This window comes from Catenulispora sp. GAS73 (genome assembly GCF_041262085.1).
GTDB lineage: Bacteria > Actinomycetota > Actinomycetes > Streptomycetales > Catenulisporaceae > Catenulispora.
Map to the genome: position 1 here is coordinate 112,363 of NZ_JBGCCM010000028.1, position 48,541 is coordinate 160,903.

Annotated in this window: 30 protein-coding genes (1 of these 30 cut by a window edge); 15 read left to right on the forward strand and 15 right to left on the reverse strand. The window is 66.7% G+C overall.

Annotation, left to right across the window (positions count from 1 at the left end):
- The 7 genes from ABH935_RS35220 to serS form a co-directional block, all read left to right on the forward strand.
- A protein-coding gene (locus tag ABH935_RS35220) for a glycoside hydrolase family 99-like domain-containing protein (RefSeq protein WP_370382290.1) crosses the window boundary here: on the forward strand, positions 1 to 789 show its 3' portion. 291 nt of this gene lie to the left of the window's left edge; 789 of the gene's 1,080 nt are visible here — the last part of the coding sequence; its start codon lies off the left edge, out of view; its stop codon occupies positions 787 to 789.
- A gap of 219 nt (positions 790 to 1,008) precedes the next feature.
- On the forward strand, positions 1,009 to 2,991 hold the full coding sequence (locus tag ABH935_RS35225) for a hypothetical protein (protein ID WP_370382291.1): 1,983 nt from the start codon (positions 1,009 to 1,011) through the stop codon (positions 2,989 to 2,991).
- Positions 2,988 to 5,939, forward strand: a complete 2,952-nt coding sequence (locus ABH935_RS35230; RefSeq protein WP_370382292.1) for an ATP-binding protein — start codon at positions 2,988 to 2,990, stop codon at positions 5,937 to 5,939. Before ABH935_RS35225 ends, ABH935_RS35230 begins: the two co-directional genes overlap by 4 nt.
- A gap of 116 nt (positions 5,940 to 6,055) precedes the next feature.
- The gene (locus tag ABH935_RS35235; RefSeq protein WP_370382293.1) at positions 6,056 to 8,098 is read left to right on the forward strand and encodes a hypothetical protein; all 2,043 of its coding nucleotides are present in this window, start codon (positions 6,056 to 6,058) and stop codon (positions 8,096 to 8,098) included.
- Between the two features lie 2 nt (positions 8,099 to 8,100).
- Positions 8,101 to 8,583, forward strand: a complete 483-nt coding sequence (locus tag ABH935_RS35240) for a DUF6301 family protein (protein ID WP_370382294.1) — start codon at positions 8,101 to 8,103, stop codon at positions 8,581 to 8,583.
- Positions 8,584 to 8,708: 125 nt separating this feature from the next.
- On the forward strand, positions 8,709 to 9,005 hold the full coding sequence (locus ABH935_RS35245; RefSeq protein WP_370382295.1) for a hypothetical protein: 297 nt from the start codon (positions 8,709 to 8,711) through the stop codon (positions 9,003 to 9,005).
- A gap of 498 nt (positions 9,006 to 9,503) precedes the next feature.
- Entirely contained in the window at positions 9,504 to 10,799 is a 1,296-nt protein-coding gene (gene serS, locus ABH935_RS35250) for a serine--tRNA ligase (RefSeq protein ID WP_370382296.1), read from the forward strand.
- 550 nt (positions 10,800 to 11,349) lie between these two features.
- On the opposite strand, the gene ABH935_RS35255 is transcribed toward serS, so the two are convergent.
- The gene (locus ABH935_RS35255) at positions 11,350 to 11,775 is read right to left on the reverse strand and encodes a hypothetical protein (RefSeq protein ID WP_370382297.1); all 426 of its coding nucleotides are present in this window, start codon (positions 11,773 to 11,775) and stop codon (positions 11,350 to 11,352) included.
- 618 nt (positions 11,776 to 12,393) lie between these two features.
- Between ABH935_RS35255 and ABH935_RS35260 the strand changes: the two genes are divergently transcribed.
- A complete protein-coding gene (locus ABH935_RS35260; RefSeq protein ID WP_370382298.1) occupies positions 12,394 to 13,431 on the forward strand; it encodes a competence protein CoiA family protein in 1,038 nt (345 codons plus the stop codon).
- A 126-nt stretch (positions 13,432 to 13,557) separates the two neighbouring features.
- Here the strand turns inward: ABH935_RS35260 and ABH935_RS35265 are convergent, their stop codons facing one another.
- The 10 genes from ABH935_RS35265 to ABH935_RS35310 all read right to left on the reverse strand — a co-directional run bounded on the left by ABH935_RS35265 (position 13,558) and on the right by ABH935_RS35310 (position 27,704).
- Positions 13,558 to 16,209 (reverse strand): pPIWI_RE module domain-containing protein, encoded by a 2,652-nt coding sequence (locus tag ABH935_RS35265; RefSeq protein ID WP_370382299.1) that lies wholly within the window; start codon positions 16,207 to 16,209, stop codon positions 13,558 to 13,560.
- Positions 16,206 to 19,541, reverse strand: coding sequence for a hypothetical protein (locus tag ABH935_RS35270; RefSeq protein ID WP_370382300.1), 3,336 nt, complete (start codon positions 19,539 to 19,541; stop codon positions 16,206 to 16,208). Before ABH935_RS35270 ends, ABH935_RS35265 begins: the two co-directional genes overlap by 4 nt.
- A complete protein-coding gene (locus tag ABH935_RS35275; RefSeq protein ID WP_370382301.1) occupies positions 19,538 to 20,785 on the reverse strand; it encodes a hypothetical protein in 1,248 nt (415 codons plus the stop codon). Before ABH935_RS35275 ends, ABH935_RS35270 begins: the two co-directional genes overlap by 4 nt.
- Before the next feature lie 344 nt (positions 20,786 to 21,129).
- A complete protein-coding gene (locus tag ABH935_RS35280) occupies positions 21,130 to 21,918 on the reverse strand; it encodes a hypothetical protein (RefSeq protein WP_370382302.1) in 789 nt (262 codons plus the stop codon).
- 625 nt (positions 21,919 to 22,543) lie between these two features.
- Positions 22,544 to 23,674 (reverse strand): hypothetical protein, encoded by a 1,131-nt coding sequence (locus ABH935_RS35285; protein WP_370382303.1) that lies wholly within the window; start codon positions 23,672 to 23,674, stop codon positions 22,544 to 22,546.
- A gap of 419 nt (positions 23,675 to 24,093) precedes the next feature.
- Positions 24,094 to 24,762 carry a hypothetical protein gene (locus tag ABH935_RS35290; RefSeq protein WP_370382304.1) on the reverse strand — a complete coding sequence of 223 codons (669 nt, stop codon included), beginning with the start codon at positions 24,760 to 24,762 and terminating at the stop codon, positions 24,094 to 24,096.
- Positions 24,763 to 24,840: 78 nt separating this feature from the next.
- Positions 24,841 to 25,353, reverse strand: coding sequence for an endonuclease domain-containing protein (locus ABH935_RS35295; protein WP_370382305.1), 513 nt, complete (start codon positions 25,351 to 25,353; stop codon positions 24,841 to 24,843).
- Positions 25,354 to 25,721: 368 nt separating this feature from the next.
- A complete protein-coding gene (locus ABH935_RS35300) occupies positions 25,722 to 25,889 on the reverse strand; it encodes a hypothetical protein (protein WP_370382306.1) in 168 nt (55 codons plus the stop codon).
- A gap of 124 nt (positions 25,890 to 26,013) precedes the next feature.
- Positions 26,014 to 26,934: an SDR family NAD(P)-dependent oxidoreductase gene (locus tag ABH935_RS35305; RefSeq protein WP_370382307.1), complete on the reverse strand. Its 921-nt coding sequence runs from the start codon at positions 26,932 to 26,934 to the stop codon at positions 26,014 to 26,016.
- A complete protein-coding gene (locus ABH935_RS35310) occupies positions 26,931 to 27,704 on the reverse strand; it encodes an SDR family NAD(P)-dependent oxidoreductase (protein ID WP_370382308.1) in 774 nt (257 codons plus the stop codon). The genes ABH935_RS35305 and ABH935_RS35310 overlap by 4 nt, the downstream gene beginning before the upstream one ends.
- A gap of 91 nt (positions 27,705 to 27,795) precedes the next feature.
- On the opposite strand from ABH935_RS35310, the gene ABH935_RS35315 reads away from it, so the two are divergent.
- Positions 27,796 to 28,401 (forward strand): TetR/AcrR family transcriptional regulator, encoded by a 606-nt coding sequence (locus ABH935_RS35315; protein WP_370382309.1) that lies wholly within the window; start codon positions 27,796 to 27,798, stop codon positions 28,399 to 28,401.
- 101 nt (positions 28,402 to 28,502) lie between these two features.
- Here the strand turns inward: ABH935_RS35315 and ABH935_RS35320 are convergent, their stop codons facing one another.
- Positions 28,503 to 28,979 carry a hypothetical protein gene (locus tag ABH935_RS35320; protein ID WP_370382310.1) on the reverse strand — a complete coding sequence of 159 codons (477 nt, stop codon included), beginning with the start codon at positions 28,977 to 28,979 and terminating at the stop codon, positions 28,503 to 28,505.
- A 13-nt stretch (positions 28,980 to 28,992) separates the two neighbouring features.
- Between ABH935_RS35320 and ABH935_RS35325 the strand changes: the two genes are divergently transcribed.
- The 3 genes from ABH935_RS35325 (at position 28,993) to ABH935_RS35335 (ending at position 40,728) form a co-directional block, all read left to right on the forward strand.
- Entirely contained in the window at positions 28,993 to 36,072 is a 7,080-nt protein-coding gene (locus tag ABH935_RS35325; protein ID WP_370382311.1) for an RHS repeat-associated core domain-containing protein, read from the forward strand.
- 316 nt (positions 36,073 to 36,388) lie between these two features.
- Entirely contained in the window at positions 36,389 to 36,853 is a 465-nt protein-coding gene (locus tag ABH935_RS35330; RefSeq protein ID WP_370382312.1) for a hypothetical protein, read from the forward strand.
- 1,025 nt (positions 36,854 to 37,878) lie between these two features.
- A complete protein-coding gene (locus ABH935_RS35335; protein WP_370382313.1) occupies positions 37,879 to 40,728 on the forward strand; it encodes a BTAD domain-containing putative transcriptional regulator in 2,850 nt (949 codons plus the stop codon).
- Between the two features lie 130 nt (positions 40,729 to 40,858).
- On the opposite strand, the gene ABH935_RS35340 is transcribed toward ABH935_RS35335, so the two are convergent.
- Both ABH935_RS35340 and ABH935_RS35345 read right to left on the reverse strand, forming a co-directional pair.
- A complete protein-coding gene (locus ABH935_RS35340; RefSeq protein ID WP_370382314.1) occupies positions 40,859 to 43,174 on the reverse strand; it encodes a glycoside hydrolase domain-containing protein in 2,316 nt (771 codons plus the stop codon).
- A gap of 441 nt (positions 43,175 to 43,615) precedes the next feature.
- Complete coding sequence (locus tag ABH935_RS35345) at positions 43,616 to 44,629, reverse strand: LuxR C-terminal-related transcriptional regulator (RefSeq protein ID WP_370382315.1); 1,014 nt, start codon at positions 44,627 to 44,629, stop codon at positions 43,616 to 43,618.
- A 339-nt stretch (positions 44,630 to 44,968) separates the two neighbouring features.
- Here ABH935_RS35345 and ABH935_RS35350 point away from each other — a divergent pair, with 339 nt between their 5' ends.
- From ABH935_RS35350 to ABH935_RS35360, 3 genes are all read left to right on the forward strand, one after another.
- Positions 44,969 to 45,145, forward strand: coding sequence for a hypothetical protein (locus tag ABH935_RS35350; RefSeq protein WP_370382316.1), 177 nt, complete (start codon positions 44,969 to 44,971; stop codon positions 45,143 to 45,145).
- 324 nt (positions 45,146 to 45,469) lie between these two features.
- A complete protein-coding gene (locus ABH935_RS35355; protein ID WP_370382317.1) occupies positions 45,470 to 46,363 on the forward strand; it encodes a hypothetical protein in 894 nt (297 codons plus the stop codon).
- Positions 46,364 to 46,413: 50 nt separating this feature from the next.
- Positions 46,414 to 48,078, forward strand: a complete 1,665-nt coding sequence (locus tag ABH935_RS35360) for a hypothetical protein (protein ID WP_370382318.1) — start codon at positions 46,414 to 46,416, stop codon at positions 48,076 to 48,078.
- Positions 48,079 to 48,341: 263 nt separating this feature from the next.
- On the opposite strand, the gene ABH935_RS35365 is transcribed toward ABH935_RS35360, so the two are convergent.
- Positions 48,342 to 48,541 (reverse strand): hypothetical protein (locus tag ABH935_RS35365; protein WP_370382319.1); only part of this gene is annotated, 200 nt, incomplete at its 5' end.

The window sequence follows — 48,541 nt, forward strand, 5'->3', positions numbered from 1 at the left end:
GAGGTGGTGGACGCCGTTGTCGAAACCGGCTACCCATCGAACGGATTCTGCCTCGGCTGGGCGAACGAGGACCTGACGGCCACGTGGCGCGGGCGGCCAGGTTCAGTCTTGCAGAAACAGAGGTACCCGAGCGGCGACGATGATCTGAAACATTTTGATGCAGTCGAGGCTGCCTTCCACAGCCCGCGCTACCTCCGCGTCGACGGTAAGCCATTGTTCTACATTTACCGTCCAATCGATCATCCCGACCTTGCTGGCTTCATCGAACGATGGCGCAAGCGCGCAGAGTCGTCGGGCCTTGGCGGCGTCTACTTTGTCGCAGAGGCCACCGGGGACAACCTGACACGGCTGAGCTGCGATATCGACGCTGTTGTCGTCGTCGACTGGACGCGCGCATTCCGCTCCGGCGACCGTATCCGACGGCCACGACGAGGCCCGCTGCGTGAGTCGTATGCACGGGCTGCGACTGACTTCCCAGGCACGGCCGGCCCGATGGGCAAAACCACGTTCCCCTGCGTCCTCACTGGGTGGGACAACACTCCACGCCACGGCCGGGCTGGCGTCGTGCTGACCGGCCGCACTCCTACGCTGTTCGCAGATCAAGTCCGGTCAGCACTCAAGCTCGTACCCGAACCACCGCTGCTATTCATCAAATCTTGGAACGAGTGGTCGGAAGGGAACTACCTAGAGCCCGACAATGAACAGGACACGCGCTATCTGGATGCGCTCGCCTCAGCCTTTCGGAGTCCCTGCCATCAGCAGGTCGACGAACCTCTAGCTCTCCCATAGAGCGGTGTCGGCGACAGGGCGCCCTCCAGACAGGGATCACCAGCGCGGTCGAGCGGGACAACGGCTTGTTGGGCTGTAGTCAGCCAGCGGTATGGCGACTTATTGCGGCACACGGCGGGTGACTGCGTATGTACCATAAGGGCTCTGATGTGCGTTCGCGGCGTGTGTTCGCTTCTATCGCACGGACAGTTCTCTTCCTGACGGGAAATGAGGAGGCCGGTGGTCGCGGTGGACGGAACTGGTGGAGAAGTGGCGCCCTGGCAAGCGTTGTTTGTGCCGGAGGAGCGGCTGGGATGGTCGTTCACCGACCGGGACCGCTTTCGCCAAGCTTTCCCCCAGCCTCGACCCGATGTCGCTCCGACCGCTGAGGGCGAGAGCGATCGCCTACAGACCGTGCGCCGAAAACTACCCGCACGCCTAGCCTGGACATGGAGGTTCGCCGTCGTAGGTGCGGTTGTCAGTTGGGCGGTGCTGATACGCCACGACACAAAGCCGGACCACCACCTGTCGCCGATGTCGGTGTTGGTCTCCGGCGCCGTCGGCGCGGTCGTGGCGGCTGTGGTGTGGGTGGGTTTGTTGCTGGGCTATTTGCTCGCGGTCCGCCGCTATGGCTCCCGGCGTCAGACGGTTCAGGTACGGCGCCATGGGGCCGCGCTGGAGGCGTGGTCTGCCCGTCGTGCAGCGTTTGAGGATCAAGAATCCCGACGGCTGGCTGGCCTGCCACAGTGGGTCTCGGCTCCGGCACCGGGACATCGCCGTATAGACGTGGTCGGCGGGAACCTGTGGGGGTGGGAGGCATTCCTGACCGTATTCGGCGCCTCGGCCCTGGCGTCCCGCGGCCCGATGGTGGTCCTGGACCTGTCGGGCGAACAGATCACCGGTGAGCTGGCCCGCGGGGCGGTGGCCTCGGGTCTGGACGTCGACGTACAAATGCTGCCTGCGGATCTGGCCGACAGCGATCTGCTAACCGATCTCGACGTGCCGTCGCTGGTCGACATCTTCATTGAGTCGCTGCACGGCGGCGACGGCAAGGCCACGCGCGGCGAGCGAGTCCTCGACGCCCGGCTCCTTGGCGCCCTATGCGACAGGCTGGCCGCCGGCGGTCTGACGATGCCCCGAATCGCCGCAGGCGCCAGGGTTCTGCTGAACGAACCGTTGGTCGGTGAAGAGTTGTCACCGGCCGAGCGCGCCGGCTTGGCTGACGAGGTGTTCTCCGAGGCGTACCGAACGCAGTCCTCGGGCAGCCTTCGTGTCATCGAGGCGTTGGCCGATTCCCTTGGTGACCTCGGGCTGCGAACGGAACGGCGACCCTCCGCAGATTTGCGGTGCGTGTCGATGTCCACGACATGGCGCAGCGGGACCGGAGATTTCCTGGCCGATCTGGTCGTGGCCTGGGCGGCCCGGCAGATCGCCGCAGACGCCGAAGTGGCGACCTTGGTAGTCGCTGGCGCGGACGAGTTGGCGCCGCGGCACCTGGAGCGGCTGTCGGACTTGTGTAACCGGCGCCAGACCAGGCTGGTCGTGATGTTCCGCCACTTGCGGGACGCGTCATTCCAGATGCTCGGGGCTGGACCGGTGGCATTCATGAACCTGGGCAACCCTCAGGAGGCGGCGCGGGCGGCCGACTTCATCGGTCGCGAGCATCGCTTCGAGATATCCGGGCTAACCCATAATGTCGGTGGAGACCAGACCCACGGGGTTGCTGACAGCAATGGAGGCTCCGAAGGTGTCGCACAGACCGCTGGCCGGGAGGCCGGCGCCAGCTCCGGCGGCCTGGCGGCTACGCCTTCGCGTAGCTGGGGTCGTTCACGGTCCCAGATGCGCAGCACCGATCGGAACTGGGGCCGGACCCTCACGGCATCAGACAGCCGCACCTGGTCCGATGCCGAAACTCGGACGCGAATATATGAGTACGCGGTGGAGCCAGCCGTCCTGCAGCAGCTCCCAGATTACGCAATGGTGCTCGTCGAACACACCGCTGCCGGAGTCCAGGTCAAAGCCGTTGAGATCAACCCCGATATCCCGCTGCTCCAGCAGACTGACGCCGAGCAGAGTTATCAAGACTCTCCGGTAAATGCCGATCTCCGCCAAGGCGTAGAGAGACCCGATACCGACGATGCGATCGGGCCGTGGCCGACCGCCCCACGTGCCGTCACGGGACCTGCTGGCGTACTGCGCCCGCAGGATCGGCGGCAGCCGTGACGGTCGAGAACTTGTCTGGATCGCAGATCGCTCCGCAGCCAGCTGTCCGTGACCCAGAGAGCCGGCCGTTGCTGCTCGGCCCTTTGTGCCGCATCGACGAGGTCTACCGCCGCACCCACGTCCCGGACGCGGACCGTGCGGCGGTCGCTCGGGCCCCAGAACGCACCGCAGCCACCATCGCCGCCTACCACCGGCACCTGGCCGACGACCGACGCTCTTTGATGCTCGCGTGGTACCGCCAGAGCACCGGGGGCCCGGTCACAGTGATATCCACAACGACAACTGCCGGACCAGGGCTTCATGCGCCGCTACTGTTCCCACCGGGCACCCGCGGACGGTCAATCGATAGTGCGTCTGTCGCCGCCGCGCTGGAGGGCTTTTCGTGGTGGTCGCCGATCGCTGGCGTAGTAGATGCTCTGCTGCCTGCAGCCGATGCCGCCCGCCTTGAGTCAGTGGCAGCACCCGATCCGCTGGAATTGGAGTTGTTGGCGGCCTGGCACGGGCCGTTCGCCTGGCTGGTCCTGGCCGAGCCTGTCGGCCCGGCTGAGTTGGACGCGATGGTCGCCGCAGCCGCTGCCGTTGAGCGTGATGCCCGAACCCGCGGCACATCATCCCCGGAATACGTGCTGCGGGCGGAGCGCCTGGCCCGCCGGCATTTGGAGCTGCGGGCCGGCACCAGCACCGGCATCTGGCGGGTCCAGTTGCTGGCCGCAGGCGTTGACCAGGCCGCAGCGGCGACGGTGGCCGGGCTGCTGGTCTCGGGCCATGCTCCCGGCCAGACTCCTTGGGCTCTGGCCCCGCTGCCGGCGGTGTCGGGCCTTTCGGCCGCGCTGCAGACGAAGACCAGCGAAGACCAGGAGCAGCGTGTGCCGTTCCTCGCCACCTCTGCGCGCCTGGCGCAGCTGGCCCATGTACCGGTGACCGAGATCCCGGGCGTTCGCGTGATAGACCGACCCGGGTTCGACATGAACGTCGAGACCGCCGGGGGCGATCAGGCAGGCGCTGTGGTTCTGGGTGAGGTACTCGACCGTACCGAGCTTGCGGCCGGTCCGCTGGCCATCGGCCGCGCCACGTTGAACCGGCATGTGTTCGTGTGCGGCGCGACCGGGTCGGGCAAATCCCAGACTGTCAGGACCCTGCTAGAAGGGCTCGCCGAAGCTGGCCCCGATGGCAAGGCGGTCCCGTGGCTGGTGATCGAACCAGCGAAATCCGAGTACGCGCGGATGGCCGGACGCCTGGCAGGACGCGCGGGCGTCCTGGTCATCCGTCCCGGCAAGCCAGACGACGCCCCCGGTTGCCTCAACCCGCTGCAACCCGCGCCAGGCTTTCCACTACAGACCCACATCGACCTGGTAAGGGATCTTTTCCTGGCCTCCTTCGAGGCCGTCGAACCGTTCCCGCAGGTCCTGGCACACGCGCTTAACCGCTGCTACCGGGAAGCCGGCTGGGATGTGGTGCTCGGCGAGCCGGCCGATCCCTCGATCGTGCCCCGGTATCCGAACCTCGCCGATTTGCAGCGCACTGCGCTGCAGGTAGTCGAGGAAGTCGGCTACGGCCGGGAGGTCACGGACAATGTGCGCGGCTTCATCGATGTACGCATCGGCAGCCTACGTCTGGGCACCCCAGGCAAGTTCTTCGATGGCGGACACCTGCTGGATGTCGAGGACCTGCTGGAACGCAACGTAGTCCTGGAGCTGGAGGACATCGGCGCCGACCAGGACAAAGCGTTCGTGATCGGTGCTGTCCTGATCCGCATCAGTGAACACCTGCGCCGCCGCGCCACGACCGGGCAGGTCAGCCTGCGGCATCTCATCGTCATCGAGGAAGCCCACCGGCTACTCAAAAACGCCGCGCCGGGCAGCCCGGCCGCCCACGCGGTGCAAACGTTCGCCGGGCTGCTGGCCGAAATCCGCGCCTACGGCGAGGGCATCGTCGTCGCCGAACAGATCCCCTCCAAGATCCTCTCCGACGTCCTCAAAAACTCGGCCACCAAGATCGTGCACCAGCTGCCGGCCCAAGACGACCGCGACGTGGTCGGCGCCACTATGAACCTCACCGCCGAGCAGTCCAAGCGCCTGGTCGCTTTGCCCCCGGGACAGGCCGCAGTGTTCACCGAGGGCATGGACGGACCGGTGCTGGCCGCGATGCCCCTGAACGAGCACCGCGAAGACGCCGCCAGCGCCAAACGGCTCCCCCGAATCACCCAGCGCAGCGTCGCCTGCGGAACTCTGTGCCGGGCCCGCCCCTGCACTCTGCGCGAGATCACCACCGCTGACCGGCTCGCGGATGACCCACGCCTGACGTTGTGGGTCGAGCTGCTCACCGTTGCCCACCTGGTCGGGGAACCTCAACCCGAGCCGGCTGGCACCTGGCTCGATCAGCTGCGTGAAGGCGCTGAACCAAGACAGCTGCAATGCGCCTTGGCCCACCGCGTCCAGGCCGCAATCAACGCCCGCTACACGGGGCTGGCCGTCCACTACGCCCCCGAAACCCTCGCCGCCCACCTCGCCGAAGCTGCGACACGCCGTCTAGCCGGGCAACTTGGGCCAGGGACCTGCGACGGCAGCGAAACCCACTGGCAGGCTGGCCGCTACCGCTGGGCCGACGTCGCACGCGCGCTGACCGCCGCCCAAAAGGAAGACAGCGGCAAGACTCACCCAGACACCACGGCCTGGCAGCTACGTGGCCTGACCCTCGCTGGCGACAATGTTGCGGCGCAGCTGAGGGCCTTCCACGCCCATCCCGACAACCACCTGCCCCGGACGGTCGTCACCGGCGTTGCCACTCCGCCGGCCTATGAGCGCGCCGCCGCGCGGCTCTTCCATGCCTCAGATCCCGTCGCCCGGCTGGAAGGCGCCCTCGGCCTGTTCACGCTGTCCACGCTTTGGCCTATCACCCGGCTGTATCCAGATACACACAATCTGGGGACTGAAGCAGCCGCCCCATGAATGATTCCCCTAGCGGGCCAGCAAGCAGCCCGACGCCGAGCGCTGCGCCAGCCAGTAACCTGTCGGTCGGCAGCAGCCGAGACACGGCACCAGCACCGGAGAGCACCACCGCCCCAGTGGGCCACTCCAACGCCGAGGCGCCATCGCTGATAGCCGAGGCCACCCTCGAACCGCCACGTATTCCGGGCCCGCGACCAGAAGCCAGCAACACCGCGCCGGCCGTGGCCGAAGCCACCATCCCGCCTGCGCCACTTCCAAACCCCACACCGATTGCGGCCGATGATTCCGCATCCCACGGCTTCGATATGTCCTCACCAGGTCACCCGGGCGAAGTCGGCTCCGTGTCCACGGCCCAGCAGGACGTGGGTCGGCCTGTAGCCGAAGCGACCTTTGTCGCCCCGCCGGTCCGCGACCTTGGCGCCCAGGGCGCCGATCAAGCTAGTGCCGCCGGCCGCAACGAGAACGAGACACCACCCGCATTCTCGGCCGCTGACTCCGCCATCCCCGTAGACACGCAGGCTCCCAACGACACCGCCGTCAGCAGTAGCGATATCGGCGCGGCCGAATCTCCTGGGTCTCGTGTGGCGGCCGATGCGGAGGTGCCCGGCGCCGCTGCCGCAACAGGCTCCCAGCCAAACAGCGACACCGCCCTTGCGGCGCCCGCCGACCCCACCGGCGGCGGCCAGACCGCAGTGCTAGCTCCCAGAGACAACGACGCGAATGGGTCCGAGGGGCCAGACCCGACCGGCGGCACTCCGCACGAAATCAGCACAGCTTCGCCAGAGCAGCAGCATGCAACCGTTGGCCGCAGCGACCGCCTGGCCGAAGAGGTGGTCGCGACCGGCATGCCAATGGCGGACGCCACCGGAACAACCGCGACTTCAAGCCTAGACGCGCCAGACAGGCTTCTGGCCTCGGGCACGGTGTCCGATGCGGCGACCCAAACCCTGGCATCCGGCGAAACCGAAGCAGGGCCACCTCCCACCTCGACCGGGGCTTCGATCGAAGGAACCTTCACGGCATCCGAACCATCGACTCCCGGCACGGGCTCACACGACTCCGTGGCGTCCGGCACAGTAGTGGACCAGAACCCGGGCGGTGACCTGCCAGCAAGTCAGGACGCCAGCGACACCGACACCGCCTCGCGATACAGCGCCGCGGACCTCGGAGCACTGGTTGGGAACGGCTCAGACACCAACCACGCACTCTACGAAGGCCCTGACGGAAAATGGCACGCCGTTGGCGACGAGATGGGGCGCGGCCTGCATCGCGACAAGACAGGCCGCCTCCGGGACGCCCGAGGATTCGTCAATGACGACAACAAGCTTCCGTCGAAGGGCATCGACGCACACGCTGAACGCGGCCAACCCCTCGACCAGATACCAGTACCGACGAGCACCGACCAACTCGCCAACCTAGCGGCGCTACACGCCGCAACCCTTGATCGAGCACAGAAGCAGGACGCGAAGAACCTTATATGGGCCAACCAAGTCGAGCCGCTGATCGACAGGCTTGAACAAACCGGACTGACCGTCGACCGCAACACGTTCGCCAGTACCAGATTTCGACAGAAGTTCGATGAGGTAGCGCCGGACCTGCCCCGAGACGTCCGAGTCGCAACCGAACGCGCCGCGGACAAATACTCGTTGGCTTCACGGGGCCTTGTGGAAGCAAGCGAGACACTGGGCGTTGTCGGGGGCAAATATATCGCATCATTGCTTCACCCAAACGGCCTGACGCTTACCAGTTCAGATGGAACCCAGGGAGTGAAAGAGACCCTGGACCGGACCCTTTATGATGGCTCGAATACGCCCATGCTGATCATCATCGAAGAGAAAGGCGCAGGGTCGACGCTTGGAGTGAGCAAGGTGAGCAACCCGAACAGCCCCAGCGAAAAGATCATCGCCCAGCAGTGCAGCCCAGAATACGTCCACCATCTTCTCGAGACGGACGCTACGCTGGCAGCAGCACTCCAAAACGACGGCCAGCTATACCGAAACGTTCAGGCCACGATCGAAGGAAGCAACGGCGGCGCCGTGAAATGCCTACTCGTACATACCTCCGCCGACGGCGCAGTGAATGCAATTCCGTACCTACTCGACGCCGCTCGCTTCCGACGTGAAACAATACGTATACCGCACGATGAAGGAACCGGTTAACCATGGCTCACCCAATCCTGTCCGACAACGAAGCGCGGGAATTTTTCACGACCGTCCATGACACCACGTTCGACTGGACTGTCGAGCAGCTTCCCGCCTTGATGGCCGAACTCGGCTGGACGATCGATGACAGCGTGACGATTCCCGGCGAGGCCGCGATCGCAGACGTCGCTTGGGATCTTCCTCAGGTCGACGTCGCCATGACATTCAGCGACGGCAACGTCAATAGATTCTCCCTCCGGCTGACGTCGCCGGCCAAGGACCCCGCCTCCCAGTTGGCAGTCGCTGACGCGTTCGCCCGGTTCACCGGCTTTGTTCAAGACATCTTCGGCGTCCCTGGCAAACGCGTTCCAGGAGACCACCCGGCACTACAGTGGCGCCACGGAGCCTACGTGCTAACGCTGACCAACTTGGTGAGCACTATCTCCGTCTTCTGGGCCACGGCAGACTTCCAAGATGCCGTCGACAAGACGGGCACAGAGTGACATCGCCCCTCAGGCAGGCGAGCGCCTGGCTCGCGGTGGATTTGGTGCAGCTCCGCGAAGGCGACGTGATCATCGTCAGACGTGGAGGAAAGTACGTCCATGCTCGCGGTGACACTGCGTGCCTCATGATTGAGACCAGCAGCAACGTAGACCTGGTGGGAGACCTTCGGCTGTCACCCGAAGACGAGGCGGCTCTACGGGCACGCGGATGGCTGCCCCCCGTTCCAGGGGTGCCCGGTTGGTTCCGCGAGTTCGCTTGGCCTGTCTCCGGCGCTGCGGCGCTGACCGGCTCCGAGATGATGATGGACGTCATTGAGCAGTTCCCAGCCCCCGGCAATGAACCGTTCGAAGTCGTCGCCTACAACCTAAGAACCAGCGAGATGCTTGATCTGGAATCAGTGCGCCGGATCCGGGCGGTGTGACGGCGGCGCGGCGCGAGCCAGCACGAGGCGACCGCCTGGTGATGGAATGGCCGGGATAGCTCGGCGCCGCTGGGCGTCACTTCGTCCACGACCGCCTACCCAAGCTCGCCGCGCACCGGGCTGTCGAGCCGTTTTCTGGCCCCGCCCAGGCACCTCGTTCGGAGACAAACCAGTTGTTCGGCTCGCACGCCTGCCCGTACCGTCATCGGCAACGCGCTGACGGAGAAAAGTAGCTGCGCGACCCCGCGAGATCAGAGAGCTGCCGGTGGCTGGAAAGGCAGACTCGTGCCGGCAGCGAATCCACTCCCGAGTGCGGGGAGGAACGGCCGGGATATGCCAGGTCCGATGCCCCGCCGGCCGGCCCCCGTCACCGGGCCCCTGATGAGGCCGCCGCATCTCGTGGCGGCGAAGGCGTGGTGGCACCGCGAGCACCCTTCTCGTCCACGCCCCTAAGGGATCACGCCGACAATCGGCTGATCGACAAGGAGTACCAGCGAGATGCTGGACATCACCCTCATCCGTACTGACCCCGAACGCGTGCGAACGGCCCTGGCCAAACGCGGTGTCCAGGTCGACCTGTACGACTTCCTGGACATGGACACCGACTATCGGGCCGCTGTCACCCGCACCGAGCAGGCACGCGCCGACCGCAACCGCATCTCCACCCAGATCGGCGCGGCGATGCGCGCGCCCGGCGGCGCTGATGGGATCGCGGCGTTGCAGGCACGGGCCGCAGAGCTCGGTGAGCAGGTTGCCGTGGCCGAGGCCGAGTCGGAGGAACTGCGTCGGGTGCGCAGCGCCTTCCTGGACGGCTTGCCGAACCTGCCTGACGACGACGTAGTAGCCGGTGGCAAGGAGAACAACCAGGTACTGCGCACGGCCGGGCAGGCGCCACAGTTTGATTTCCCAGCGGCCGACCACGTGGCGCTGGCCGAGCGACTGAAACTGATCGACTATCGGGGCGGGGCGCGCCTGGGCGGCACCGGGTTCTGGATCTACACCGGGGACGGAGCACTGCTGGAGTGGGCGCTGCTGAACTACTTCATCGACGCGCACCGCCGCGACGGATACGAGTTCGTGCTGCCGCCGCACCTGTTGACCTACGAGGCTGGCTACGTCGCAGGGCAGTTCCCGAAGTTCGCCGACGATGTGTTCACCGTCGACGGCAAGGCCCAAGGCCGGTTCCTGCTGCCGACTTCGGAGACGGCGCTGGTGAACCTGCACCGTGGCCAGGTGCTCACCGAAGCCGAGCTTCCGCGTCGGTATTTCGCGTTCTCTCCGTGCTACCGGCGGGAGATCGGCGGCTACCGCACCACCGAGCGTGGGACGCTCCGCGGCCACCAGTTCCACAAGGTGGAGATGTTCGCCTTCACCGCTCCGGGCGACTCCGAGGCGGTGCACGCCGAACTTCTGGACAAGGCCGAGCGTCTAGTCGCCGGTCTCGGCCTGCACTACCGGGTGACCCGGCTGGCTGCCGAGGACACCAGTGCCGCGATGGCCAAGACGTTCGACGTGGAGGTGTGGCTGCCCAGCATCGGCGACTACGTCGAGGTTAGCTCGGTGTCCAACGCCCGCGACTACCAGGCCCGCCGCGGCGGGATCCGGCACCGCAGCAGCGACGGGACCACCGCGTTCGTGCACACCCTGAACGGCTCGGGGTTGGCCACCAGCCGCCTGCTGCCGGCGATTCTGGAGCAGCATCAGCGCCCTGACGGCAGCGTCGCAGTACCCGAGGTACTCCGCCGCTGGTTCCCGGACCTCGTTGTCAGCTCCCGGCGGCGCGGCCGGGCCTGACGTGTAGCAGGGTCGCGACGCGCAGCCGTCGCGGCCCCGCACCGGCGGGGACGAATCCGCGTGCAGGAGGCGAGCGCCGACGGCTGCCGTGATGAGCCCTTCACTGGCAGCGAACGTGCAATTTGCGAGTGTAACCAGGTGATCATGAGCCCCTGCGTTCAGTGTGAACAGAACTGCTCCGACGAATCCTGCGAATCACGAAAGGAGGGTATGCGTGGACGACACCGAGGAACTGGCGAGGGCTAGACTGCCGCCACCACCGCCGGGTGACCTGGGCTCTGGTGCCGCCGGTCAGGCGATGGGGTCCTCGCTAATCAGGAATCCGGGTGCGATACGACCGCGACGCCACCAACGCTGCTGGAGCGTCGCTGGTGAGCGTCTCCACCCGGAAGTCCTGGAGCGGAGATGCGCGTTATGGGGTGTCGCCGTGGTCGCGGTAGCCATCGGGTTGTCTACGCACGCAAAGATCGCGCCAACGCCCCTAGCCCGGCCACGCGCTTGTCTGTCGGCTGCCTGCAGAATCATCAGCGACACGATCCGGCCGAGGCCCTCAAGCGTCCACGTCTTCGTCGATGAGGAACCCGCGCATCGGGGTCGGCGCCGCTGGCGTCAGCGGCTCTTCCAGCGCCTCGCCCACGCCGCCAGTCGGCCCGGCCGGCACCAGAGGTTCTCGCACGCCGCCCGCGTAGCCGCCCGCCTCATCCGAACCGCCCGGACCGTTCGGCTGTTGCAAAAGCCGCAGCGTACGCAGCCGCATCAGTCCCAAAGCCGCGCTGGCTGAGGACTGCCACCGCTCCAACGCCCCGAACAACTCCCGCACCGGGACGGCTACGATTCCGGTCTTCTCCATATCGGCGAGCGCCTCGCCGATCGCTTCAATGTGTGCTTCCCACCCGTTCGCTTCATCGGCCGCTGCTCGTAGTGCATCCAGCAGCCCGAGAACCTTCGTCAACGCGGCATCGTCGAACGTGGCCAATGCGCACTCCCCACGAACGGCCGAGGGTAGGCCTCGGCGGGCGGACAGGCGACCAACTTACACCGCGGCCGACCAGTACGAACGGGAAAACTTGTCCTGACCGCTCGAATGAGGATGCTGCCATCCCTGCTGCCGGCGATACAGCGTGTAGAGGCAGACGCCGGACGGCGCTGGCCGCCTTGACGAGCAGAGACCAGCAACTTCCTTGCGACAGATGGCAACGTTATAGATCATGCCTCGATCCTGGCGGTTGTCGCCGACTGTCGCGTCGGTAATCCATACACGGTTATCGGCGGATGGCCGATAGAAGCACCCCGCCGCTCATCAGGCGGGTAGGCAAGTCCGGGCCGAGTAGTCCGACCACTTTGGCGCCAGCAGCAAGCAACGCCAGAGAGGGTACCGACGGAGCGAATCGTCGACTTGTACTACCGCTTCATGCCCCGCGCTCCGTGTACCGCAAGCAACCCCGAAGGCAGCGGCGACGCTGCCGCCCCACTACCGCCTCGTGGACCTACACGCCATGTACGTTTCAGCCGCCTCGGACACCAGTCCAGATAGATTGTCGGACTTGTTTGGCATGATGGTTGAAGAACCCTGATACACGCTGGGAGGTTCGCCGTGCTCTACGCCGAAACGGATGCCGATCCTCAAGCCGAGCCTTCGCCTTCGAGTCGCGGACGGTGCCCATCCTGCGCAGGAGATGTGATAGCACGCTGCGGTCAAGTAAACGCCTGGCACTGGGCCCACGCTGCAGGGCATGACTGTGACTCGTGGGCAGAACCTTCCACAGATTGGCACCGCGCCTATCAGCGCATGGTTCCGCGCGAGCGGTGTGAGGTGCGCATGGGAGACCACCGCGCCGATCTGGTTGGGATGGACGGCTTCGTCGTGGAGTTGCAGCACAGCAGCATCGCCGTCCAAGAGATCGCAGAGCGTGAAGCACACTACGGCAAGAAGATGATGTGGCTGTTCGATGCCCGTACCGCCTTCCTCAAGGGCCGCCTGGGCCTTCGGCGCGGCAACAAGGACGACTACGTCAACTTTCGATGGCGCCAGCCGCGGCGCTCGATAGCGGCCTGCGAGCGACGGGTGTTGCTCGATCTCGGTGAAGGACTCGTATTGAGTGTCCGCAAGCTCTACGCCGGGCCGCCATGCGCCGGATGGGGCCACGTCTTCGAGACCAAGGACATATGGGAGTGGATGAGATCGGGGCGGAGACCGACACCAGTGTCATATAGCCAAGTGACCAATCGTCGCCTGGATCACAGCATCCTCGCCTATCAGGAGTATCTGAGTAGCGGACCGCTGGCCGATGACTCCGAGGTCGCCCGAGTGCTTCGCGCCACGATGTTCCCCGGGACAACGCCGCCGGCAGACTTCGTCAAAGCACTCAAGCAGTTGGAACTCCGCGGACAGTGCCCGCCAGCCATGGAACGTCTCACGCATGGGCTACCAGAAGCCCCGGGAACGTGGATCAAGCCACCTAAGCTCATCGAAGTTGTTTGCCCGAGATGCGAGTATCGCCACCGCTTCGGCATGCAGGGCTGCGAGGATCTGCACGCACCGACCCAGATTCCGATCACCTGCGAGTACGGCTATGGTGCGTACATGCTGACCATCCCAGCCACGGTGGGCGGCACCAAACACGCGGCGTAGAACAAGCCCACCAGGCTCGATCCCCAGCAGACCGAGCAGCGGTGGCACGGGCGCGACCTCTACGCCTACGCGGGGTTCTGCTGCCTCGATCCGCTCCCAGAATCTACGAGCCGTGTTGGATTCGTCCTATAGGTATTCCGCTGCCAGCTTGCACAGATGCAGTAGGCCTGGGAACGCAGTGGCCTGGTCGGTGTGGAGGTGGTTGCGACGCAGCCCTGAGGTATATAGCGCGAAGGTGTCGGCACTGTCGCCGGGTTGTAGGAAGGCCGGGAAGATCTCCAGCGGGACGGGGTTGCCGGCCTGCTTGGTGAAGTTCCTAGTCACGTCCTGGTCCAGCTTGGTGGCGCCAAGTGGCGTCTGCATCTGGTCCGACCGCGGGTTGATGGACAGGTACACGCGTTCGCTTCGCTGAAACAGGCCGCTGATTCGGACGGCGTGGTTTTCGGGGTCGGCTGTAAAAGCCCGCGAGACCTCCATGCTGGAGGAGGCGTCGCGGACGCGGACGATGCGAAGCCCCGGGCAGTCGGCGGGCAGGTAGATGTGCGGCTCGGGGATCTCGTCGAGGTCGACGCCGGGGAGCACGAGTCGGTCGGGGGTGACGTGCTTGTTCTGCAACCAGTCCCAGCCTCGGCTGCGGAAGGCTGCGGCGCGCACGAGCACGACACGGTCGTGGACGTCGCGCGGGCCGTTGGCCCCGACGCCGAGGGCGGCGATCAGGAACGCCGAGATCTCCGCCTCCTGGCGTGGGCCGGCGCTGATCCGTCCTTTTCCGTTGGCCAGGTACTCGGGCAGATCGCTGTAGAGCATGGTCAGCGCGGTCTCGGCGTCCTTCCCGGCAAGGTAGGCAACAGGTTCTTGACCGGGCTTCATCCTGAGCACGATCGGGACGACGGCGTTGCCGACCGGCAGCTTCTCGATGGCGATCTGTTCCATCTCAGGCACGTCTGCGGGCACCTCGTAGCTGCTGACATGCCCAAGCTGTCGCAGCGCGTCGTTGATCGCTGCAGATGCCCGAAAGATGGTGCCCTTTGAGAAGTTCGTGCCCGGGTACGGCTCAGGTTTGGGCTTCTTCGAGTTCTCCTTCCAGGTCTTCGGTTCTTTGAACAGCTTGGCTGGGGTCAGGCACTGAAGCCTGCGGCGGCTGCGGGCGAATCCTTTCTTCAGCGGCTTCTTCGGGTCGACCTGTCGGGAGCGGCCGAAGTATGCGGCGTTCTCCAACTCCAGGATGGTCGCGCGGCGGGTGCGGGCTGTGCCGAGCCGGTCTTTGACCCAGTTGGCGTGCCGGCCCAGTAGGACCGAGTCGCGTTCCTTCTTCCCGTCCTTGCGCGGCACAGCCTGGGCGAGGTCCTCGGCGTCGGAGGGGAACAGGCGGATGTTGACGTCGCCGGTAAACAGGATGGAGTCTGACTCGTCGCGACGCTGAAGCTTCAGGTGGTGGGTGAGCGCGTCCAAGATGGCGTCGCGGGTGAGCGTCGTGAAGGTCCGCAGCTCCAGTTCGTAGACCGCGGACGGGTCGTTGGGGGTGTTTTTGCGGCGCATGGCGCGCGGGCCGACCCGCCCGCAGGCCGGGTGGGGGACGATGCCGACGTCGGCGAGCTTGTGCTTGAGCTGGCGCTGGACCTCCAGGTGATCGTCCGGCACGAAGCCGGTGTTGGCGGCGTGCACGAGCCCGCGGGCGCGCCGGATTTCCGGCTCCTCGTCTTCCTCGTTCTCGACGGCCTCGCTCTTGGTGCCCTCGCTGTACAGGATCAGCGCGCTGATCCTGTCCTCTGCGTTGAAAGCACTGGCGGGGTCGGCGAAGACTTTCTCGGGGTCGGGGAAGTCGAGGTGGGTCAGCCTGGCCAGGGTGCCAGCAAGGCCCGGGTCCCACTTCCATCGGTAGCCGTCCAGGGTGGGTACCTGGGTTGCGGTCGCGGCGAGCAGGGTGTGGGGCTCGTTGGGCCGCAGGAACCCATTGGGCGCGTGCAGCCAGATGGTGGCCGAGGGCGGTCCGTCGCCGCGTGCGGGGACGTAGGTGACCGGCCGCAGCGGGAAGCGACTTGTGCTCAGGTCGGCGTGAATGTGCGGCCTGGGGTCGTTGGGAACGGTCTGGACGTGCACGGTGACCTTCGCGGTGACGAGGCTGTCGCCGGCCTGCTCGTCGCTGACGGTCTGGGGCGGAAATAGCACGGCCGAGCGGCGGCCATCGGAGCGTGGCGGGCCAAGGATGAATGAGCGTTTCTTGCCCAGCAGCTCCAGACCGTCGTCGACGATCTTCTTGGCGATCATGCTGGGGAGCGCCTCGAACATCCAGTGGTCGGGGTCGGCGGTGCCGTTGGGGCGCTTGCCGCAAGCGTAGGGGTCGATGGTGCGCTTGTCGAAGACGAGGTCGGTGGGTTTGAGCAGCCCATACCAGTCCGGTCCGCTATGGTCGACGGCCAGCTGGGTGTCGGCCCAGGAGGCGATGGCCGTGGTCAGGACGGCGGTGTCGATGTCTTTGTCGTAGGAGACGATGAAGGCCTCAGCGTGCGGGTTGCTGTTGACGTACAGGATCGACGGTTCAATCGCCACCAGCAGGTCGGCGAGGCGGCGGGTGGGCAGGTAGTGGCCGTCCTTGTAGCCGGGGTGGGCTTCCCAGGTCTTCTGGAAGTCGTTGACCCACTGCTTGGGTAGGGCGGCGATGTAGCACTCGACACTCCACTTCGCGCTGGCGCCGACGATGAAGGTCACTGGTGCGGCCTCGTCACCGGCGGGCTTGCGCGTCTTCTTGACGGGCGTTTCGGGTTCAATCTCGGTCACGCGCTAGCTCCTCGGGCCGACCCCAGCGGGTCGTTGTTGCTGAAAAGATGGCCCATCAGGCCCCATACGGCCTCGTTGACGGCGTGCAGACGCCAGGCGTCGTCGTCGGTTTCCTCCGCGGGGACTGCCAGCATCCGCTGAAGGATACGGTCGGTAGCCACGACGATACTCGTGCGTGAGGTGTCCGGTGCCGGGTCTGCGGTAGCGAACCGCTCGGCGAATGCCGCATCGCATAGCACGACGATGGTCGGCTGGTTGCCGCGGATGGTGCGGCCGATGGTCTGGCTCATCGGGACCAGGTTGTTCGCGACGAAGGCGGTTCTCATCGTGGGCTTGAGCGATCGGAAGTGCACCGGGCGCCCGACGACGCCGAACCACAAGCCGTGCGCCCGCTTGCGCATCTTCGAGCCCAGCTCGGCGACTTCGCCGGGGCCTGCGACCGGCGGATTCTGGAGTCGTTCGATGGCGAACTGGCTGACCAGCGACAGCGGAAAGGCCAGATCGTAGGGCGGCGGATGGTTGCGGGTCAGGTACACCACCCCGCCCAGGGCCGCTGTGTTGCCGGTGTTGAGGATGTTGTAGCCGCGCTGGATCGACAGCTCGGCGGCGACCAAGATGTCTGCGTCACTGCGCCCGAAGCGGCCCACAAGACGTCGGGCAATGCCGCCGGCGCCTGGTTCAGCGGCGTCCGGGACAACGATCCGTGCACTCAGGTTCGGGATCTTGTTGTTGATGTGGTCGCCGACGGTCCGTGCTTCGGGTCCGGACAGCACGACGAACAGCAGCTTCCGGCGATCCTCAGGCAGCTCTCTCAAGAGCTCGTCCACAATGCTGCCCACGGCCCCGGGTACCGGCGTGCACACGGTGGAGACCAGCTGGCGCAGCGCGTCATTACGGGCTTCACCGGTATGCCCGGACACGAAGATCGGCCGGGAGCGTGCCAGCTGCGGCCGGACTTCCATCCTGGAGCGCATCAGGGCCTCGCGGTCCTCGTCCGGCTGCCGCAGGACCGCGGTGGGCATGATCGGGATGTGGTAGAACGACGAGCCAGGCGCCCAGCTCGTCGCTGAGGTCAAGATGACGTGCGGCCCGGCGATCCCTTCGCATTCCAGAAGGTCGTGGGCGTGGTGGAGCAGCCAACGGCCGATTCCGTGGACCCATAGCAGCTGCAGGCCAGCCCCGCCGCCGCGGTTGGCGGCCCAGCGCAACGCCAGCACGTTGCCCATGGGGGCTTCCGGGACAAGCGCCTGGTAGTCGCGCGGGGGCCGGTCAACCCAGAACGTTTCCTCATCGGGCAGGTGAAGCCGGCCGCGCACCGAGGGGTACATCGCGGTCATCTCGAAGAACGTCGTCGTGATCCGCCCGGTCCACACCGCGGCCTCGATGATCTGGCGCAGCAACGGCCGGTCCTGCTCGAGGCGGTCATCGCTAACCCGCTCACGCCAGACGTGGGTGTCGATGAACTGATCGATCGCCTTGACCACGGCACGGAGGTCCCGGACTGGGGTGTCCAGCGCCGCGGCGACCCGGTGCAGAAGATTCTTGTTGGGCCCGCCAGCGTCGAACGGCTGCTCGGCGAAGCGCTGCAGGTGCTCGCGGTAGAAGTCCTCGGCCAGGTCTTCGGTCTCCTTGTCGCCGTCGCCGGTGCGCGGCAGGCCGAACAGCATCCGGCAGGCACGGCGCAGCAGGGCGTGCGATGTGAACGGGGCGCTGCCCAGCAGCTCCTTCAGCGCCTCGCCGTCCGGTGACAGCGCCAGGCTGTTCAGCCAGAACACCGCGTTGCCGTGGATCCGCAGCCGCTCGTGCCACCGGATGACGTCCGAGTCCGGCGAAGGATTCATCGACAAGCGTCCCATGGCCCGCGAAGTCTCGACCTCCATGCGGTGGGTCCATCCGTGGTCGGGATCGACCAGCGACACCGTCTGAATGAACCTCTGGTCGAAGACCTGCTGAACCGAGTCGGCCTCATCGACGATCAGCAGGTCGATGTACTTTTGCACTGCCTCGAACCAGCGCATCGACTCATCGGCCGGCTCGGCCCGGCTTGCGATCAGCGCCTGCGGAGTAGTGACCCACACTTGCGCGCTAGTGACCTCACGCATCGCCTTTTGCGCCGGACAAATCGACAAAAGCGGGCAGTCGCACTTGCGCGGCTTGGGCGTGCCGACCAGTCGCAGACCGCCACTGCACGGGAAGTCCGCCGGCCGCAGTGCCTGCCACTGTGAGGATGCATTCACCCGGAACGGCTCCAGCAGGCAGGAGGCGTTCGCGTACGCCGCGGACGGGTCGACGAGCCCGCCGCTGTCCGGGATGAGCTCGTCTTCCTCCTCGATCCGAGTGCGCCAGTAGCGCGTCGCGTGCTCCTCCTTCGAGTTGCGTCCGATCAGCGGAACAGCGTCGATGCCCAACGTCCGTAGGAACGACACCTTGGCGAAGACATCGCCCACCGAGGAGACCACCAGGCACACTCGGTCGCCATGGCTACGGACCCGGTCGATGGTGATCAGATCGGTCAAGGTCGTCTTGCCGGAGTTCATCAGGCCGACGATGTGCGCGATGCCGTCCAGGGTGAAGTCTGCGGGCCGGTCGATCAGCGAACGCCGGTAAGGATCCACCGCGCTGAACCAGATCCGGTTTTCCAGCCGGCCCACCCAGTCCCTGTTGTCGATCTCGGGAAAGGCCTCGAGTCGCATGTCGATCCAGGCGGCCGTCTGGGCCAGATCCTTCTTGATCGAGATGGCCCACGGGGCCCGGGATCGTGCGGTGACTTCGGGCAACCGGACCACGGCCAACGCCTCGGGGAGAGAGCCGGGCATCTGGACCACGACTTCCTCGCCAGTGTGGGTCAGGAAGTAGTAGCGCTTGCCGGCCTCGGCGGGTTTGCGGGTCGGGGTTGTGTCATACGGGATGGGATCTTCCAGCGCGGCGCGGTAGATCACCTCCCGCTCGACGCAGTATGGGGTGCGCTTGGAGGCGAAGCGGGTCTTCAGATCGACCGGCCGCCGGCCGTCGTCGGTCCTGGTAAACCATCGCCACTGCTCCGGGACACGAACGTACTCATTTAGCATTCCCCGCCAGTAGCCTCGTCGACCCGCATCGCCCATGCGGTGCCGAAGCCGCCGCAACTCGGCCGTCAGATCCTGCTCTGCGACGATGTACTTGTTCAGCAGCTCCGGCAACGCCCCGATCGGCTCGTCCGGAAAATACTCCGCCAGGAAGAACAGCCCCAGCTCGACCGCACAGAAACCGGCCGGTGAGATCCCATCACCCGGAAAGCCGCAGTCGGCAAGCTCGATCAGCAGATCCTTGTTCCACTCGCTCCAGGCTCTCACCAGCCCAACCTCCCGGCCCGCGCCTTGATCCGTCGCAGTAGTTCCTGCTCAGTCAGCACCGTCACCCGCACCCGGCCCTCCAGCTCGGCTTCGAGGTCTTCCACATAGCCGGGCTGCTCGGCCCGGTGCTTAGGCAGCGCCAGGATCCGCTCGTCACAGTCAAAGTGCTGCGGCCAGGTGAAGCCGCGGCCCAGCAGCCGGGCGCTCGCCTGATCCTTGGCATCGATGCCCCACCGCTCCAGGACGACCGGTGCGTCAGCGCCATCTCGCTGCCGGGGATCGAGGAACTCCACCAGGACGTCGACAGCGTCAACGCCGGCAAACAGCACAGCACGTACCGCCTGGATCAGCTCCTCGCAGTCCGAGATCGCATCGAAGATCCGGACCTCGACCAGGCCGGGGTCGTGGATGTAGCGGCGGGTCGCGCGGTGGTACTCATACACCATCGCCAGCGAGGTGACCGTAACGTCCTCAGGCACGCCGCCGGCACAGCCGACCGTCTCGCAACCAATGCCGATCTGCCCGAGTGTGTTCCGGCATCCAGGGCACCGCCGGTATCGGTAGGGGCCCGACACAGCGTGCCCGACGTACGCGGCGTTGATCAGCACACGGACGAACGTCTGTCCGTTGCCGTCACATGCGGCGAACCGCCGCTCCAGCTGCCGGACCTCAGTGTCGGTCAGGACCGGGTGATCGATGATGAATCGGCGAAGCTCTGCGTACACACGCTCGATCCCCGCTGGATCGACGCCGTTCTCCTCGGCCGCGCGCCGCAGCGCCTGGTGCAGGCGGTTCTCCACCCACTCCGCCTCGACATCACCTTTGCCCAGGCGGGCGGCCTGTTCGGCGAACGACGACAGTTCCTCGCCGTGTAGGAGGGCGTTGTACGAGTCGGTCTCCGACAGGGCCAGTCGCACTGGCCACATGGCGAACGGCTCGGTGCACAGCCGGAGCAGGTCCAAGTCACTGTCTAGCGGTGTCGCCTGCTGCTCGGTGAAGCGCCACCACAATCGGGTGAACGCGACTCGCCAGGAATCAGGGAGCAGACCCGCCACCTCACCGTGCCACAGCTCATCAGCCCGTTGCCGGAGGATTCCGGCGAGCCCAGACGCCAGGAGCGTGACGGTCAGGTAGTCGTCTTCCGCGGTGGTGCGGCGATCGAGAGTCGATGTCGCCTCGTCGAGTTCTTCCATGTGCTCGCTCTTCAGCCGGTCAAGGCACGGAGGTGCCAACTGGACGGCCATCCCACGATGGTCACGCGCAGTAAATCAGGCGCCACCGACAAAGTCGGTCGAAATGGATCATGAGCAGAAACCGAACTTATCTGCGATTTCTGGGTTCACGCTATCCGGTGCGGGGTGTCGACACGGGCGAGCTCACCGTCGTCGGCCGAGGTGTGGATGTGGTCACGAATTGCGTGGGGATAAGGTCCTCCACGGATCAGGATCCCGCATTCCAGGTGGGCCGGGCGATTCACTCTGAGCGGCGGCTGACAGGATCCGCGGCCACTTGGAATGCGCGGCCGCTTCCGACGCCGTGGCGGCGTAGCCGCTCACCGACACGTGCACTCCCCACGTCCCCTCACCGCCTAGAGATCGTCTCCGAGGTATTCGCAAGGAAGCTCGTCGGAGCGCACCGATTCCCCCGAGCCGAGATCGGCCTCGCCAACAAGGGCCGTCGTGTCCTCTGTCGGCAGCGTGGCGCGAGTCGTTTTCACCAGCGCGGTCAGCTTCTCACGGTCGTAGATCCAGGTCTGAGACTCTCCGACATCCAGCGCGCACGGCAGTGCGGGATTCACCCAAGGGAAGTCGTTCATCGTGAATGCGATGCCCGACGGTCCAAGGCGAAGCCGGTGGCTGTTGACGAAGGACCGCAGCCCGCCGGTGTTGCGGACCGTGAGCAGCAGGACCGGCGGTCCGTGGTCGGTATACGCTGGCAGATGGTCCTTCGCCGAAGCAACGGGGAACGACAGGAGCTGTCCGCGCATGGCGATCCCGAGTCCGAGTTCGACGGTAACCAAGCGCTCCGGTCCAGCGGAGTCGACAGCGTTCTCGATCAACTCGATGAGCCGCTCCTCGGTGAGCGAGGACACCGCGCCGTTGTCGATGCCGGCTTCCGTCTCGCGACGCGTCTTCCACTCCTGCAGCAGCTCGGCGGAGTAGTCCTCGGGGTGCAGCCGATCGATGACGGTGTGATGAGGCGTGCACAGCAAGATCAAGTTACTGAAGGCCCGGCGCTCGTCGTCGGTCATCGCCGGGTCGTAGCGCTCTGAGTTCGGGTTCGCTCCGCGGATATGAGCGATCTGCACGCTGCACACCGGCTCGCCGTTGACGAAGGTGATGACGGCGGCGGTCCATTCCGGGAAGTAGCAGGCCATGCGCGAAAAGGTGAACAGGGCTCGCTCGGTGCCTTGGGTGTAGTCCCGCGGGCCGCGGCTGGACTTGGGCATACCCGAGCCTATCTGCTCGCCCCCGACGCCGGGCCTACAGTGCTGCGGCGAGCTCCCAGGTCATCGACCGGCGTTAGAGGAGCCCGGCCCGGGTCCGTACGACCTGACCAACCATGGGAACGGCTCGCGCATGGCGCGGCTGGTGATGCCGACCTCGGTCATCAAGGTGATGATGGTCGTGGCTCCCACCCCTCACAGCATGGTGATCTGGAACAAGCCAGGCCGATGTCCTCGTACAACTCGCGCAGCAGTGCCAGCGACAACGGGAGCAGCGCGAGTGTCTGGGTGGGGCCGGCCAGGCTCCACCCGTCGACGACGAGATCAGCGGCGACGAGCGCACGGATGTCCGGGGCGCGGCGATCCGATTGGAGTTCCTCGCCACCGTCCGCGAGGTCGCCGCCGAAGGCGCCGACCGACGGCTGTAAGGCACGGCACCGGACCAACGACGAATGGCGGGGCCGTGCCGGGACGACTGTCGTCCCGGCACGGCCCCGCCATTCGCCTTCTCCTCGTTCTTCAGCGGTTCATGCTCAGGCCCGATTACCCTCACCTGTCACGATGACGCGAGCCTTCTGGAGGTCTCGACAATGTCTTGCCAAAACAGCGCGGCCTCGGCCGGGTCCTCCAGCGGCACAGTCTCGGTGTAACCGTCGTAGGTGTTCCCGTCGTCATACACCGGCTCGCGACCCTCCGATCGCCACTCCACCAGTACTTCGGTCTCCAGGTCCTCGGCGTGCTGACCGAGTTCGAACGGCACTGTCTTGTACAACTCCCATCCTCGGCCCTGGTGCTTCTCGATGCGTCCGGAGTCGATGTTGCACACACCGACCTTTGCGGCACGGAGCCGCCGGTTGATCATCAAATAGACCAAGGCGGGCTTGCCTCGCTTGAACCCGTACTCGGCGCAGGTATTGCATCCGCCCTGGGGCTTGCCCGTGATGGATGACAGGCTTGGCTTGACGATGTTGCCGCAGGTCCGGCAGCGGCAGCGCCATGGCTCGCGAACTCCCGGATAGTCCTCGAGCGGCTCGAATCCGCGTCGTGTCATCAGGTCTCGAGCCCGCTGTGGGTCGATCACAACGCCGGCGCACCACTTACATGCCTTCGACCCGCGGCGGACCCACGTCAGCCGCGGGAAGATAACGCGATCTTCTGGTCCAGGGCAGTCGTCGTTCAGGCACAGGCAGCGCCATCTGGCGTTGACGTTGGGGTACGGCTCCAGCGGCTTTGCGTTAGCCGCGAGCATCTCGGCAACTGCCTGCTCCTCAGGGACGCGCATATGGCCGGCGCAGCGTTCGCATCCGCCCTGGCCGTTAAGCACCACGTTCGCGTAGGTGGCGGTCGTCACCTCCTGTTCGCATTTCTGGCACTCGCCGAGCCAGTGAGCCCAGGCGCTGACGTACGGCGCTTTGGGGGTGATGCCGCGCGCGATCATCTGCTGCTCGGCCACCTTCGGATGCACGGCGACGCGCGCGCAATACTTGCACGCCGAAACTGCACTGATCCGCGCCTGGCGCATCGTCGGTGTGACCTCGGGAAGTTCGCCGTCCCACTTGCCTGGGCACTCCTCGTTCAGGCAGCGGCATCGCCACGGCGTATCGCACCCCGGATAAGGATCCAGAGGCTCGACGCCTGCCCTGCGCATGATCTCGATCGCCTCATGCTCGGGAAACTTGCGGGTCATAGCCGCCGCCTTCTTCGCACACGGGTTGCATCCACCTCGGCCGGGCTGCATGACGTTGCCATATCGAGGAGTGACGTACTCGCCACACGTCATGCAGCGGCAGCCCCACTGCCTATTTGACCCCGGATACTCAGTGACTGGCCACACGCCCTTGGCGATCATCTTGGCTTTGCACTCCGCGGGATCCACGTGCCTAGGCACGACGGCATCGACCTCCAACACGAATCAGGCTTCAGATACGTGACCGAGAGGCTACATCCCGCTACCGACAGGCGTTCTCCACGGTAGTGATCATGCCAGGCTGGCACTCGACCATCGCAGACGTCTCGGAAACGCTGACTTACGTTCCACGCACGACCAGGCCGCTCGGCACATCCACTCCAGACACAACCGACGCGCCAACCGGTACACCAGCCCGGTCAGGTAGCGTTGCCGAGCCCCGCTGCAGATAGTCGGTCATGCAACTCCTGGTGCGCAGCCTCGAGCAACACAAGCAGAACCACAAACGCCTCGTCGGCGATCTGCGCGAACCTCGGTACGTCGATGTACAGCGGCGCCTCGCGTGCCAGCTTCGGAGGCCCGTCCCCGCCGCGCTGCCTGAGGTCGGGATAGCGGAAGTAGTCACCTCCCGGGTCACGGTCGTGGATCTGGCTGCACACATCGGCCACCACTGGCGCGACCGTCCATCCCATCCGGCCGGTCAGCTCCCGCAGGCTTTGAAGCAAATCCTTCAGCGAGTGAGTCTTCAGATTGTTCGCGGCCCGCTGTTCCTGCTCATCCAGCCCACTGCGGGAGCGCAGACGCGGGCCGGGAACCAACGTGTGGATAACGGCTTTCATGCCGAGTTCCAAGGCGTGCCGGTAGTTATAGACGACGACCAGCGCCAACGAGTCGTCGGTCTCGCTGCTCCACAGCTCGGTCAATGCCTGAGCGGCACGCCGGAAGGCGAACCCCAGATCTCCGCCGTCCTCCATTTCCCGTCCGTTCGCATCAAAGCGGGGATCTTCGGGAACAGGGCCGATCGCGGCGTATCGTCTCGGCATCCAAGGCACCGGCTGGCTATCAAAGAACACTGCGTCGTTGCTCACTGGTCCATGATGACGCCATCAACACGATGCTTCGACTGCGTTTCTATAGCGCCTCCGGCGCGCACAGCCCCAACGGGCCTACAGCGTCAGCCCGTAAGCACCGGCGAGCACTGACCATTTGTGATGCGAGTAGGCCAAGGCCGCGCGGACCCAGTCGTTGAGACGCTTGCGCAGCTCGGCGACCCGTATCTTGTCGGGCTCGCGCGTTCCACTGGCTGGATCGCAGGGGCCCTCGATCCACGACAGCCGCCCGTTGCATTCCCCGCACAGGGCGCCACGGACGAGGCCGGTGGCGTGGTCGTGATCGACGAGTGACGAGGGCGCGCCGCACAGCGTGCAGGCAGGGTGGTCCTTGACGAACTTGCCCTTGTCGGTTGGCCGCATGCTCGCGTACTGCACGGTGAAGGGTATGAACTCCCGACTGTCGGCGCGGTAGTCCTCGACCATGCATCCGACGTGCCGGATCATGCCGGGCCAGGAGATGCGCGGCGGGCCGATCCACAGTGTGGATGGACCATCGAACCAGCGGACGTGAAATCCGCGGCCCACGGGATAGTCCGTCCCTGGACCACCCTGGACCACGGGCTCCATTACACGAGCCTCGACCGCCGACCCCTGGCCTCGATGGTCCAGGGATGGTCCAGGGAACGTTCCGAACTAGACCGTTCTTGCCTGGTACGAACTGACATCGTCATCATGATCGATGTGGACAGAATGGCACAGGCTAACCTGGGCTGATACCATTTGACGAGATGGAGTGTCCCAAGGAGCGGACTCTTAATCCGCGGGTTCGGGGTTCAAGTCCCTGGCGGCGCACCCGTAGCGATACCCCAGCTCATATCCCTGAGCTGGGGTTTTGTGTTTTCGATCTTGAAGTGGTTAAACCTGTTGACGACTCGTCAGGGACGTGGACCAGGATTGGACCAGGTTCCGCTGAGGATCAGCGGCCGTCCCGGAAGTCAGAGGGCTTCGACTCTGCCCTGATTCACCCGGATTCCGAATCTGAGGTCGTGCAGCCGGATCGGCGGCAGGCCGGCCTCCCGGGCCAGCTGTTTGAACCACCCCGACGCCCAGGCCAGGTGCAAATGCGTCCCGTCGGGCCGGGTGAATACGAACCCGGTGTCCACCCACTCCTGGCCTGCGGCGGCCCGAGCCCGGTGGGTTCGGTACCGCCCGAAGCGTTGTTCCGCGCCCTTTTCCCCGAGTCCGCACGGGCGTCGCGGCTGGTTGTGTGACATTGTGCGAATGTTCTCAGGTCGTGAATCGGTGGATGGCCTCGTTGGCGTGGTCCTGAAACGACGGGTTGGCCAGGTCGGGGAAGATCTCGGCTTGGTCGACCAGGGGGCCCTTCAGCTTGTTGGCGGCGCTGGCGTAGAACACGCCGCTGGACAGGGTCGGGTCGGTGACACCGTCGACCAGTCGCTTCGCGCCGACCTCAAGCTTGTGGGAGATCCCGAGGGCGGGCATGACGTACTTGGCCGCGATACGCAGCGGTAGGGCGATGTCGTTGGCGGCTTGGGTGCCGGTGGTGGCGCCGGGGCTCACGGTGATGAAGCGGCGGTCGGGGTGTTGGCGGGCTAGGTAGGCCATCCATAGGGCCCCGATGTACTTGGCCTGCCCGAAGGCGCGGTTGAAGTCTGTCTTTCCGTCGGCGAAGTAGCTGCCGTCGATGACGGTGGCGAGCTCATCGGCTGAGGTTGAGGCAAAGGACGGCCGTTTCATCCGCAACTTCGGAAGTCCGCGGGCTGCTTCGCTTCCGGCGAGGACCGCAACCTCGCCGAGCCGCCCCTCGGCCAGGAGACCTTCGAGGAGGACGACGTGGCCGAGAACATTCGTCGCGAACACGGTGGTGACTCCGCCAGCGGTCAACTCCATCGACCGCGGGCCGATGACACCGGCGTTCATGACCAGCGCGTCGACGGATCCGTCGGTGGCCGCAAGGCCGGCTCGGACCGAGCCCAGATCGGCGACATCCATGACGACGATGTCAAAGATGTGCCGGCCGGTAGCGGCTTCAAGCTCGGCCTTCGCCGTTGTCGCCCGATCTCGGTTGCGGCATGCCAAGTAGATCCGCGCCGTTTCGGGACGTAGTGCCAGTTGCCGGGCCACGTCCTTGCCGATCCCGCCGTTGGCGCCCGTGACCATCACAGTCTTGCCTGCGAGTGTGCTCATCGGGATTCCCTCTCATCCGCGGTCGATACTCGGCCTCCATCGACGGGAACGGTGACGCCGTGGATGAAGCTGGCATCCTCGCTGGCCAGGAAGACGATCGCCGAAGCAAGTTCCTCAGGCTCGGCGACGCGGCCCGCCGGGGCCAGGGCTGCGAGCTGGTTCACCATCTCCTCGGGGAAGTTTTCGGTCATCCCGGTGCGCGTCGGGCCGGGCGCAACGGCGTTGACGCGAACGCCACGCGGGCCGTACTCGGCGGCCCAGGCCTTCGTCAAGAGTTCCAGGGCCGCTCGGCTCGCGCCGTACATCGCCATGCCGGGCTGTCCGAAGCTGGCGACCATCGTGCTGACATTGACGATCGAACCCCATCCGCGCTCGGCCATCGCCGGTGCCAGGGCCGCGACGAGGAAGAACGGGACCTTGACGTTGAGTCCGAAGGTCTCGTCGAACTCTGCTTCGGTCGCGGCATCGCTCGGCCCGAGCACGGCGACCCCGGCGTTGTTGACGAGGATGTCGACGTGGCCGTCGCCGGTCTCGATGGCCCATCGCGCCAGGTCTTGTGCCGATTCCAGGTCTCCCAGCGTCGTGAGCCTGTAGGACGCTCTACCTCCGCTGTCTTCGATCTCGGCCACGACCCGCTCGGCTCGTTCTGCGTTGCGTCCGACAACCAGGACGTGAGCGCCGCGGGCAGCGAGAGCTACGGCCGTGGCCCTGCCGATCCCGCTCGTCGATCCGGTGACCAGTGCGGTTCTGTCCTTCAAGTCAACAGACATGCGGTGCGCCCTCCTGCTCAAAGTGAGTTACGTGACCCACTCTTGCCTAGCCAAACTGGGCTGTCAAACTCAGAATCGCTACGATGGGTGCATGGTCAACGGAACGAACGATCGGCCGCGGCTCACCCCGAAGGGTGAACGCGTCCGGGCACGAATCGTGGAAGAGGCTGCCGCCTTGATCCACGAGCGCGGGGTCGCGGGTACCACCTTGGAAGACGTCAAGGTGGCGGCGGAGGTCAGCGGTTCCCAGCTCTACCATTACTTTCCCGACAAGAACGAGCTCCTGCAGGCGGTCATCGGCTATCAAGCCGACACCGTCGTCACCAACCAGCGCCAGGCGCTTCTCGGCAGCGCGATGGGACTCGAAACCTGGCGAGACATGGTCGTCACCGGCGTGACCCGCGCCCAGACAGGAGGCTGCCCACTCGGTTCGCTCGTCGGTCAACTCGCCGAGAGCGACCCCGAGGCCCGAGCCCTCATCGCCGCCGGACTCGAACGGTGGGCAACCGCCATCAGCGAGGGACTCAGGCTGCTCCACGCCGACGGGAAGCTCGCGCCCGGCATCGACCCGGACGACCTCGCCACCACCGTGCTCGCCACCCTCCAAGGGGCACTTCTACTCGCCCAGGTGCAACGGAGTACGCGTCCCTTCGAAACTGCGATCGACACCCTCCTCGCCCTTGCCATCAAGACTTGAGCCCCCTACTCAGCCAACGCTTCGAGCCCCACGAAATAGGTTCGCCGGCACCCGTGGCGCCGGACACCCCTGAGTGAGGGCTACACCGGCGAGACTGCTCCTCAAGCGCGACCAAGGTTGTTCGACGGGCTCGGGCCGGGGACCGTCACGCTCACGACGGGGAGGCCGTGGACGATCGGCGTGCGCGTTGCGGCGCGTTCCATATGAGCGAGCTCTTCCTCGGCTCCGGCCAGACCGACCTGAAGCCCCTCCACTTCGCCGAGCCAGCCTTCGCGTTCGGCCTCGGCCTCGGCCTCGGCGATGCGGGCGATCAGGTTGTCGCAGATCGAAGCCCTGCTGGTCGTCGCGGTTGCGTTCTTGGAGTTCGTGGATCCGGCGGAACAGGAAGTTGTTGGGAGACGGGGCTCGTCGAACGGCTTGGTGGGCGATGTGTCGAGCGGCTCGGCCCCCTCCGGCGAACGGCAAAGGTCGAGCAAAGTATCAGAGTTCTGACTTGTGTTCGAGTAATCACGCCCTGTTAGCCTGCTGACAAATCGGCGAATCGTGATCGCCGTTGCGTTAGGGACGCGGGTGGACATTGGGGGGTGTCTCATGGGGGCACGTCGTTCTGTTTCGGCATCGTCGGGGCGGCTCGGCCGCCGGCCGGTCGTGGCCTGGACGCTGGTGGCGGCGGTGGCCGTGACGACGGTGCTGGGGCCGTCTCCGGGCACTGACACCGCCTTCGGTTCGTCCGGGAAGTGGCGTCCGCATCCGCCGGTCGCCGAGCCGTCGGTGCCCGGTCACAAGACGGTCGGCAAGGCGGCGGCGCGGCCGGCGCCGCTCGCGGTGGAGCCGGTGTCGGCGCCGGTGTGGCCGTCGGCGGCGTCGGCCGATGTGACGCTGGACGCGGCTGGATCGCCTGCCGTTCACGCGGCCGGAACACCGGTGTCGTTGTCGCTTCCGCCCGCCGGTGCCGCGCGTTCGCGGAGCGGCTCCGTACCCGCCCAGCCCTCGACCCCTGCTCAGGTATCGGTGCATGTGGCGGTCGCGGATCACGCGGCGGCTCAGCGGGCCGGGGTGGCGGGCGTCATTGTGTCGGCGGCTCGTGCCGATTCCGGCACAGCGGCGGAGCTCGTCTCCTTGAGCCTGGACTACAGCGGCTTCCGGAACGCCTTCGGCGGTTCCTTCGGCGACCGGCTACGTCTGGTAGCGATGCCGGCGTGTGTGCTGACGACTCCGCAGCAAGCCGGCTGCCGTGCGCAGACGCCGGTGGGCTTCGTGAACAACCGCAGCGGCAAGACGCTGGACGCGACCGTGTCCTTGCCTGCGGCTACTACTACGCCGACAACTACTTCTGCGACGGCCGCTCCGGCGACAGTGCTTGCGGTGACCTCCTCCCCGTCGAGCGGCAACGGGGACTACACGGCGACACCGTTGAAGGCATCAGACACCTGGACAGTGTCGAACTCAGGGTCCTTCACCTACTCCTATCCGATGACTGCGCCCCCTGCTCTCGGAGGGGCGGCGCCGCAGATGGGCTTCGGATACTCCTCGGCCACGCTGGACGGGCAGAGCGCGAACGCGAACTCGCAGGGTTCGCAGATCGGCGACGGCTGGGACGCCGGTGCGGGGTTCATCGAGAAGTCGTTCACCCCATGCGCCAAAGTGCCGGGCGCTCCGGCGTCGTGGAAGACGGTCGGAGACTTGTGCCAAGGCATACCGAACGCCACGATCTCGCTGCCGGGGCACGCCGGGGAGCTGGTACGTGACGACGCCACCGGTACCTGGCGAATTTCCGGCGACGATGGGTCACGGGTGGAGGAACTCACCGGTGCGTCCAACGGCGACCCAGCGGACGGTGACGCGTATTGGCGGCTGACCGCCACCGACGGCACACAGTACTTCTTCGGTGCCAACCGGCTGCCGGCGACGGTAGGTGGTACCGGATCCGATGCGCCGACCTATTCGGCGTGGGGTGAACCGGTGTTCGGTACTGGCGCCGGGACCGCGTGCAACGACCCGACGTCCCCGAGTGTGGACCCGAACGCGTGCCGGGCCGGGTGGCGGTGGAACCTGGACTTCGTCGTCGACCCGCACGGGAACGTGACCCGCTACGACTACCTGCGCGAATACAACTTCTATACCCATGCCGCCACCGGCGCGCTGGTGCAGTACACCTCTGCGGGATACCTGTCGCAGATCGAGTACGGCTTCCGCACCCCGGACGTGGTCGCAGGGCTGCCACCGGCGGCGCGGGTGGACTTCTCGCTGGTACCGCGGTGCATCTTCGACGACGGACCGATCAACTGTCCGTCCGCGCTGACCTACCCGGGGCCCGGGCTGGTGTCGGCCGGGATCACCGACGCGAACGATGCGGCCTTCCGAGACGTGCCGGCCGACCAGTTGTGCGCGGCGACCGGCCCGTGCGGGAATATCGCCCCGACGTTCTTCCAGACCGCACGGCTGGCCTCGGTGACCACCCGGGTGCGGGTCGACGACGCATTCACGCCGGTCGACCAGTGGGAGGCGGAGCAGACTTGGGAGGTTCCGGCCTCCGGCTCCACTGCGCTGGAGTTGGACGCGGTCACCCACACCGGTCTATCCGGCGGGCAGCGGACCCAGTTGCCGGATGTGACCTTCTCCTACCAGTTCTTCGACAACCGCGCGGGGATCTCGCCGGTGTACGGCTCGCAGGGCACGGCTTCGACCCCGCGCCTGGTTCGGGTGGACAACGAGCTCGGCGGCGACGTCCGGGCTACCTACGACACCTCGCCGTACCCGTGCGCCAGTGCTGCCCCGGCGGTGGACGCCAACGGGACGCTGTGCTTCCCCGAGTACTGGACCAAGCCCGGCGATAACGCGCCGTCATTGGACTGGTTCAACAAGTGGGTGGTCACCAAAGTCCAGGCCGATGACAACACCAAGCTGTCGGGCACTGCGGGTCAAGGTTCCGCTTCGTCGGTGACCACCAGCTACAGCTACCCTTCGGCGCCGGCGTGGCATTCCAACGACTCGGAGCAGACCCAGAAGCAGTACCGCACCTTCGACCAGTTCCGCGGGTTCGGCACCGTAGTAACGGTCACAGGCGACCAGATCGACCCGAACGCTCCGGCCAAGGGTGTGCTCAACACCCTGAACACCAAGACTGTCACCACCTATCTGCGCGGCATGGACCAGGACCCGAACCTGGCCGGGGTGGCAGCTCCGGTGACTGTCACCGACTCGCGCGGGCAGTTCCCGAACACGGTGGACGACAACGCCCTGGCCGGACGTGAGTTCGAGACCCAGACCTTCGAATCCGCCGACGCCTCCGCACCGGTGCTCAACGATGTGATCGACCACCCGGTGCTGTCCGCACCAACCGCCGTGCACAAGCGGATCGACACCTTGCCAACGCAACGGGCCCGCTTCCAGCACACCGGCGCTACCGTCACCTACGCCCAGGTGACTACGGGGATGCGGCGCACCGAGACCGACTTCGCCTTCGACGACACCCTGCCGACCTTCACCGGAACCATCGTCTCCGGCGGCAACGGCCGCCAGATCGCCAAGTTCGACAAGGGCGACGGGACGGTGCCGCAGCTGTGCACCCGCGCCTGGTACGCGAACACCGGCTCGGTCCCAACGGCGGATATCGCGCAGCGCACCGCGCTGCCGGATCTGACCACGACTGCCGTCATCTCCTCGGGCGGATCCTGCAGTTGGACGCCGACTCCACCCGCGCCGGGCGCCGCGAACGCGGAGATCTCCGGCACCCGCACCTACTACGACGACAAGTCGGTCGGCGACGCCACCGGGCCGGAGAACATCACGCGCACCGTGGTCGAGTCCGCCAATGACGGTCAGGGCAACACGACCTGGATCACCGAATCGTCCACCCCGGCTACCGCTTTCGACGTCTACGGTCGGCCCTTGCAGGTCATCGACGCTGACGACAACGTCACGGCCACCGCCTATACCCCGGCCGACCATGCCCTGCCCACGTCAGTCGCGGTCACCGCCCCGGACCCGGCGACCGGCGCGATCGGTTCGTGGGCTCCGGCGGTGACCACGATGGACCCGGGCCGCGCCCAGCCGCTGACTGTCACCGATACCAACGGTCATACCACCACCGTCCGTTATGACGGGCTGGGCCGCACCACCGCCGTCTGGCGGGCGGACCGAGCGACGACGGCCGGCCCGAACATCGCGTACTCCTACTCCCTGAGCGGGCCCGGTGGAGCCGAGCCGTCGTTTGTGGACACTGACACGCTCACCGATGCCGCCGGTGACACCACCACGTCATACACGATCGTCGACGGGCTCGGCCGCACCCAGCAGAGCCAGGCCACACCCGCCGATGGCAGCAACGGCCAGGTCGTGACCCAGACCTCGTACGACGCGCTGGGCCGACCGCACTTGGCGTCCGCGCCGTTCTACGACGCCACCAACGCGCCCTCGGGGCAGTTCACCCAGTACAGCGACCCCGCGCGGATTCCCGGAGCCACCCGAATCGACTACAACCTGCCCGCACACACCGTGACCAGCACCATGCTGGGCCACAACCAGCCGCTGTGGTCTTCGCTCACCCACACCTGGGGCGCCGACCGCACCGACGTCATCCCGCCGAGCGGCGGCACCGCCACCAGCACGCTCACCGACGCGCGGGGCCGCACCACCGGCCTGTGGCAGTACCACACCAACCCGCCGACCGTCACCGGATACTCGTCCGACGCCTCGCTTGCGGACGTCACCGGCTATGCCTACGCCTTCAATGCCGACGACACGGCTACCGTCACCGTGACCGACGCCACCGGCAAGAACACCTGGACCACCACAACAGACCTGCTGGGCCGCACCATCCGGTCCGACAACCCCGACTCCGGCGTCGTCCGCGCCACCTTCGACAACGCCGGGTTGCGGCTGACCTCCACCGACGGCCGCGGGACCTCGCTGTACTACGCCTGGGACCACCTGGGCCGCAGGATCGGCGAGTACTCCGCGCCCATCACGGGCAGCGCCGCCGCCGACCAGGCAAACCAGCTCGCCGGCTGGACCTACGACACCGTCCTTAAGGGCCAGCCGGCTACCTCGACCCGCTACGTCGGCGGCTCCGGGCCCGCTGGGCTCGCCTACACCAGCGCGATCGCCGGCTACGACGTCATGAATCGGCCCACGGCAACCCAGGTGTCGATCCCGACCGCCGGGCCGGATGCCGACCTGGGCGGGGTGTATCAGAGCACGACCGCCTACACCATCACCGGCCAGGTCGACCACTACACCCTGCCCGCCGCGCCCGCCGCCCACCTGGCCGCCGAGACCATCACCGACAAATACAGCCCGACCGGCGTCCTGACCTCAGCCCGCAGCAACGTCGGGGCATATCAGGACCTGCTCGACGACTCCGAGGTCTCGCCGTTCGGCGAGGTCACCTCGCGCACTTTGGGCGAGGCTCCGTATCAGCTCGTGACGCAGAACGCGTACGACCAGGCGACCCGGCGCCTCGTGCAGTCCTTCACGGACGCCTCCTCCGGCACCAATGCTGCCGGCGCACGCATCGGCTACGGCGTAGCCCACACCACCTACACCTACAACCCCGCAGGGCAACTAACCTCGGCCAACAACGACCAAGACCCGGGCGGCGGCGCCGACCTCAGCACCACCGACCTCCAGTGCTACGCCTACGATCCCCTTGGCCGACTGCTGCGCGCCTGGACCGACAACGCCGGCACTTCTCCTGCACCCACCAGCACCCCGGGGACCGGCCCGGCCTCCGGCGGGCTCGGCGATTGCAACACTGCCACCCCCACGACGGCCACCACTACAGGTGCCGGACCCGCTCCCTACTGGCAGGAATTCACCGGCTCCACGTCCGGCATGGCCACCGATCCGATGGGCAACCGGGTCACCGTCACCGACCATGCCACCGCCACCGCCACCGCCACCGGCTCCAGCACCGACACCGTTCACACCTACAGCGGCTACGCCACACCCGGCACTCGCAACACCCTGACCTCCGGCAGCAGCACACCGGGCACCGGGCCCGGACCGCACCTGCTCGGCACCGTCACCACCGCGGGCGCCTCCTCCGGCACCGACACCTACGCCTTCGACGGCGCCGGAAACACCACCACCCGGCAGAACACCGCCCGACCCGGCACCAATGCCGCCGCACAGACCCTGGTCTGGGATCCCGAAGGCCGCCTGGCTCACGTCACCGACACCGCAAGCCACGACAACGCGACCTACCTCTACGACGCCGGCGGCAGCCAGCTCATCCGCCGTGACACCGACACCGCCACAGGCCGGACCACCAGCACCCTTTACCTGGGTACCACCGAAATCCACAACACCAGCGGCACGATCACCGCGCTGCGCTACCACGCCTTCGACGGCGCCCCCACCACCATCGCCGGCTCCGACGGCACCATCACCATCGAAGTCAGCGACAACCACGGCACCGGCGACACCACCGTCGACAACACTCCCGGCCACGCCACCCGCGGCCAAGTCAGCGCCCGCCGCTACACCAAGCCCTTCGGCGAACCTCGCGGCACCATGCCGACCACCTTCGGGAGCTTCCCGGACGACCACACCTACCTCGGCATGACGACCGATACGTCGACAGGGCTCGTGGATATCGGGGCGCGCAAATACGACCCGAACACCGGCCGATTCATTTCGGCTGACCCCGTTTTCCAGCCCAATAATCCCCAAGCCGTCGGCGGCTATGCCTACGCCGGCAACGATCCGGTAGGCGCGAGCGATCCAACCGGGTTGAGGACGGAAGATAAGTACTACGGGCCTTCCGACACCAACACTGGTGGCGGCAAGCCGGCAATGGTCGATGTCGGCGGCGGCCTGTACATCGGTACTGATGATCCTCGCTTCAGCCGGTTTGCCCAGCACGGGAGTGCTCTTGCGTTTGCCGGAGCCACAAGCGGTGCACAGTGGCGGCGCGTCGAGCTATCGGGCTGGGTCGGCTTTTGCACCGATCCGACGGCTGGCCTCAACTGCGGCTCCGGCCTCATGGCTGCGCTCAATGGACAGCTGGGCGCTTTGGACTCGAACCATAACTGGTCCGGCGAAGACCCCATCGCAGCATTCGCTGACGGTAGTGCGATGCCCCTTCCAGGCGTCGACGATACTGTCGGCGAGGCGCAAGCAATTCTGGCACTGGTTCACAACCGAGAAGGCCACGCACATGGCTTCTTTGCTGAAGTGGCGGGCGCCGGTGCGGCTTTGGCGCCTCTGGCCGCCGGCGGGGGAGGCGAGGAGGAGGGGAAGGTCGGCGCGTCAGTGCCGTCCGAGGAAGAACTATCGAAGATCGGCCAAGTGACCAGCTGGCTCAGATCGCTGCGAAGTAGCCTTCGTTGGAACCGGAACTCCGGCAAGGAGAGGACCGCCGGCGGCCTTGAAGCTGAATCCGATGGCGTCGGGTTTGATCCGTGGCGGAACGGCCTTCTATCAGGCCATCCGTATGAAGGATACGTGCCGCCGGCCGGCGTTGAGCCGGGCTACGAGACGCATGTTGAACCTCAAGCGGCCGCAATTATGGACTTCCTGGAGATCAAGGAGGCAGACCTGTACATATCAAAGGGCTACATCTGTGACACATGTTACTCAACACTGCCTGATATGCTGCCGGCAGGCGCTAAGCTCACGATTCACTTCCCGGGGCCTGGTTCACCTCAGACGTTTACCGGGAACTAGAAATTAGAAAAGAGGCGATGCTCGACGCGTCGCGTCGAGCATCGCCTCTTTTTACACCAGAAGCGCAGAGCTCTCAATTAAGTGGTATCATACTGGCGTGATCTCTCCTCACGATATCGATCTAGCTCGGGTTCTGACTTCTTGGTATGGCCAGGAAGAAGATCCCTCTCGGCCGATACCGCAAGAATTGAACTGGCTCCCCGACAGCCTCCGGGCGCCGTTCCTGGCCGCGTCACGCGAGATGTGGACTTTCCGCGGGCCACGGCAATTTTGCCTTCCGGCGCCAGCGCCGCAAGATCCTCGGAAGACTATTTTCATGACTGACGAGGACGCCGATTTTGTATGGGCGTTCGACGCCGAGGACAAGGAGGCGCTGTACGAGCGCGCCAGTTTGACTGACGGCTGGCAAAGGGTGGCAGAGCGCCTCCCCGAGTTCATGCTGCACCACTGCCTGATGAAGATCAGTGACTATCCGAGGCTCTATTCGGCTCGCGCAAATGTTGATGCTGATGACCTGCCGACAGTTGTTGATTCGCTAGACGAGGTCACCTTCGCAGGGTGGAGCATTTATCCGGTTGAGAGGATTTTCCTGAGCGATGAAGTGCTGGTGCGAGCTGTGCCGGCACAAGATAGGGCATGGCCCCCGGTGGAGTTGCCGGGATTCATGCACGTGAAAGTTTCAGCGAGAAACTCCGATACCCTCCTGTATCTCGACGGTATTCCCGCCCGGGATAGATGGTACAAACATTCGCCCGCGCGACTGCCGGAGTCTCTTCGTTAGCCACGTACGGCGCAGGTGTGAGGGCGGGCTGGTTGAACCCTGTTGCTTCCTCCTCGCCGTCGGCGTAGTTGCCGATGGCGACGTCCACGAGCAGCGATTGCCAGATACCGGGCTCGTCTCGCAACACGGTGGGGTCGATAGCGGTGAGGCACTCGCCGAACTGCTGGGCCGAGTCGGTCACGTGGACGAGGCTTCCCGTCTCTCGTCGAATAGCACGACTTCGCATGAGTCGCGGTCGATGAAGTAGGACCCGCCGTTCTCAGTGTCGCTTACCTGGAGCAGGTCGCGGCCAGTCGGATCGTCACCATGAAACCGCAGGCTTCTACCGGTCGCAACGAGGCGACGTGTTCCTGCCGGTAACGGTGCAGTTCGACCAGGATGGCGTGTCAGACCTCATGCGAGGCGGCGGACCCTGCACCTTCGACGAAGGCGCTATGCGGAAGGTAGTCGTGCACGGCCACGTAGTGGATGATCAGGGTCGGGGCGGCGTAGGAGTCCCTGACAGTCCTGACACACGGATCTCAGCGTTGCCGACGTGGACCCGTTCGGCGCCGACGGTGAATTTCGTGAGCTCGTGCCATCGTGTGCGCGGTACTCGTCCGGGCTCAGGCCTTCGCAGAGGTCACAGAAGTGTATTCCCCTCGTGATGTGCGAGGGCCTCTTGCAAAGCGTGAACAAGTCCTCGACCTGTCCGGCGGGCGTGGGTCCCCGCAGGAACGGGTTCCCCTGTTCAAGCCATCCCACGTTGACGGCTGGGGCTTCCGGTTCGCCGTGTACGGGCCCTGACCTCCTGGCCGCCGCACCGTGCTCAAACCTCAACGCACAATCCATCCACGTGCCGCCCGGTGGCCGGCGGCGTGGCCAGCACTGTCACAACACGGCAGGCCGCTTCCCACCGTGCCGACGGGCGCTGACGCCGTGGCCGCCGCGCGGTCGCTCGACAGTCGTTCGGGCCCTGTGCGACCGTCGACAGAGGTCGTATCCATCCACGCTCATCACGGCCTGACCGCACGAGGGGATCGTTCGTGGCTGAGGGATGGCGATTCCGCCTGCTGGGACCGCTGGAGGTTCGACACGACGGCGGGGTGGTGCCGGTGGCCGCGACCAAACAGCGGGTTCTGATCGCGCTGCTGGCGCTCGCGGCCGGCGAGCCCGTGCCGGTGGACCGGCTGATCGCCGGGCTCTGGGACGAACGGCCTCCGGCCTCGGCCCGCAATACGTTGCAGAACTATGTGTTGCGACTGCGGCGCATCCTGACCGCGGGCGATGAGCCGAGCCCGCTAGTGACCTCCTCGGCCGGGTACCGGTTGGCCGTGGACGCCGACGCGGTCGACGTGCACCGGTTCGGCGCGCTGCTCCGGCGGGCCCGGGAGGCGGAATCGGCTGGGGAGCCGCGGTTCGCGGTTTCGCTGCTGGAGGAGGCGTCGGGTCTGTGGCACGGGGAGGCGCTGACGGACGCGCCCAGTGATCTGCTGCGGCGCGAGGTGCTGCCCGGGCTGGTCGAGCAACGGCTGGCCGGGCAGGAGCGGCGTGTGGAGCTGGAACTGGGCTTGGGCCACCACCACGAGTTGGTCACCGAGCTGGTCGCCCTGACCGCCGCGCATCCTTTGCGTGAGCGGCTGTGGACACAGCTGATGCTGGCGCTGTACCGCAGCGGGCGCACCGGCGAGGCGTTGGAGACGTACCGGAAGGCCAGAGCGGCGCTGGCCGAGCAGTTGGGCATCGATCCCGGGCCCGAACTGCGGCGGCTGCATCAAGAGATACTGCTCGGCGATCCCGGGTCGGCTGAGGCCGGGCCCGAGTCGGCGGCCGTGGATCCGGACCGCGGGGCGGCGCCGGCTCCACCGCGAGTCGTACCGCGACAGCTGCCGGCGTCCGTGGCGACGTTCATAGGCCGCGGCGACGAGTTGACACAGCTCAGCGTTCGGCTGGCCGGCGCGGACGCCTCCCGGGCGCCGGTCTGCGCGATCAGCGGCACCGCCGGCATCGGCAAGACCGCGCTGGCCGTGTACTGGGGCCACGTGAACGCCGCCCGGTTCCCCGACGGACAGCTGTATGTCAACCTGCGTGGATTCGATCCCGTCGGCGCGCCGATGGCCGCCACCGCCGCGGTTCACGCGCTGCTCACCGGCCTGGGCGTGAAGGCGCAGGAGATCCCCGCCGACCAGGACGAACAGTTCGCCCTGTACCGCTCCCTGCTGGCCGACCGGCGCATACTGATCGTCCTGGACAACGCCCGCGACGCCGAGCAGGTACGGCCGCTGCTGCCCGCCGCGCCCGGCTGCATGCTCCTGGTCACCAGCCGCGACCAGCTGGCCGGCCTGGTCGCGCTGGACGGCGCCGTCCCCGTGCCGCTGGACCTGCCCGACCAGCGTGAGGCCCGCGATCTGCTGATCAGCCGTCTGAGCCAGCATCGCGTCGAGGCGGAGCCAGACGCGGCGCAGGAGCTGATCGAGCGGTGCGCGCGGCTTCCGTTGGCCATCACCATCGCGGCCGCGCATGCGGCGGTGCGTCCCGGGCACCCGCTGGAGGCTGTGGTCGAGGAGTTGCGCGACGCCCAAGGACGGCTGGAAACGCTGAGCGCCGGGGCCGCCAACGCCGACGTGCGCGCGGTGTTCTCCTGGTCGTACAACACCCTCACCCCGGAGTCGGCCCGGGTGTTCCGGATGCTGGGCCTGCAACCCGGCCCGGACATCAGCGTGCCGGCCACCGCCGGGCTGAGCGACCTGGACCCCGCCGACGCCCGCCGCGCCCTGACCGAGCTGACCCGGACCAACCTGGTCACCGAACGCACCCCCGGCCGCTACAGCCTGCACGACCTGCTGCGCGCCTACGCTTTCGACCAGGCCCAGATCCACGACGGCGATGCCGAACGGCGCGCCGCCCGCAAGCGCCTGTGCGAGTTCTACGTCTATACCGCCGACGGGGCCGACGCCCTCGTGGCCGCCGACCCCCACCGCCCGCCGTGCGTCCCACCCGTGCCCGGCGCGCGCCCCCTGCGCCTGCCCGACGTGCCGGCCGCGATGACGTGGTTCGACGCCGAGCACACCAATCTGATGGTGCTGCAGCAAACCGGCGCCGGCCTCGGCTTGTACCCCCACGCCTGGCAGCTGGCCCGGGCCCTGGCCACGTTCCACGACCGGCGGGGGCACCGCCACGACGCGCTCGCCATGCGGCTGATCGGCCTGGAGGCCGCGGTCCATCTCACTGATCCCAGTGCCCGGATACACGCCCACCGGCTGCTCGGAGCCGCCTACGCCGACCTGGACCGCTACGAGGAAGGCGTGGCCCACCTGGATCAGGCGCTTGAGTCGGCGGAGAAGAACCAAGATCTCGACCAGCAGGCCAAGGCTCATCAAGAGCTCGCGCGGGTACAGACCCGGCAGGGCGACGACCGGCAGGCCCTGAAGCACGTGACCGTCGCCAGAGACCTCTTCCGCTCCGCCGGTCGGCCGCGATCGGAGGCGACGAGCCTCAACGACATGGCGCGGTCCGCCTGTCGGCTCGGCGACTACAACACCGCGAACGACCTGTGCCATCAAGCCCTGGCCACGCACCGCAGCATCGGCTACCGCGAGGGCGAGGCGGCCGCCCTGGACACTCTCGGCTACATCGCCCACCGCACCGGCCACCATGACAACGCCATCGCCTGCTACCGCCGAGCCCTCACGATCCGCCGCACGCTGTACGACACCTCCCACAGCGCGAACACCGTCGAAGCCCTCGGCCACCCCCATGCCGCGCTCGGCGAACACCACCAGGCCCACGCGCTCTGGCGGAAGGCACTGGAGCTGTACCGGCAGCAAGGACGCGAACATGATGCCGACCGGGTACGACGGCTGCTGGACGCGCGCGACGGCACGGCAGGGTTCTGAGTGGGTGATTGAGTGGGTCGCCGGCCGCTGCGGAAGGCGGGTTGGACGGCGGGAAACGCCTAGCCCGCGCGCTGCCTGGTGGCAGGGCGCGGGCTCGGGTTCGGTTGCGGGTTCAGATTGCGGGCTGGATTCAGCCGGCAGCAGTCACCCACCAGTTGCCGAAGCCGCCGGCGATCGCAGTCTGGTTGATTCCGTACTGGGTGCCGGTGGTCTTGGCACCATCAGAGGCGAAGACATCCATGGTGCCGTTAGCGGCCAGGGACACCGAGGGGTCGCCGGCGAAGGACACGTTGTTGCCGATCCAGGCGCCGTTGCTGAAACCGCTCTGCGGGCCGGACTGCCCGAACACCGCGATATGGCCGTTGGTGGTGCGGGCGAAGACGCTCACCGTTCCGCCGGCCCCCGAGGAGAGCACCGCGGAGGGCGTGCCCACCAAACCGCCAGCGGTGCTCAGCGAGCCCCACGCGCCAAAGCCGGAGGCGGGCGCGGACTGGTTGGACTCGAACAGGTTCCCGGTGTTGTCCACCGCGAACACGATCATGGTGCCGTTGGCAGCCAGCGTCACCGACGGATCACCGGTGAAGTTCTGGCTGCCGGTGCCGACCCAGGCGCCGTTGCTGAAACCGCTCTGCGGACCGGACTGCCCGAACACCGCGATATGCCCATCAGTGGTCCGGGCGAACACACTCACCGTGCCACCAGCCCCCGGAGACAACACCGCAGAAGGCGTACCCACCAGACCACCGGAAGCACTCAGCTTGCCCCACGCGCCGAAGCCGGAGGCGAGTGCAGACTGGTTGGACTCCCACAAGTTCCCGGTGTTGTCCACCGCGAACACGATCATCGTGCCGTTCGCAGCCAGCGTCACCGACGGATCCCCGGTGAAGTTCTGGCTGCCGGTGCCGACCCAGGCGCCGTTGCTGAAGCCGCTCTGCGGACCGGACTGCCCGAACACCGCGATATGCCCATCAGTGGTCCGAGCGAACACACTCACCGTGCCACCAGCCCCCGGAGACAACACCGCGGAAGGCGCCCCGACCAGACCGCCGGCAGTGCTCAGCTTGCCCCAGGTGGTGAACCCGGAAGCCGGACCGGTCTGGTTGGTCTCGTACAGGTTCCCGTCAGCACGGATCTGGAACGAAGCCAGCGTCCCATTCGCCGCAGCCACGGAAGCATGACCCGTGACCCCGCGCACCGACACCGGCGGAGTACTCCCCGAGGAGACTTGAACGTCGAAGTAGTCCCCGTCGACGCCGATGGTGACGCCGCCCCAAGTCTCGTCGTGGCCCACCGTGTACTGGTGGATGCGCTGGTGGTTGGACCAATCGCCGCTCGGGATGCCGGGATCGGAGACGGTGTTGCTGCCGCTGCCCGGAATGCTGGCGAAGTCCAGGACATCCGGCATGGTGTAGGAGCTGTAGTTGTTGACCAGATCAGCGACGGTGCTGGACATGCTCCCGTAGACGCCGGCCTTGTACCCGTGCGCGTGCAGTTCCGCGGCCCAGTCGGATTCGAATCCGACCACCAACGAGGTGCTGCTGCTGCCGTAGGCCTCCATGTCGTAGGTGATCTCGATGCCGGCGGGGAAGCCGAGGGCGGTGGCCTGGTTGATCGCGTCGTCCGCGGCGGCGATGCCCTGGCTCGCGGAGCTGATGGTCGCGCAGCCGCAGCTGTTGCCCGGGCCTTGCAGGCCGACGTATATGGGCGCGAAGCGCCATCCGGCTGAGGCCTGCTGGGCGACCCAGGCCGAGGTGAGGTTCGGCTGCGAGCAGGTGCGATTGGCCCCGCCGATGTAGATGCCGACGGCGGAATACGGCGACGAGCTCTTCCAGGCGCTCATCGACGACGAGTCCGGCGCGCCGCAGGCGTCGAAACCCTGGCCGGTGAAGTCGGTGGTGTCGGCCACGACCGAGGCGGCGACCTGCGCGCTGGGATGACGACCCGCTGCCGCGCCGGTCGCCGGCACGGTCGGCGTCGTGGTCGCCGTCGTCGTCGGCGCCGGCAGCCCGGCGCTGGCGAGGATGGACTGGGCCAGCGCGCGGTCGGTGTTGTAGGTGACCGAGACCTGGAAACCGCTCCCGGTCGCGTCGACCTCCCGCGCGACAGGGTTCTCAGTCGTGCGGTCCGGCGCCGTGGACGGGGCCGCGGGCTGGACCAGAAGCGTCTCGGTCCGTCCGATGACCTGGGCCGGACAGTTCTGCCGGGTACCCGGTGTCCCCAGATAGACGGCGTGCTGGTCGAAACGGACGCAGGTCGAAGGCGCCTTGCCGAGGTCGACGACCGGCCAGCCGGCCGGAATGGTGAACTGGTGGCCCAGATAGCTGACGCTCTGCGTGGCGTCCTTCGGCGCCGACGCCGCCGTCGCGGACGCACCGCCGATCGTGGTCGCTGAGAATGCCGCGCACAGGACGGCCAGGGCCGCTGCGCGTCTGCCGTGTCGGATCATCGGTTCTTGCTCCTCTTACTCAAAAGGACATGCGGGCAGGGGGGTATGGCGTGACAGGGAACGGACTTGAGCGGGTCCGGACGTCGAGTCCGGAATAAGGGCACTGATTCCTGGGGCCGTCTAAGGCTGAGATCGCACGCGGGCGGTTTTCGGCATGCGGGCATCCCCATCGGTGCTGGTGTCGGTGATCGTCTTCGGGCCGGTGAGGCCGGTCCGGCGCGCCTTCGGGATCGTCCCCGGCTGGCAATCAGGACTCTTCCAAACCCCGACCCGTGACGGAAGGCGACAGCCGAGTCCTAAAGGTGCATGGCACCAATATGCCAATCCCGCCGCAGGTCACGAGGGTGGGCCCGAGCAGGATGCCCGCCAGGATCATCAAGACCCTGAAATAGCTGCCCGCGCGTCTGTCCCGGCTCCGGACACCGGAGAGCGAACGGGCTCTTACAGCCAGCCCTTCTTAGCGGCTTTGATGCCGGCTTCGAAGCGTGATCCGGCGTCGAGGCGGTGCATGAGGTCGGCCATGATGCGGCGGACGGTGCGCAGCGACACGCCGAGTTTCTTGGCGGCGGCCTCGTCGGTCGAGCCTTCGGCGAGCATTCCCAGCAGGACGCGTTCGGTGTTGGACAGACCGGACCCGGGGTCGACGGAGTTGCCGATGTCCAGCGGGGCGGCGTTGCTCCACGCCGAATCGAACAGCTCCAGCAGCGAGGCGATGACGCCGGGAGCGCTGATGACGGCCGCGCCGCGACCGCGGGTGGTGGGGTCCAGCGGGACGATCGCGATGCGGGCGTCGGAGATGAACAGCCGTTGCGGCAGTGCCGGCGCGGTGCGGACGTGGCCGCCGGCGGCCTCCAGGTCGCGGGCGTAGCTGATCATCGCGGCGTCGTTGCGGATCGCCTCCAGATACAGCGACCGCATCTTCACCCCGCGGCGCAGCAGTTCGGCGTCCAGCGGCCATGCCTCGGCCAGCATCTCCGCCGGCAGCCCGACCACCGGCATGAGCGAGTCGATGGACGCGACGGTCGTGTAGGCGAGCTGCTCGAACCGGGCCTGGACCGCGTCAGCGCCGATGATGTGCTCGATCTGCCCGTCGGCGGCGGTGTCCTCGCGCAGTCGCTTCTCGACGGTGGTGGTGATCTGATCGCGCTGTCGTTGGATCCGGGCCTGCTGCTCGGCCAGTTCCTGTTCCTGCCGCTGTAACAGCTGGGCGACGGCGGCCTCGGCGGCGATCGGCACCAGCGAGCCCGGGGATTGCTGAGAGGCGCGTACCAGGGACCGGTCGGCGAGAGCGTCCAGCTGTTCGCGGAGCTGGATCTCGTTGATCCCGAGTACCTGGGCCAGCTCTTCTACCCCGGCGCCGGGGTAGGCCCGCATCGCGATCCAGGTCTGCGCCAACGACTCTTCCAGGCCCAGTTCCAACAGGGCAGCGACATCGACCTGCGCTCCGGTTGACAACGTTCCCCCTCGATCATCCCCACACCCCATGGCTCACGCGGTGCACGTTGCTTTGATCATCCCAGGCGGAGGCCACACCCGAAAGCGACTATCTCAGAATTCTTCCCGAGATGCCCGAGTGCCGCGCGCTCCCCGCGGTCGCGCCGCGCGGGCTGATCTGCAGCGGTGATGGCACCAAGCTGCCAGACACTTTGCTGCCAGCAGTTTTCCCTTCCGGCACAGGTCAGAGCTTGGAAAAGTACTCCATGCCAGCCCGGGAACAGCCCCGGTGGGCACCGGCCCGGAACCACTTCGGCCGATGACGATCACCCACTCTGACACCCATCGGGGGATACCGCCATGCCAAAAACAGCCGACGCCGGCCGTCGCGCCGTCGCCGCCATGACCGTCGCGCTGTTCGCGCTGATCGGCCACACCACCGCGACGGCCGTGCTCCAGAGCGCGGCACAGCACCGACTGGGCACCACGTCGATCGTCGCCGGCATGCCGTGCAGCTCTTGCACCGGCGGACTCTGACATGAACGTGGTCCTCCTCCACCTGTCATCCGGCCCCGCCGCGCGGACCAGGACCCTGAGCCCCGAGATGGCCGTCGACATCCTGTGGGCCACAGCGGTCCCGGACGACCGGCTGGAACACATAAGAGCCCGATACGGCCCGACTCCCGAACACATCGCTGTGGCGATGTTCCTCCACGAAGACGCAACTGGCCCGCCCCCGATGGATACGGCTCTAGGCCTTTGCCACAGAGCGATCAGCACTTCGCAGACCTTCCTCGGGTGGACCGCCGAACCGCTCGTGGACCCCCTGGAAACCACGCCTTACCAGCATTGGAAGACTCCATGACCCCGAATCGCCGCCGACGGCTCACCGCTGCGGCTTCCTTGCTCGCCGTCGTCCTCGTCGGCGCCGCAGCCTGCGCGTCGCACCCGGCGACCAGGTCCGCCGCCGGCCAGGCCGCACCGCTCGCACAGCCCACCGTGTCGCTGTCGAGCGACAACCCCGTCGCGCCACCGACCACACCCCCGTCGACTACGAATAGCGAGCCCAGCGGCTCAACCAGCACCAGTGCGCCGTCGTCCACGGCTCCCACGGCCGAGAAGCCGTCCGCCCCCGTGAAGCCGACGGCGCCGAGACCGAACGACACGGCTTCGTCACCGGGAACCACCCACAACGCTCCGCCTCCGCCGGCCCCGCTCAAGGCCGTCGACCTGCCGAACGCCGCAGCCGTCGACTGGCAGCCCACGGGAGGGCTGGTCGCGATGACCCTGCCGGCGGTCGGCGGCATCGACCTGAGTGAGTGCGCGACGGTGTCCGGCGCGGCGGCCTGGCACGAGCAGGGCTACGCCAGCGCCCAGAACACCCCCGCGCAGGAAGACATCTTCGGCTTCACCGACACCGCCACGGCCACACGTGCCTTCCAGGCGATCGCCGACGGCCTGAACGGCTGCCAGCAGACCAGCCGCGACCTCCAGCACTCCGGCGGCGTCACGACCGACGCCACCGTCACCACTACCGCCACCACCGCACAGGGCTTGGCCTGGGCCCGTACCTGGACCGCTGTGCCCGGCGCATCCGCCGCCGGTCCGCAGACCAACCACTACTACCTCGTCCAGCACGGCGCGACGGTCATCGTCGCCGCCTTCACCGAATTCGGAGCCAACCCGCCGCACCGCTACGACACCACCGGCGACCCGGCCGTGATCACCATGCTCGCCGCCCACGCCGTCTCCTGAACCCCGATCCCGTCGATATCCGAACACATTCACATTTTGAGGAGCCTGACATGTCCATCAAGCCGTCCACCCGCCGCCGAGGCATGGCTGCCACAGCCATCGCCGGAGTCGCCGCCTCCCTGCTCACCTTCGCCCCCGCGGCGCACGCCACCAGCACCATCGGCGGCCAGATCACGCCCAGCGAGATGATGACCCGGGCCCAGTACTGGGTCGACCACTCCGTCCCGTACAACCAGGCCGCCTACTACTCGGATCCGCAGGGCACGAACTACCGCGAGGACTGCTCCGGGTACGTCTCCATGGTCTGGCATCTGAACACGAGCCTGATCGTCACCGACCCCGCCCCGGACGACTTCACCAATGTCGACGGCACCCCGAACACCGCCTACGACACCGGCATCGGCAGCTTCAGCAACCTGCAGCAGGGCGATGCCATGGCCTACCCGCACAAGCACATCTGGGTCTTCGACCAGTGGACCGACAAGGCCAGCGGCACCTTCACCTACTACGCCAACTCGAACCCCAGCGATCCGACCCACGGTCCGACCACGGGGCACATCAACGGCACCAGCCTGGAGGGTTGGCCCACCTCCGGCTACGTGGGCCTGCGCTACAACAACGTCACCCCGGACGCTCCGCCGGCGAAGGTCGGTCCGGTCACGGGTCACTCCTCGGTGGCCGCGGCGAACGGGACCTTGGCTTCCTTCCAGATCCGTGCCGACGGGAATCTGTACGAGACCAACCAGACCGGTCCTGCCTCCGGGTTCAGCAACTGGGGCGCGTTGAGCACCGCCGGCGGTTTGGTGGGCACGCCTTCTGCAGTGTTGTCTCCGGGGGCCGGTGGCACGGTGAGCGTTTTCGCCCGCACTACTGATGGCCACATCGCGGTGTTCGGGCAGTCCGGCCCGCAGAGCGGCTTCAGCAACGGCGCCTGGGTCGGCACCAACAGCCAGAACTTCGTGGGCGATCCGACGGTGACGCTGGCTGCCAACGGCACGATGATCGTGTTCGCGGTGGACAACACCGGCAACCTGTGGGAGACCAACCAGTCCGCGCCCGGATCCGGGTTCGGCGCGTGGGGCAAGCTGAGTGCTTCCGGTGGTCTGGTGGGTACGCCTTCTGCGGTGCTGTCCCCGGGTGCTGGCGGCACGGTGAGCGTTTTCGCCCGGACCACTGATGGCCACATCGCAGTGTTCGGACAGTCCGGCCCGCAGAGCGGCTTCAGCAACGGCGCCTGGGTCGGCACCGGCAGCCAGAACTTCACCGGTGATCCGTCGGTGACGCTGGCTGCCAACGGCACGATGGTCGTGTTCGCGGTGGACAACACCGGGAACCTGTTCGAGTCCAACCAGTCCGCACTGGCCTCCGGGTTCGGCGCGTGGGGCTCGCTGAGCACCGCCGGCGGCCTGGTCGGCACGCCTTCCGCAGTCCTGTCCTCGGGGGCCGGCGGAACGGTGAGCGTCTTCGCCCGCACCACCAACGGCCACATCGCAGTGTTCGGACAGTCCGGCCCGCAGAGCGGCTTCAGCAACGGCGCCTGGATCGGCAACAACAACATATCCTTCGCCGGCGACCCCTCGGTCTCCCTGGCGGCCAACGGCACCATGGACGTCTTCGCCTCCGACGGTGCCAAGACCACCGGCACCCAGTACGGATCCAACCAGACCAGCCTCGGCTCCGGTTTCGGCAACTGGTGGGTCACCGCTGCCGGCTGAACCCGGTCCCACACCTGAACCCTTTGCCCGCGCCCTGCCACCAGGCAGAGCGCGGGCAAGGCGTCTTTTGAGGCGCTGCTGACCTATGTGGGGGTGCGCTGGTGGCGGGTGCGGTTTGTTTGTGGGTTGACAGTCAAGGGCGTTTTCTTACGGCTTCGCACGGGTTTAAGAAGGATCCGCTGGGTGGCGCAGTTCGGTGGTGTGCCTGGGGATGCGCTGGCGGCCGGCGGGTGATGCTGGACACGACCGCGCACAGGTCCGAGTCACTGCGCATGCGTCAGGTGGGCGGCGGCCATGTGTGGTGTGGACGGGGTCCGCCCGGCAGGCACAGGCGGCGGTGAGCCGTCGAGCCGGAGGTGCGGGAACCCTTCCCACAGGCGGGGTTGTCCCGGGTTCCCCGTCGCGTCGGCGGGCGTAGCCAAGCTGATCGGGCCGGTGGTGTCAAGTCGCACGAAACCGCACC

Excerpts from the sequence above, each read along its gene's own strand:
- ABH935_RS35240 (WP_370382294.1), top strand. The coding sequence starts at position 8,101 with ATGGCTCACCCAATCCTGTCCGACAACGAAGCGCGGGAATTTTTCACG.
- ABH935_RS35245 (WP_370382295.1), top strand. The coding sequence starts at position 8,709 with ATGATTGAGACCAGCAGCAACGTAGACCTGGTGGGAGACCTTCGGCTG.
- serS (WP_370382296.1), top strand. The coding sequence starts at position 9,504 with ATGCTGGACATCACCCTCATCCGTACTGACCCCGAACGCGTGCGAACG.
- ABH935_RS35275 (WP_370382301.1), bottom strand. The coding sequence starts at position 20,785 with ATGGCCGTCCAGTTGGCACCTCCGTGCCTTGACCGGCTGAAGAGCGAG.
- ABH935_RS35280 (WP_370382302.1), bottom strand. The coding sequence starts at position 21,918 with ATGGCCTGCTACTTCCCGGAATGGACCGCCGCCGTCATCACCTTCGTC.
- ABH935_RS35285 (WP_370382303.1), bottom strand. The coding sequence starts at position 23,674 with ATGACCCGCAAGTTTCCCGAGCATGAGGCGATCGAGATCATGCGCAGG.
- ABH935_RS35295 (WP_370382305.1), bottom strand. The coding sequence starts at position 25,353 with ATGGAGCCCGTGGTCCAGGGTGGTCCAGGGACGGACTATCCCGTGGGC.
- ABH935_RS35305 (WP_370382307.1), bottom strand. The coding sequence starts at position 26,934 with ATGAGCACACTCGCAGGCAAGACTGTGATGGTCACGGGCGCCAACGGC.
- ABH935_RS35310 (WP_370382308.1), bottom strand. The coding sequence starts at position 27,704 with ATGTCTGTTGACTTGAAGGACAGAACCGCACTGGTCACCGGATCGACG.
- ABH935_RS35315 (WP_370382309.1), top strand. The coding sequence starts at position 27,796 with ATGGTCAACGGAACGAACGATCGGCCGCGGCTCACCCCGAAGGGTGAA.
- ABH935_RS35320 (WP_370382310.1), bottom strand. The coding sequence starts at position 28,979 with ATGTCCACCCGCGTCCCTAACGCAACGGCGATCACGATTCGCCGATTT.
- ABH935_RS35325 (WP_370382311.1), top strand. The coding sequence starts at position 28,993 with ATGGGGGCACGTCGTTCTGTTTCGGCATCGTCGGGGCGGCTCGGCCGC.
- ABH935_RS35330 (WP_370382312.1), top strand. The coding sequence starts at position 36,389 with ATGACTGACGAGGACGCCGATTTTGTATGGGCGTTCGACGCCGAGGAC.
- ABH935_RS35340 (WP_370382314.1), bottom strand. The coding sequence starts at position 43,174 with ATGATCCGACACGGCAGACGCGCAGCGGCCCTGGCCGTCCTGTGCGCG.
- ABH935_RS35350 (WP_370382316.1), top strand. The coding sequence starts at position 44,969 with ATGCCAAAAACAGCCGACGCCGGCCGTCGCGCCGTCGCCGCCATGACC.
- ABH935_RS35355 (WP_370382317.1), top strand. The coding sequence starts at position 45,470 with ATGACCCCGAATCGCCGCCGACGGCTCACCGCTGCGGCTTCCTTGCTC.
- ABH935_RS35360 (WP_370382318.1), top strand. The coding sequence starts at position 46,414 with ATGTCCATCAAGCCGTCCACCCGCCGCCGAGGCATGGCTGCCACAGCC.